General features: G+C 59.3%; 63 protein-coding genes and 1 tRNA gene (2 of these 64 running past the window's edge). 40 read left to right on the forward strand and 24 right to left on the reverse strand.

What is annotated here, in order from left to right; genetic code table 11:
• From M5D89_RS03705 to M5D89_RS03785, 17 genes are all read left to right on the forward strand, one after another.
• On the forward strand, positions 1–713 hold the 3' portion of the coding sequence (locus tag M5D89_RS03705) for an alpha-ketoacid dehydrogenase subunit beta (protein WP_248884502.1). It extends 265 nt beyond the left edge of the window; only the last 713 of its 978 coding nucleotides appear in the window; its start codon lies off the left edge, out of view; its stop codon occupies positions 711–713.
• A gap of 48 nt (positions 714–761) precedes the next feature.
• Positions 762–3,734, forward strand: coding sequence for an FAD-dependent oxidoreductase (locus M5D89_RS03710; RefSeq protein ID WP_248884503.1), 2,973 nt, complete (start codon positions 762–764; stop codon positions 3,732–3,734).
• A 4-nt stretch (positions 3,735–3,738) separates the two neighbouring features.
• Positions 3,739–4,212, forward strand: coding sequence for a phosphate-starvation-inducible PsiE family protein (locus M5D89_RS03715; RefSeq protein WP_248884505.1), 474 nt, complete (start codon positions 3,739–3,741; stop codon positions 4,210–4,212).
• Positions 4,213–4,298: 86 nt separating this feature from the next.
• Positions 4,299–4,670, forward strand: a complete 372-nt coding sequence (gene erpA / locus M5D89_RS03720; protein ID WP_248884507.1) for an iron-sulfur cluster insertion protein ErpA — start codon at positions 4,299–4,301, stop codon at positions 4,668–4,670.
• A 96-nt stretch (positions 4,671–4,766) separates the two neighbouring features.
• Positions 4,767–5,930, forward strand: coding sequence for a citrate synthase (locus M5D89_RS03725; RefSeq protein ID WP_248884508.1), 1,164 nt, complete (start codon positions 4,767–4,769; stop codon positions 5,928–5,930).
• Entirely contained in the window at positions 5,927–7,222 is a 1,296-nt protein-coding gene (gene gshA, locus M5D89_RS03730; RefSeq protein WP_248884510.1) for a glutamate--cysteine ligase, read from the forward strand. The genes M5D89_RS03725 and gshA overlap by 4 nt, the downstream gene beginning before the upstream one ends.
• Positions 7,223–7,224: 2 nt before the next feature.
• On the forward strand, positions 7,225–8,154 hold the full coding sequence (gshB, locus tag M5D89_RS03735; protein WP_248884511.1) for a glutathione synthase: 930 nt from the start codon (positions 7,225–7,227) through the stop codon (positions 8,152–8,154).
• A gap of 39 nt (positions 8,155–8,193) precedes the next feature.
• Entirely contained in the window at positions 8,194–8,751 is a 558-nt protein-coding gene (locus M5D89_RS03740; RefSeq protein ID WP_248884513.1) for a YqgE/AlgH family protein, read from the forward strand.
• Positions 8,744–9,187 carry a Holliday junction resolvase RuvX gene (ruvX, locus tag M5D89_RS03745; RefSeq protein WP_248884514.1) on the forward strand — a complete coding sequence of 148 codons (444 nt, stop codon included), beginning with the start codon at positions 8,744–8,746 and terminating at the stop codon, positions 9,185–9,187. Before M5D89_RS03740 ends, ruvX begins: the two co-directional genes overlap by 8 nt.
• Positions 9,166–9,678 (forward strand): bifunctional pyr operon transcriptional regulator/uracil phosphoribosyltransferase PyrR, encoded by a 513-nt coding sequence (gene pyrR, locus M5D89_RS03750; RefSeq protein WP_248884515.1) that lies wholly within the window; start codon positions 9,166–9,168, stop codon positions 9,676–9,678. The genes ruvX and pyrR overlap by 22 nt, the downstream gene beginning before the upstream one ends.
• Positions 9,675–10,649: an aspartate carbamoyltransferase catalytic subunit gene (locus M5D89_RS03755; protein WP_248884517.1), complete on the forward strand. Its 975-nt coding sequence runs from the start codon at positions 9,675–9,677 to the stop codon at positions 10,647–10,649. Before pyrR ends, M5D89_RS03755 begins: the two co-directional genes overlap by 4 nt.
• Positions 10,649–11,932 (forward strand): dihydroorotase, encoded by a 1,284-nt coding sequence (locus M5D89_RS03760; RefSeq protein WP_248886425.1) that lies wholly within the window; start codon positions 10,649–10,651, stop codon positions 11,930–11,932. The genes M5D89_RS03755 and M5D89_RS03760 overlap by 1 nt, the downstream gene beginning before the upstream one ends.
• Positions 11,929–13,386 (forward strand): sensor histidine kinase, encoded by a 1,458-nt coding sequence (locus tag M5D89_RS03765; RefSeq protein ID WP_248884519.1) that lies wholly within the window; start codon positions 11,929–11,931, stop codon positions 13,384–13,386. The genes M5D89_RS03760 and M5D89_RS03765 overlap by 4 nt, the downstream gene beginning before the upstream one ends.
• Positions 13,349–13,729, forward strand: a complete 381-nt coding sequence (locus tag M5D89_RS03770) for a hypothetical protein (protein ID WP_248884520.1) — start codon at positions 13,349–13,351, stop codon at positions 13,727–13,729. Before M5D89_RS03765 ends, M5D89_RS03770 begins: the two co-directional genes overlap by 38 nt.
• Before the next feature lies 1 nt (position 13,730).
• On the forward strand, positions 13,731–15,101 hold the full coding sequence (locus tag M5D89_RS03775; RefSeq protein ID WP_248884522.1) for a sigma 54-interacting transcriptional regulator: 1,371 nt from the start codon (positions 13,731–13,733) through the stop codon (positions 15,099–15,101).
• Positions 15,102–15,123: 22 nt separating this feature from the next.
• Positions 15,124–15,471, forward strand: a complete 348-nt coding sequence (locus M5D89_RS03780; RefSeq protein WP_248884524.1) for a hypothetical protein — start codon at positions 15,124–15,126, stop codon at positions 15,469–15,471.
• Between the two features lie 30 nt (positions 15,472–15,501).
• Complete coding sequence (locus tag M5D89_RS03785) at positions 15,502–17,541, forward strand: diguanylate cyclase domain-containing protein (protein ID WP_248884525.1); 2,040 nt, start codon at positions 15,502–15,504, stop codon at positions 17,539–17,541.
• On the opposite strand, the gene msrB is transcribed toward M5D89_RS03785, so the two are convergent.
• Together msrB and msrA are read right to left on the reverse strand one after the other, a co-directional pair.
• Positions 17,462–17,929 carry a peptide-methionine (R)-S-oxide reductase MsrB gene (msrB, locus tag M5D89_RS03790; RefSeq protein WP_248884526.1) on the reverse strand — a complete coding sequence of 156 codons (468 nt, stop codon included), beginning with the start codon at positions 17,927–17,929 and terminating at the stop codon, positions 17,462–17,464. The two genes, M5D89_RS03785 and msrB, sit on opposite strands and share 80 nt — an antisense overlap.
• Entirely contained in the window at positions 17,926–18,516 is a 591-nt protein-coding gene (gene msrA, locus M5D89_RS03795; RefSeq protein ID WP_248884528.1) for a peptide-methionine (S)-S-oxide reductase MsrA, read from the reverse strand. Before msrA ends, msrB begins: the two co-directional genes overlap by 4 nt.
• Positions 18,517–18,639: 123 nt before the next feature.
• On the opposite strand from msrA, the gene M5D89_RS03800 reads away from it, so the two are divergent.
• The 11 genes from M5D89_RS03800 to M5D89_RS03850 all read left to right on the forward strand — a co-directional run bounded on the left by M5D89_RS03800 (position 18,640) and on the right by M5D89_RS03850 (position 26,764).
• Positions 18,640–18,715: transfer RNA gene (locus M5D89_RS03800), tRNA-Lys, on the forward strand.
• Positions 18,716–19,109: 394 nt separating this feature from the next.
• Positions 19,110–20,174 (forward strand): tyrosine-type recombinase/integrase, encoded by a 1,065-nt coding sequence (locus M5D89_RS03805; RefSeq protein ID WP_248884530.1) that lies wholly within the window; start codon positions 19,110–19,112, stop codon positions 20,172–20,174.
• Entirely contained in the window at positions 20,171–20,992 is an 822-nt protein-coding gene (locus M5D89_RS03810) for a hypothetical protein (RefSeq protein WP_248884531.1), read from the forward strand. Before M5D89_RS03805 ends, M5D89_RS03810 begins: the two co-directional genes overlap by 4 nt.
• Before the next feature lie 120 nt (positions 20,993–21,112).
• Entirely contained in the window at positions 21,113–21,340 is a 228-nt protein-coding gene (locus M5D89_RS03815; protein ID WP_248884533.1) for a hypothetical protein, read from the forward strand.
• Positions 21,337–21,765 carry a hypothetical protein gene (locus M5D89_RS03820; RefSeq protein WP_248884535.1) on the forward strand — a complete coding sequence of 143 codons (429 nt, stop codon included), beginning with the start codon at positions 21,337–21,339 and terminating at the stop codon, positions 21,763–21,765. Before M5D89_RS03815 ends, M5D89_RS03820 begins: the two co-directional genes overlap by 4 nt.
• 83 nt (positions 21,766–21,848) lie before the next feature.
• Entirely contained in the window at positions 21,849–22,733 is an 885-nt protein-coding gene (locus M5D89_RS03825; protein ID WP_248884536.1) for a toprim domain-containing protein, read from the forward strand.
• Positions 22,726–24,564 (forward strand): IS630 family transposase, encoded by a 1,839-nt coding sequence (locus M5D89_RS03830; RefSeq protein WP_248884538.1) that lies wholly within the window; start codon positions 22,726–22,728, stop codon positions 24,562–24,564. The genes M5D89_RS03825 and M5D89_RS03830 overlap by 8 nt, the downstream gene beginning before the upstream one ends.
• A 519-nt stretch (positions 24,565–25,083) precedes the next feature.
• On the forward strand, positions 25,084–25,290 hold the full coding sequence (locus M5D89_RS03835; protein WP_248884539.1) for a hypothetical protein: 207 nt from the start codon (positions 25,084–25,086) through the stop codon (positions 25,288–25,290).
• Positions 25,287–25,685: a putative PDDEXK endonuclease gene (locus M5D89_RS03840; RefSeq protein WP_248884541.1), complete on the forward strand. Its 399-nt coding sequence runs from the start codon at positions 25,287–25,289 to the stop codon at positions 25,683–25,685. The genes M5D89_RS03835 and M5D89_RS03840 overlap by 4 nt, the downstream gene beginning before the upstream one ends.
• A gap of 462 nt (positions 25,686–26,147) precedes the next feature.
• Complete coding sequence (locus M5D89_RS03845; RefSeq protein WP_004872660.1) at positions 26,148–26,459, forward strand: hypothetical protein; 312 nt, start codon at positions 26,148–26,150, stop codon at positions 26,457–26,459.
• Positions 26,456–26,764 carry a hypothetical protein gene (locus tag M5D89_RS03850; protein ID WP_248884542.1) on the forward strand — a complete coding sequence of 103 codons (309 nt, stop codon included), beginning with the start codon at positions 26,456–26,458 and terminating at the stop codon, positions 26,762–26,764. Before M5D89_RS03845 ends, M5D89_RS03850 begins: the two co-directional genes overlap by 4 nt.
• A 110-nt stretch (positions 26,765–26,874) precedes the next feature.
• On the opposite strand, the gene M5D89_RS14215 is transcribed toward M5D89_RS03850, so the two are convergent.
• Positions 26,875–27,006, reverse strand: coding sequence for a hypothetical protein (locus M5D89_RS14215; protein ID WP_283102948.1), 132 nt, complete (start codon positions 27,004–27,006; stop codon positions 26,875–26,877).
• Between the two features lie 390 nt (positions 27,007–27,396).
• On the opposite strand from M5D89_RS14215, the gene M5D89_RS03855 reads away from it, so the two are divergent.
• The gene (locus M5D89_RS03855; RefSeq protein ID WP_248884543.1) at positions 27,397–27,936 is read left to right on the forward strand and encodes a protoglobin domain-containing protein; all 540 of its coding nucleotides are present in this window, start codon (positions 27,397–27,399) and stop codon (positions 27,934–27,936) included.
• Positions 27,933–29,183, forward strand: a complete 1,251-nt coding sequence (locus tag M5D89_RS03860) for an EAL and HDOD domain-containing protein (protein ID WP_248884545.1) — start codon at positions 27,933–27,935, stop codon at positions 29,181–29,183. The genes M5D89_RS03855 and M5D89_RS03860 overlap by 4 nt, the downstream gene beginning before the upstream one ends.
• Here the strand turns inward: M5D89_RS03860 and M5D89_RS03865 are convergent.
• The 4 genes from M5D89_RS03865 to hemC are packed head-to-tail and all read right to left on the reverse strand — an operon-like array spanning position 29,180 to position 32,542.
• Positions 29,180–29,860 (reverse strand): energy transducer TonB, encoded by a 681-nt coding sequence (locus tag M5D89_RS03865; protein WP_248884546.1) that lies wholly within the window; start codon positions 29,858–29,860, stop codon positions 29,180–29,182. The two genes, M5D89_RS03860 and M5D89_RS03865, sit on opposite strands and share 4 nt — an antisense overlap.
• A complete protein-coding gene (hemB, locus tag M5D89_RS03870; protein ID WP_248884547.1) occupies positions 29,857–30,843 on the reverse strand; it encodes a porphobilinogen synthase in 987 nt (328 codons plus the stop codon). The genes M5D89_RS03865 and hemB overlap by 4 nt, the downstream gene beginning before the upstream one ends.
• Entirely contained in the window at positions 30,840–31,628 is a 789-nt protein-coding gene (locus M5D89_RS03875; protein WP_248884549.1) for a uroporphyrinogen-III synthase, read from the reverse strand. The genes hemB and M5D89_RS03875 overlap by 4 nt, the downstream gene beginning before the upstream one ends.
• On the reverse strand, positions 31,625–32,542 hold the full coding sequence (gene hemC / locus M5D89_RS03880) for a hydroxymethylbilane synthase (RefSeq protein WP_248884550.1): 918 nt from the start codon (positions 32,540–32,542) through the stop codon (positions 31,625–31,627). The genes M5D89_RS03875 and hemC overlap by 4 nt, the downstream gene beginning before the upstream one ends.
• Positions 32,543–32,681: 139 nt before the next feature.
• Between hemC and pal the strand changes: the two genes are divergently transcribed.
• From pal to queC, 4 genes are read left to right on the forward strand one after another with little or no spacing between them, the layout of a single operon-like run.
• Positions 32,682–33,257 (forward strand): peptidoglycan-associated lipoprotein Pal, encoded by a 576-nt coding sequence (gene pal / locus M5D89_RS03885; RefSeq protein WP_248884551.1) that lies wholly within the window; start codon positions 32,682–32,684, stop codon positions 33,255–33,257.
• Between the two features lie 17 nt (positions 33,258–33,274).
• Complete coding sequence (gene ybgF / locus M5D89_RS03890) at positions 33,275–34,087, forward strand: tol-pal system protein YbgF (RefSeq protein WP_248884552.1); 813 nt, start codon at positions 33,275–33,277, stop codon at positions 34,085–34,087.
• A gap of 2 nt (positions 34,088–34,089) precedes the next feature.
• The gene (gene queE, locus M5D89_RS03895) at positions 34,090–34,728 is read left to right on the forward strand and encodes a 7-carboxy-7-deazaguanine synthase QueE (protein ID WP_248884554.1); all 639 of its coding nucleotides are present in this window, start codon (positions 34,090–34,092) and stop codon (positions 34,726–34,728) included.
• Positions 34,729–34,739: 11 nt separating this feature from the next.
• Positions 34,740–35,417: a 7-cyano-7-deazaguanine synthase QueC gene (gene queC, locus M5D89_RS03900; protein WP_248884556.1), complete on the forward strand. Its 678-nt coding sequence runs from the start codon at positions 34,740–34,742 to the stop codon at positions 35,415–35,417.
• Here queC and M5D89_RS03905 read toward each other — a convergent pair whose 3' ends face one another.
• From M5D89_RS03905 to M5D89_RS03975, 15 genes are all read right to left on the reverse strand, one after another.
• A complete protein-coding gene (locus M5D89_RS03905; RefSeq protein WP_248884557.1) occupies positions 35,418–36,077 on the reverse strand; it encodes a LysE family translocator in 660 nt (219 codons plus the stop codon).
• A gap of 43 nt (positions 36,078–36,120) precedes the next feature.
• Positions 36,121–37,386 carry a Tol-Pal system beta propeller repeat protein TolB gene (gene tolB, locus M5D89_RS03910; protein ID WP_248884559.1) on the reverse strand — a complete coding sequence of 422 codons (1,266 nt, stop codon included), beginning with the start codon at positions 37,384–37,386 and terminating at the stop codon, positions 36,121–36,123.
• Positions 37,379–38,368: a cell envelope integrity protein TolA gene (gene tolA / locus M5D89_RS03915; RefSeq protein WP_248884561.1), complete on the reverse strand. Its 990-nt coding sequence runs from the start codon at positions 38,366–38,368 to the stop codon at positions 37,379–37,381. Before tolA ends, tolB begins: the two co-directional genes overlap by 8 nt.
• Positions 38,365–38,775: a protein TolR gene (gene tolR, locus M5D89_RS03920; RefSeq protein ID WP_248884562.1), complete on the reverse strand. Its 411-nt coding sequence runs from the start codon at positions 38,773–38,775 to the stop codon at positions 38,365–38,367. The genes tolA and tolR overlap by 4 nt, the downstream gene beginning before the upstream one ends.
• On the reverse strand, positions 38,772–39,467 hold the full coding sequence (tolQ, locus tag M5D89_RS03925) for a protein TolQ (protein ID WP_248884564.1): 696 nt from the start codon (positions 39,465–39,467) through the stop codon (positions 38,772–38,774). Before tolQ ends, tolR begins: the two co-directional genes overlap by 4 nt.
• 12 nt (positions 39,468–39,479) lie before the next feature.
• The gene (gene ybgC / locus M5D89_RS03930; protein WP_248884565.1) at positions 39,480–39,899 is read right to left on the reverse strand and encodes a tol-pal system-associated acyl-CoA thioesterase; all 420 of its coding nucleotides are present in this window, start codon (positions 39,897–39,899) and stop codon (positions 39,480–39,482) included.
• Complete coding sequence (gene ruvB, locus M5D89_RS03935; protein ID WP_248884566.1) at positions 39,889–40,935, reverse strand: Holliday junction branch migration DNA helicase RuvB; 1,047 nt, start codon at positions 40,933–40,935, stop codon at positions 39,889–39,891. Before ruvB ends, ybgC begins: the two co-directional genes overlap by 11 nt.
• A 17-nt stretch (positions 40,936–40,952) precedes the next feature.
• Positions 40,953–41,534 (reverse strand): Holliday junction branch migration protein RuvA, encoded by a 582-nt coding sequence (ruvA, locus tag M5D89_RS03940; protein WP_248884567.1) that lies wholly within the window; start codon positions 41,532–41,534, stop codon positions 40,953–40,955.
• Positions 41,531–42,040, reverse strand: coding sequence for a crossover junction endodeoxyribonuclease RuvC (gene ruvC / locus M5D89_RS03945; protein WP_248884568.1), 510 nt, complete (start codon positions 42,038–42,040; stop codon positions 41,531–41,533). The genes ruvA and ruvC overlap by 4 nt, the downstream gene beginning before the upstream one ends.
• A 31-nt stretch (positions 42,041–42,071) precedes the next feature.
• Positions 42,072–42,830, reverse strand: coding sequence for a YebC/PmpR family DNA-binding transcriptional regulator (locus M5D89_RS03950; RefSeq protein ID WP_248884569.1), 759 nt, complete (start codon positions 42,828–42,830; stop codon positions 42,072–42,074).
• 75 nt (positions 42,831–42,905) lie between these two features.
• A complete protein-coding gene (locus M5D89_RS03955) occupies positions 42,906–43,394 on the reverse strand; it encodes a lysophospholipid acyltransferase family protein (protein WP_248884570.1) in 489 nt (162 codons plus the stop codon).
• Positions 43,395–43,519: 125 nt separating this feature from the next.
• Positions 43,520–44,617 carry a quinolinate synthase NadA gene (gene nadA, locus M5D89_RS03960; RefSeq protein ID WP_248884571.1) on the reverse strand — a complete coding sequence of 366 codons (1,098 nt, stop codon included), beginning with the start codon at positions 44,615–44,617 and terminating at the stop codon, positions 43,520–43,522.
• 38 nt (positions 44,618–44,655) lie between these two features.
• On the reverse strand, positions 44,656–45,105 hold the full coding sequence (nudB, locus tag M5D89_RS03965) for a dihydroneopterin triphosphate diphosphatase (protein ID WP_248884572.1): 450 nt from the start codon (positions 45,103–45,105) through the stop codon (positions 44,656–44,658).
• A complete protein-coding gene (gene aspS / locus M5D89_RS03970) occupies positions 45,086–46,876 on the reverse strand; it encodes an aspartate--tRNA ligase (RefSeq protein ID WP_248884573.1) in 1,791 nt (596 codons plus the stop codon). The genes nudB and aspS overlap by 20 nt, the downstream gene beginning before the upstream one ends.
• 70 nt (positions 46,877–46,946) lie before the next feature.
• Positions 46,947–47,213: an FmdB family zinc ribbon protein gene (locus tag M5D89_RS03975; protein ID WP_346347701.1), complete on the reverse strand. Its 267-nt coding sequence runs from the start codon at positions 47,211–47,213 to the stop codon at positions 46,947–46,949.
• 113 nt (positions 47,214–47,326) lie between these two features.
• Between M5D89_RS03975 and M5D89_RS03980 the strand changes: the two genes are divergently transcribed.
• The 3 genes from M5D89_RS03980 to M5D89_RS03990 all read left to right on the forward strand — a co-directional run bounded on the left by M5D89_RS03980 (position 47,327) and on the right by M5D89_RS03990 (position 50,915).
• On the forward strand, positions 47,327–47,983 hold the full coding sequence (locus M5D89_RS03980; RefSeq protein ID WP_248884575.1) for a MarC family protein: 657 nt from the start codon (positions 47,327–47,329) through the stop codon (positions 47,981–47,983).
• A gap of 327 nt (positions 47,984–48,310) precedes the next feature.
• Positions 48,311–49,738, forward strand: coding sequence for a GspE/PulE/PilB domain-containing protein (locus M5D89_RS03985; RefSeq protein WP_488796113.1), 1,428 nt, complete (start codon positions 48,311–48,313; stop codon positions 49,736–49,738).
• On the forward strand, positions 49,728–50,915 hold the full coding sequence (locus M5D89_RS03990) for a GspE/PulE/PilB domain-containing protein (protein WP_248884576.1): 1,188 nt from the start codon (positions 49,728–49,730) through the stop codon (positions 50,913–50,915). Before M5D89_RS03985 ends, M5D89_RS03990 begins: the two co-directional genes overlap by 11 nt.
• A 50-nt stretch (positions 50,916–50,965) precedes the next feature.
• Here the strand turns inward: M5D89_RS03990 and M5D89_RS03995 are convergent, their stop codons facing one another.
• Together M5D89_RS03995 and M5D89_RS04000 are read right to left on the reverse strand one after the other, a co-directional pair.
• Positions 50,966–51,469, reverse strand: coding sequence for a DsrE family protein (locus M5D89_RS03995; RefSeq protein ID WP_248884577.1), 504 nt, complete (start codon positions 51,467–51,469; stop codon positions 50,966–50,968).
• 18 nt (positions 51,470–51,487) lie between these two features.
• On the reverse strand, positions 51,488–52,807 hold the full coding sequence (locus M5D89_RS04000; RefSeq protein WP_431307146.1) for a porin: 1,320 nt from the start codon (positions 52,805–52,807) through the stop codon (positions 51,488–51,490).
• Between the two features lie 24 nt (positions 52,808–52,831).
• Here M5D89_RS04000 and M5D89_RS04005 point away from each other — a divergent pair, with 24 nt between their 5' ends.
• The 3 genes in view from M5D89_RS04005 to M5D89_RS04015 are tightly spaced (at most 49 nt apart) and all read left to right on the forward strand, a layout consistent with a single transcriptional unit that may run on beyond the window.
• Positions 52,832–53,059: a hypothetical protein gene (locus M5D89_RS04005; protein WP_248884579.1), complete on the forward strand. Its 228-nt coding sequence runs from the start codon at positions 52,832–52,834 to the stop codon at positions 53,057–53,059.
• A gap of 49 nt (positions 53,060–53,108) precedes the next feature.
• The gene (tyrS, locus tag M5D89_RS04010) at positions 53,109–54,344 is read left to right on the forward strand and encodes a tyrosine--tRNA ligase (protein ID WP_248884580.1); all 1,236 of its coding nucleotides are present in this window, start codon (positions 53,109–53,111) and stop codon (positions 54,342–54,344) included.
• On the forward strand, positions 54,334–54,717 hold the 5' portion of the coding sequence (locus tag M5D89_RS04015; RefSeq protein ID WP_248884581.1) for a glutathione peroxidase. 111 nt of this gene lie beyond the right edge of the window; only the first 384 of its 495 coding nucleotides appear in the window; it begins with the start codon at positions 54,334–54,336; its stop codon lies off the right edge, out of view. Before tyrS ends, M5D89_RS04015 begins: the two co-directional genes overlap by 11 nt.

Below are 54,717 nucleotides of genomic sequence, written 5' to 3' on the forward strand. Positions count from 1 at the left end.
TAGCGATGGATCAGCTGATGAATAACGCGGCGAAGATCCACTATATGTCCGGCGGCAAAATCCGTTGTCCCTTCGTCATGCGCGTACCCGGTGGCACCGCCCACCAGCTCGGCGCGCAGCACTCGGCGCGCATGGAAAAGGTCTTCATGGGCATTTCCGGCCTGCGGGTTGTGACACCCGCGACGCCGCGAGATGCCTACGGCCTGCTCAAGAGTGCGGTGCGCTCCGATGATCCGGTCGTCGTCATCGAACACGAGAGCATGTACAACCTCAAGGGCGAAGTGCCAGATGAGGAGTTCTTTACGCCGCTGGAGGGCGTGGAAATCCTGCGTCCAGGGCGGGATCTCAGTATCTTCGCCTACAACATCAGCGTGCATTGGGCCTTGCAGGCCGCTGAGCGCCTTGCGCAGGAGGGAATCGACGCCGAGGTGATCGATCTGCGCGCCTTGAAGCCCCTTGATCGTGCTGGAATTGCGGCCAGTGTGCGCAAAACCCATCGCGCGATTGTTGTGGAGGAAGATGAAGCTCCCGTTGGGGTAGGGTCGGAAGTCATCGCCATCCTCAACGAAGAGGTCTTTTTCGAACTCGATGCGGCACCTGTGCGGGTGCATGCCCGGGACGTGCCGATCCCCTACAACCGTCGTCTGGAAAAGGCGGCTATCCCCAATGCCGACGAAGTCGTGGCTGCGGCCCGGAAACTGCTTGGCAAGTAAGCTCCGGGCGCCATGGCGCGCCCGCCCCCTTTCCTGAGATGGTGAAACATGGCTGAAGCATACGTCATCAAAATGCCCCAATTGTCGGATACCATGACCGAGGGCGTGTTGGTCTCCTGGGAGAAAAGGCCCGGCGAGCGTGTCGAGCGAGGAGACGTCGTAGCCACGGTGGAAACCGACAAGGCAATCATGGATGTCGAGGTCTTCCGCGCCGGATATCTCGCCGGACCCTTGACGGCGGTGGATGCCGTGGTGCCGGTGGGGGAGGCTATCGGTTATCTGGTCGACAGCCCTGACGCCGTAGTCGATGCTACCAGCCCGGATGTGGCGCCTGCGGCGACGGCTCCCACGGCGTCGGAAGTTGCGGAAGTGGCGCTGGGACAGGCCATCAAGATGCCGCAACTGTCGGATACGATGACCGAGGGGGTGCTGGTTTCCTGGGAGAAGCAAGCAGGGGACCGAATTGAGCGGGGTGACGTGGTGGCTACGGTGGAAACCGACAAGGCGATCATGGATGTCGAGGTCTTCCGCGCCGGTTTTCTTTCTGGTCCTCTCCTGGCGGTGGACACGGTGGTGCCAGTAGGCGAGCCCATTGGATATCTCGTCGATAGTGTCGATCAGGTCTGTCGGGATACGCGAGCCGCCGCCAGCGAACAAAGGCCCCCGAGTGCGGTATCTGCCGCGCAAGGCCAAACGCCGGTGGCGCCGGCAAGCCGCGCCCCCGTCCCGCAGCCCACTGGTCGGGTTGTGGCCGGTAACCCAGTGGCGCGCCCCAGTTCGGGTGCCGCGAGTCCCTATGCCCGCTTGCTGGCGGGCGAACAGGGGGTTTCCCTGGAAGGCTTGCGCGGCAGCGGTCCGGCAGGAGTGATCGTTGCGGCCGATGTGCTGGCGCAGAGTGCTGTCTCCTCGCCTGCGGTCGCCAGTGTGCCGGCAGCGGTTGCCGTCCCCGGTAATGGCCGCCCCATGACCGCCATCGAAAAGGCCATCAGTCAGGCGATGACGGCCTCGCTCAGTATTCCGGTCTTTCACGTGACGATGCATGTGCAGCCGGACGCGCTGTTGCGCGTTGCCAAAGCCAATGCGGTATCGGTCACGGTCGCCCTGGCCAAGGCTGCCTCTGCCGCGTTGAGCAAACACCCGCTGATCAATGCTGCCTACCAGCCGGGTGACCGTATCGTCGAGGATCGGCCGCAGGATATCGGCATTGCCGCCACGACGGAGGACGGCGGTCTGGTGGTGCCAGTGTTGCGCGATGTCGCGGCGCATTCCCTGAGCGAATTGCAAAGCGCGTGGAAGCCGCTGCTGGAAAAGGCGCGGAAACGACGCATGAGCCCGGCAGAATATCAACACCCGACGTTTACGATCTCCAACATGGGCATGTATGGCATCAGTCAGTTTGACGCCATCGTCACGCCGGGCACGGCAGCCATCCTCGCGGTGGCGGCGACGGGACCGCAAGGCATGCCCATCACCATTACCGCCGATCATCGGGTGGTGAACGGTGCCGAAGCAGCGGCCTTCCTGCAGGACCTCAAGACCGCGATCGAGCAGCCAGAGGCGTGGGCGGGAAGCGTGGGGCCGGTCATCCCGGAGGGAGATTACGACACCCAGGTTCTCGTCATTGGCGGTGGTCCGGGGGGTGAGGACTGTGCGCGGGACTTGGCCGAGCACGGCATTCGCGTGACCCTGGTCAACAATGCCCCGTACCCTGGCGGAGAGTGCCTCTGGCGGGGGTGTATTCCCTCCAAGGCCTGGCGCGCTGCGGCGGATCGCATACGCGATCGCGAACATGACGCCGCTATGGGCATCCAGTTGGGCGCAGCCAAACTCGATTGGGAGCAGCTGGAAACACATCGCCGTGGCATTCTGCAAACGCGCGGTGAAATGGCGCTGAAAACCGACCAGGGAATGAAAATCCATGTCCTGGAGGGGATGGCTCGGTTCACCGGCCCACACACGGTGGAAATCAGCGGTAAGGATGCCCGTAGCCTGAGTTTCGGCGCCTGCGTCATCGCGACGGGCGCGCCGGCCTTCGTGCCACCGATCCCCGGCGCTCAGGAGGCCCTGGCAGCGGGGGCTGCCGTCACTTCGGACACGGTCTGGGAGCTGAGCGCTCCGCCGCAGCGTCTTTGCGTCATCGGCGGCGGCGCCATTGGCATGGAAATGGCGCAGATGTTCCATGACTTCGGTGCCGAGGTGCTGGTCCTGGAGGCGTTGCCCCGCCCCGTGGCTGAGATGGAAAAAGAGGTCGCGGAACAGTTGCTGACGGTATTGGGCAAGAACAGTCCGCGTCTGCGTGTGCAAACCAATGTGCAGGTGCAGAAGGTCAGCGGCGGGAAAGGGGATGTCACGGTGCAGTACCGCGACGCGGAAGGGCAGGAACAGCAGGTTCATGCCGAGCTGCTCCTGATCGCCACGGGCAAGCGCCCCCATACCGATGCCCTGCAGCTGGACAAGGCGGGAGTGCAATTGGGCGAGCGTGGTGCCATTGCCGTGGACGCCGCTTGTCGGACCAATGTGCCACATATCTTTGCGGTTGGTGACGTGATTGGCGGCTATATGCTCGCCCATACTGCTGGCCAGCAGGGGCGCGTGGCGGCGGCGAATCTCTTGGGCGAACGGGCCCGCTATGACGCCAGCAAGGACAGTGGTGTCACCTTCACCCGCCCGCAGGTGGCGTTCGTCGGTCTCTCGGGCGAGCAGGCCAAGGCGGCCGGGATGGATGTGGCGGAGGTCAAGGTGCCGTTGGCGATCGATGCCAAGGCCATGATGACCGGCGAAACCGACGGCCTGATCAAGCTGCTTGCGGACAAGAAGACGCATCGTATCGTCGGCGTACATTTTCTGGCCGATCACGCCGATACCCTGGTGGGCGAAGCGGTAATGATGGTCCATGGTGAGCTGACGCTGGAACAGGTAGGGACTGCCATCCATCCGCATCCGACACAGACGGAGCTGTTTGGCGAAATGGCGCGACGGTTGCTCTCTCGCCTGCGCCGCTCAGCGCGCAACAGTCGCTGAAATCGTGCACGAAGCCGAGCACCATCACGCCGCTGAATATACCAGTATTGCGGGATTGCGCGGCTTCGTCATTCGTTTTTATGGAAAGATGCTGGATATCATCATTGCCATCCTCATCTTTCTCATGCTGGTCACCCTGCTCTACGCGGTCGGGAGCCTGATTCTGGATGTCTATGGGGCCTTTTCCAATCTCCATCAGGAGCAGGTCATCTCCAGTCTGGTGTCTGACGTCCTGTCGGTGTTTGTCCTGATCGAGCTTTTTCGTACCTTTACCGATTATCTGGAGTTTCATCGCATTCGGCTCCGGGTTCTGGCCGAGGTGGCGATTGTCTTCATCCTGCGTGAGCTCTTTATCGGCCTGTATGCCCATCGCCTCGGCCCCTTGGACCTTCTCGCCACTGCGGCGCTACTGGCGGTGCTGGTAGCCGCGCGGGTGGCTGCCATCCAGTTTGTGCCGAAAGGTGGTCAGGATCGCTAGCTATCCTTGACGTGTGCCAAAAAAGACGAGCAAAATAATCGGGTATTGAAGATTGCGACGCGCGGTAGCGCGAGGAGAGTATAGGGATGAGTACAGCTACGGAAACCATGACCGATCTGAATGCCTTGCCCCCGGTGATGACCCTCACCGACAGTGCGGCGGAAAAGATCAAGTCCTTGATTGAGGAAGAGGGTAGCCCCGACCTCAAGTTGCGCGTGTTCGTTACCGGTGGCGGTTGTTCCGGGTTCCAGTATGGTTTCACCTTTGATGAGAACGTCAACGACGGTGACACGGAAGTCGAGCAGTTTGGGGTCAGCTTGCTGGTCGACCCGATGAGCTATCAGTATCTGGCGGGTGCGGAGATCGATTACAGTGAGGGTCTGGAAGGCGCCCAGTTTGTGATCAAGAATCCGAACGCCACCACCACCTGTGGGTGTGGGTCTTCTTTTTCCGCCTGAAGAACCCCGCCGCTCCGGCTGCGCGTAGGGAGACACCCGTCTCCCTTTCTTTTTTTGTGCGCGCTATGATGCAGATCAGCTTCTAGGAGAAATGTCATGACCGATGCCACCGTCGTCCCCGGACTGGAAGGGGTTCCCGCTACCCACTCGGCCATCTCGAACATCGATGGTGCTGCTGGCCAGCTCTCCTACCGCGGCTATCCGATCGCCGAACTCGTAGCGCATAGCAACTATGAGGAAGTGGCACTGCTACTCCTCGATGGGGAACTGCCGCGGGCCAAGGATCTGCAGCGCTTCGACGCGGGCCTGCGCGGGCATCGCCAAGTCAAGTACAACGTGCGCGAGATCATGAAGTTCTTGCCAGTGACGGGCCACCCCATGGATATGCTCCACTGCACCATCGCGAGCCTGGGGATGTTCTATCCGCAGCAGGAGCTGTCGGATGCGGAACGCGATAACGCCTCACACCTCGATGCCATGGCGATGCGCCTCATCGCTCGGGTGCCGACGATTGTCGCCATGTGGGATCAGATGCGCTTTGGCAATGACCCCATCCCGCCGCGCAGTGATCTTTCCCATGCGGCAAACTTTCTTTACATGCTGCACGGACGCGAGCCGGATCCATTGCACGCGCGTATTCTCGATGCCTGTTTTATCCTGCATGCAGAACATACCATCAATGCCAGCACCTTTTCGGTCTTGGTCAGTACCTCCACTCTGACCAACCCCTACCACGTCATTGGCGGGGCAATCGGCACCCTGGCCGGACCACTGCATGGCGGTGCCAATCAGCGGGTAGTGGAGATGCTGGAGGAGATTGGTAGCGTCGACAATGTCGAGTCTTTCTTGGAGGCGCGCCTGGCGGCGAAGGAAAAGATTTGGGGTTTTGGCCACCGGGTCTATAAAACCACGGATCCGCGTGCCGCGATCCTCAAAGAAATGATGCAGGATCTGGCGCAGGCCGGGCATCTGCGGCAGAGCAAGCAGTTCGCCATTGCCCAGGCGCTCGAGGCAGCAGCGGCGGAACGCCTGGGGCCAAAAGGTATCCACGCCAATGTCGACTTCTATTCCGGGGTCCTGTATCACGAAATGGGCATTCGCAGTGACCTCTTCACCCCCATCTTTGCCATGGCGCGCAGCGTCGGGTGGCTGGCGCACTGGCGCGAGCAGTTGAGCAATAATCGCATTTTTCGCCCCACCCAGAACTATACCGGTGCAGCGCTGCGTAGCTACCAAGCGCTGGCGGAGCGTTCAGCATGATTGCCATTCTCTCTTCCCCCCCGCGCCTGGTTACGAATCAGGTCGAGCCTCTGCACGAACTCGAAGAACACATCATTCGCAATCAGTGCGCCATCGAGCGTTGGTTCCGTTGCCAGTGGCAACAAACCCCGCCGCCTTTTTACGGTTCGGTAGATTTGCGCAATGCCGGCTTCAAGCTGGCACCTATCGACACCAACCTGTTTCCGGCGGGCTTCAACAATCTCAATCCCGAGCATTCGGCGCTGTATATCACTGCCATCCAGCACTACCTGGATCAGTATCATCCGAGCTTGGAACGCTTGCTGCTCATCCCGGAAAACCATACCCGCAACCTGTTCTATCTGGAAAATGTGGCACGCCTGGCGGAGCTCCTGCGTGCGGCGGGTCTGGAAGTTCGTGTCGCTTCCTGGGCCAGCGATAGTGCCCAGGACATCGATCTGCCTTCGGGCGAGCGCCTGCACCTCGATGTCCTGGAACGGGTTGGTGCGCGCCTGCGCGTTGGCGACTTCGATCCGGAGCTGATCCTGCTCAATAACGATCTCTCGGGCGGTGCACCGGAACTGTTGCACGGGCTGGAACAGGAGGTCCTGCCGCCGCTCGCAGCAGGCTGGCAACATCGGCGTAAGAGTCAGCACTTTAGTCATTATCGGCGCCTTGCGGTGGAATTTTCCGAGGTCATCGATATCGACCCCTGGCTCATTGATCCGTTCTTTCGTCGTTGTAGCAACATTAATTTTCTCCAGGCAGAGGGCCTCGACTGTTTGGTCACCAATGTTGATGCGGTACTGGCCGAGATTGACGAGCGCTATCGTCATTACGGTATCGATGCGCGCCCCTTCGTCATCGTCAAGGCCGATGCTGGCACCTACGGCATGGGGGTGATGACCGCCTACTCCGGTGCCGAGTTGCGGGAGCTCAATCGCAAGGCACGCACGCGCATGGCGAAGAGCAAGGAAGGGCTGCCAGTGAGTGATGTCTTCATTCAGGAAGGGGTCTACACCTTCGAGCAGACGCCGGAGGACTTCGTTGCCGAACCGGTAGTCTATTTGCTGGGGCAGCAGGTCCTCGGGGGCTTTTATCGCGTCCATCGGGAAAAAGGGGTCGATGAAAATCTCAACGCCCCGGGCGCTTATTTCGAGCCCATGGCCTTTGCCGAGCCGGGGATCAATCCCTGTCGCAAGTCTCCTCCAGATGCGCCCGTCAATCGTCACTATGCCTACGGCGTCGTCGCTCGTCTCGCCCTGCTGGCCGCGGCGCGGGAGGCCGAGGACTGGCGCAAGGTGGAGCGTTGAGCATGCGCATCGCGGTGCTGATGGATCCCATTGCCGGCATCAAGCCGGCAAAGGATACGACCTTTGCCATGCTCCTCTCGGCACAGGCGCGTGGCCATGAATCCTGGGTTTTTACCCTGGATAGCTTGACCCTGCGCGATGGACAGGCCTGGGGGCAACTACAGGCGGTGCAGGTAGAGGATGACTGCACCGAATTTTTTCAGCTTGGCGAACGGGTGGAGCGACCGCTGCGCGATTTCGACTGCGTACTGATGCGCAAGGATCCGCCAGTGGACATGGATTTTCTCCATGCCTGTCAGATCCTGGAGCATGCCGGTACCTGGGTAGTCAACGACCCGGCTGCGATCCGCCTTGCCAATGAGAAGCTCTTTCCCCTGCAGTTTTCCCGCTGGTTGCCCCCCTATCTGGTCAGCCGCGATATCGCGGCCTTACGCGCCTTTTTGCGCGAGCACGGAGAAATTGTCGTCAAACCCCTTGCCGCCCGCGGTGGAGAAGGGATCTTTTACCTGCATGACGCAGATCGCAATGTCGGCTCCATCCTGGAGACGATCACTGCGCGTGGCCAGCATTTTGTCATGGCGCAACGCTATCTACCGGCCATTCGCCAGGGCGATAAGCGGATTTTGTTGGTGGATGGTGAGGCTATCCCCGGTGCCATGCTGCGCGTACCCGCAGCCGATGATTTCCGTGGCAATCTGGTGGCGGGCGCGCAAGCGGTAGCGGCTGAGTTGAGCGCGGCAGAGCAGGAGCTTTGCGCGGAGATCGGGCCGGTCCTGCGGCAGATGGGATTGCTCTTCGTGGGCATCGATGTGATCGGAGAAAGGCTGACCGAGATCAACGTCACCAGTCCGACGGGCGCGCGCGAGATCCGCCGCTTCTTTGGTATCGACGCCACCGAGCGACTCTGGGTGCGTATCGAGCAGGGTCGATGAGATTGCCCTTCGGGGGGCAAAGCGGGGTATCATAGGGGCATGGAATTTTCATCCCTCAAGAATCACCTGCTGATTGCCATGCCGGGGCTTCACGACGGCATTTTCGACCGCAGTGTCATCGTCGTCTGCGAGCACAATGCCAGTGGGGCGATGGGGGTGGTGGTCAATCGCATCCTCGACATCAATATGGCAGAAGCCCTCAAGGCGGTGGATATCCGGCCCTCGGAAGAGATGATCCATCGCCCGGTCTATTGGGGCGGGCCGGTGAGCCCACAGCACGGATTTATCCTGCACCAACCCCTGGACGATTGGGAATCAACCCTGGCCGTGAGTGATACCCTCGCCCTGACCAGTTCCCCAGACATCCTGTCGGCCATTGCCGAGCACCGTGGCCCGGAGCAATATCTGTTGACCCTGGGATATGCGGGTTGGGGCGAGGGCCAGTTGGAACAGGAAATCAGTGAGAACTCCTGGCTGCATGGGCCTTTTGATCCGCGTGTCGTGTTCCAACTACCCGCTGGCGAGCGCTGGCAGGAGGCGGCGCGAGTTCTGGGTATTGATATCCGTCTGCTGAGCGGGGCGGCGGGGCATGCCTGAGTCTAACGGCCCATGGTTGGGCATCGACTATGGCAGCAAACGCATCGGTGTTGCCTTCCTCGGTGAAGCAGGTCTTGGGGCACAACCCCTAGCGACGCTGGTCAACGGTGATCAGGGTCCGGATTGGCACGCCTTGGAACGTCTGATTACCGATTGGCAACCAGCGGCTGTCGTCCTGGGGATCCCTTTGCAGGCGGATGGCAGGGAGGGTAGCACGGCGCGCGCGGTGCGGCGTTTTGCCACGGAGCTGGAACAGCGTTATGCCCTACCCCTGCACTGGATCGATGAGCGCCTCAGCAGCCATGCGGCGGAAACGCAGATGCGGGAACGGGAACTCTCCCGCAAGGAACGGGATCGACTGCGGGATCAGCTGGCGGCCTGCGCCATTTTGGAGAGTTTCTACGAGGAAGAAGCATGGCGTCGTCCTGGGATCTGAGTACCCTGATCGATTCTCTGGAATCCGATTTGCGGGCGCGCATTGATCCACAAGACTGCGTCATGGTGGGAATTTTTACGGGTGGTGTGTGGATTGCCCGCGAGCTGCACCGGCGTCTCGGCATCCGCACCCCTCTCGGCGAACTGGACATTTCTTTTTATCGCGACGATTTCAGTCGAGTTGGCCTACATCCTCAGGTCAAGGCTTCCCATATTCCTTTCCGCATCGATGGTCGTCACCTGATCCTGGTCGATGATGTCCTGTACACCGGACGAACCATTCGTGCCGCCCTGAACGAGATCTTCGACTATGGCCGTCCGGACAAGATCACCCTGGCGGTGCTTGTTGATCGTGGCCTGCGCGAGCTCCCCATTTGTGCCGATGTGGTCGCCCTCAAACTGCGCAGCAATCCCCATGACTACATCAAATTGCGCGGTCCAAATCCCCTGTCTCTAGAATTTCTCCCCGGGGAAGGGGCGCCCTCGCCATGATGCCTTGGCGTATGGGAGAGAGGGATCCGCAGCGCGATGCCCAAGGCCATCTACGGAACCTGCTGGGGATCGAGGGCTTGCGGGAAGGGGAAATTCTCGAAATCCTTGATAGTGCCGAGTCGTTTTTGGGCATTGGCGAGCGCGCGGTCAAGAAGGTCCCCATTCTGCGTGGGCGCACCCTGGTCAACCTATTTTACGAAAATAGCACGCGTACCCGTAGCACCTTTGAGTTGGCGGCCAAGCGTCTCTCGGCCGATGTCCTGAATATTGCCGTGGCGAGCAGCAGCGCCAGCAAGGGCGAGTCTCTGCTCGATACGGTCGATAATCTCCTTGCCATGCAGGTGGATGGCTTTATCCTCCGCCATCCCGAGGCCGGCGCGGCGCACCTGCTCGCGCGCCACTTGGGCGAGCGTGCCTGGGTCGTGAATGCGGGAGACGGGCAACATGCGCACCCTACCCAGGCCTTGCTCGATGTCTTCACTATCCGTCGTTTGGCAGGGCCCATCCACGAGCGGGTGGTGGTCATCCTGGGCGACATCCTGCATTCCCGGGTCGCCCGCGCGCTGATTCACGCCCTGTCCATTCTCGGCTGTCCGCAGATTCGCGCGGTTGGCCCGCGTACCTTGGTACCCCCCGAACTGTCCAGTCTGGGGGTTCACGTCTGGCACGAGCTGGAACCGGCGCTGGCAGGGGCTAATGTGGTCTATGCCCTGCGCATGCAGCGAGAACGCATGGATGCCCAGCGCGTCCCTAGTTTGGAGGAGTATCATCGTCGTTTTGGTCTGACCGCGGATCGCTTGCGCCTCGCCGCAGCGGATGCCGTGGTGTTGCATCCCGGCCCCATGAATCGCGGTGTCGAACTCAGTGCCGAGGTAGCGGACGGTCCCCAAGCGATTATCCTCGACCAAGTGACGCATGGCCTGGCCCTGCGCATGGCGGTATTGGCACGACTGGCGGGAGGATCCTCGTGATGCTTCGGCGCGTGATCCGCCATCTTCGCTTGATTGACCCCGTCAGCGGTAGGGATACCGTCGGTGATTTGGCACTGGAGGAAGGGAAAATTCGTGCTTGTGGGGAAATTCCCGGCGACTTTGCGGCGGAAGAGGTCATCGATGGCAGCGGGCTGGTGGCCTGCCCGGCCTTCATCGAGACCCAATTCCAGGCCCATACCCCGGGATCGGGGCGAAATGGCGACCTCTTCAGTGAACTGCGTGCCGCCGCCGCCGGGGGTTTTGGGAGTGTGCTCCTCGACCCGGCCACGGATCCTGTGGCGGACCAGCCAGGAATCCTCCACGAACAGCAGGCGGCTGCCACAGCAGCAGGGCTGTTGCGCGTGCATGCCGCAGCGGCCCTGACCCTGGGCTTGAAAGGAACGGCATTGAGCGAGATGGATGCCTTGGCCCGAGCTGGTGCGCAGGTCTTCAGCCAAGGCCAGGAGCCGATTGTCGATAGTCAGCGTTTGCGCCTCGCCTTGAGCTATGCCGCGGACCTCGGGCGCACGGTATTTCTCTGGCCCGAAGACGGAGCACTCGCGGCGGCCGGGGTTCTGGATGAGGGGCCCTGGAGTCTGCGTCTTGGGCTCGCGGGCCGGCCGCAGGCCGCCGAAGAAATTGGCGTGGAACGGGATCGACGGATTGCCGCCCTGGCAGGGGCCGCCGTACATTTTCCGGCGTTAAGCAGCGCTGCCGCCATCCATCAGGTCGCCGCCGCACGACGGACCGGACAGGCCATCAGTTGCGGTGTTAGTTTGCACCACCTGCTATTGAGCGACGCGGATGTGGGCTATTTCAATACCCATATCAAGACATTGCCGCCATTGCGCAGTCAGGAAAACCGTGTGGCTCTGCGACAGGCCCTGGCGGATGGCGCTATCCAGTGCCTGACCAGCCAACATTTGCCCTGGGGACGGGAAGAGGAGGGGCAGACCTTTGCGCAGGCTCCCTTTGGCTTAGCAGCGGCAGAATGGGCGCTGCCCCTGGCTTTGCGCCTGGTGGAGGAGGGGTGTCTGGACCTGCTCACCCTCATCCGCCTGTTCACCACCGGTCCTGCCGCGGTCATTGGTTTGCCAGCGCCGACCTTGCAGCCCGGTGCCCCCGCCGATCTCTGTCTCTTCGATCCGAATGCAGAAGTCGTCCCTCTGGCACAAGGCTTCAGTTGTGGGCGCAATCATCCCTACGCCGGCTGGTCCCTGCGTGGGCGGGTCCGCTATCTCTTCGTTGCAGGACAGATTCGCCATTGTAGCTCGGCGGCATGAAGCGCCCGAATTCCCTCTCCTGGTTGACGGTTTTTGGCTTTGGCCTGGCCATCGTACCGCTGGTGTTGGTGATCGTGAGTATCACGCTGACCATCGCCCGGTTTGCCGAGGAGGGCCAGAGTAGCATTTTGCGGGCGGTGGCACTCAGCGACAGCGCCAATCGTATGGCCAATGCGGTGCGCTCAATGGAGCGCTATGGCCTGCAATACACCGTCTTGCAAGACTCCGCCTTGCTGGTTTTGTTTCAGCAGAGTTTTGACGAATATCAGCAGGTGAGCAAACGCTTTGCGGCGGCGGGACCGAGCAAGGTCGATCAGCGGCGTTTGCGGCACCTCAACGAGAATCTGGCCAAGGCACGTCGGGCCTTGCCGCTGGCGGCACTGGAAGGTGGGCGAGGCACCCTCGACCAGGATTTCAGTACTGCCAGTCACGAGATGCAGCAGCTCCAGGAAGATGTCAATGATGGCATCAGCGCCCAAGTGAAACATCTCGGCGATCGGGCCCTGCAAATCAAGCGGCTCACCCTGTATGAGGTGCTCCTCGCCTTGCCATTGACCATCGTGGTGGCCATTTTCTTCATCATCCTCATTACCCGGCCCATTAAACGTCTGGATCGGGCCATCTCCGGCCTGGGCGATGGTGATCTCAGCAGCAATATCGAGGTCAGCGGTCCCAAGGACATTGCCGCCCTGGGAGACCGGCTGGAGTGGTTGCGCAAGCACCTGCAAGAACTCGAGGCGACCAAGGTCCACTTCTTGCGCCAGCTTTCCCATGAACTGAAAACCCCGCTCACCGCAATTCGCGAAGGATCCGAGCTGCTGCAAGAGGAACTGGGCCAAGGGTTGATCGCCGAACAGAGAGAAATCGTTGATATCGTTCGCGACAACAGCCTGCGTTTGCAACGCCTGATCGAGGATCTATTGCGCTTCAGCATGGCCGAGGGTCCAATCAGTGCGGGCATGCAACACCCCATTCCTCTGCATGAAGTCCTGGAAGAGCTACTGCTGAGCTATAAACCAGTCTTGCGCAGCAAGGGGATACGGCTGGAGAGTCAGGTCAGCGAATTATGGACGTCAGCGCATCGTGATCGGATTCGCACCATTTTGGATAATCTCTTGTCTAACGCCGTGAAGTTTTCGCCCCAGGGCGCTACGATACGGGTTGCCCTGCGCCAAGATGCGGAAGAGGCTGTCATAGACGTCATCGATGGCGGGCCTGGGGTGGCGCGTGAGGAACGCGATAAGATCTTTGATATTCTATACCGTGGTAGCGCCAGTGAGTCCGGTAAGATCGAGGGCAGCGGTTTGGGGCTCGCAATTACCCGTGAGTACGTTTTGAGTTATGGGGGAAGTCTTGAAATTCTCGATACAGAAGGGCCAGGGGCACATTTTCAGGTTCGCCTACCCATTAGCCGCCATGACCCTCTTGAGCCTGGGGCTGAGCGGCTGCGCTGAAGTCCCGCCCAGTAAACCCGTGCCCCATAGCGTCGTCCTGCAGGCGGACCAAATCATCATCTCGCGTGCGGCTTACCAGCAACTGCAGCAGCGCGCAGACTTGGCGCAGAGTTCGGTTACCGAGACGGCAAGCTGTATTTCTGCCCAGGGTCGCGTTGCCAGCTTGCAAAAGGAGTTGACCGCCTTGCGCGCCGGTGATCCCAGTTACCAAAATCTACAGAACAAGATGACCGACCTGCAGAACCGTCTGACCCAGTCGCAGCAACGCGAGTCGGAGCTGCGCAAAAAGCTCAACGAGCTGATCCAGATCGAGAAAAATTCCCGCACGGTGGGGGGGCGATAGCTTGGCCAAGGCACTGAAGATTTTACTGGTGGATGATGACGCCGATCTGTTGCGGCTGTTGTCGTTGCGGATGAAGAGTGCTGGCTACCAGATCAGTACCGCCGCCAATGGCCGCGAGGCACTTTCGCTTCTGGCCATTGAACATCCGGCCTTGGTCATCACCGATCTGAAGATGGACGAAATGGACGGCATGGCTTTGCTCGATGCCATTCGCCGAGACTATCCGACGCTGCCGGTCATTATTCTGACGGCGCATGGGTCCATCCCTGACGCCTTGCTGGCCGCCAATCAGGGGGTCTTTGCCTTCCTGACCAAACCATTTGATGGCAAGGAACTCATGGCAGAGGTCGAGCGCGCATTTCAGCTGACCGCAGCCACGCCCACTGGAAAAAAGGGTCGGAACGATGGAGGTTGGGAACGAATTCTCACGCGGAGTGCCAAGATGCAGGCCTTGCTGGATCAGGCGCGTTTGGTAGCCGCCGCTGATGCCAGCGTTTTCATCCATGGTGCCAGTGGCACGGGCAAGGAACTGCTCGCCCAGGCCATTCATCAAGCCAGTAACCGGCGCGAGCGGCCCTTTGTCGCGGTGAACTGTGGTGCATTCCCTGAACAACTGCTGGAATCCGAACTTTTTGGCCATAAGAAGGGCTCTTTTACGGGGGCGTCTGGCAATCATGTCGGCCTGTTTCAGGCCGCAGACGGCGGTACGCTGTTTCTTGACGAGATTGGGGATATGCCGCTTGCCTTGCAGGTCAAGCTGCTGCGCGCCCTGCAAGAGCGACAGATTCGTCCAGTTGGAGCGACGGAGACCATCCCCGTCGATGTGCGGGTACTTTCTGCGAGTCACCGCGATCTGGAAGCTGAAATGGCTGAGCGCCGTTTCCGTGACGATCTCTATTATCGGCTTTGTGTCGTTACTCTCGAGCTTCCGTCGCTGGCCGAGCGCCCTGAGGATATTCCGCTATTGGCGGAGCATTTTCTGCGGGAGGCGGCGCAACGCAATCGCAAGGATGTGCGGGGGATTGCCCCCGAGGCGATGGAATTGCTGGTTACTGCGGCCTGGCCCGGAAATGTCCGCCAGTTGGCCAATGTCATCGAACAGGCGGTGGTGCTCTCCACGACGCCACGCATCGGCGCGCCGCTGATTCGCCATGCCTTGCGCGATCGCGATGGCGAGGTGGTTCCCCTGGCCGATGCCAAGGGACGTTTCGAGATGAATTACCTCATTCAGCTCATGCGCATGACGCGCGGCAATGTCAGTCAGGCCGCACAACTGGCGCAGCGCAATCGCACAGAGTTTTATCGTCTGCTGCGTCGCTACCATCTCGATCCGGCAAACTTCAAGGAAGAAGGCGCCGGCGACGAATCCTGACCGACAGCCTGGAGGATAGTGTATGGCCATGGTAACGCTTCTGGCGGCTTTCGAAATCCTGATTGCCCTAGTGGTTCTTGCCTTCCTGGCGATGACCTTCCTGTATCTTGTTGCGCCCCAGACGCTGGATGGTTTTCTGCGGCGAGTCGGCGTCCGTCGGGGTATTGGCGCCATCAATGCCCACAATGTCTTTGTCGGCCTGCGCCAATTGGCCATGCTCCTCCTGGTCCTTGGCCTGGTGACGCTGGGGATGATTTTCTTTCACGCTTGGCCTCGTGGCTGGCTGATTCCGGCAATTCAGGAACTGGTAATGGCCGCAGTCCTCTTTTTCGTCGGGCACTTGGGTGCCAAAGGCAAGAAAACGCCGTAGACTTGGGGCTCATGAGCCAGGGCGGGCGCGATGACAACCCAGCGTAAGACGGTATTCCCAGCAGAATTGGAACAGCAGCGGCAGACCGTTCTGGCCGCCGTAGAAGACGCTGCCAGAGATGCCTTTGTCGAACTCTGTCAGGAGCCAGAAATCGCGGATTATGTGGCAGGTTTGGATGCGGCCGCGTTGCATCACCTGCAGCAGGCGCAGCACCTGCACTTCGCCCGCCTCCTGACCGAAGAGGATCCACACGTACGCGACAGTCACAGCTGTGACTTGGGCAAGGTGCATCAGCGTCTGGACCTCCCTGCGGATTGGTTGGTATTGGCCAGTGGTCTTTTCTCTGCGCATCTACGGCGCACCCTGATGCCGCTGATACAGGTGATGCCGGAATGGGAGCAGCGGATCATTCGGCGGCTCGCCAACGACTTGGTGTTGCAACTGCGTACCATGCGCCGGCTGGAGGCAGAAGAAGAGCAAATTATCGAAAGAATCGATCTTTTGCTGCTCAGTGAGCCAGATGAGCAGCAGCTCTTGCAGCGCATGCTCAAAAAAATCGTGCTGATTCCTGGGATCGATGGCGCCTGGATCGGAAAGCCGATGGACGGCAAGTTGCAGCCGATCGCGATAGCAGGGGAGCGAATGGCGAGCTATCTGGAGCAGGTGGATATTCGCATCGACGCCGGTCCGATGGCGCAGGGGCCCATGGGGCGAGCCTGGCGTAGCGGCCAACCGGTAGCAATTGCGGATCTGCAGAGCGACCCGCTATTCCGGCCTTGGCAAGAAACCTTGCAGAGCACGGGTGGTTGGCGGAGCTCAATGGCTTGCCCCATCCAGATCGCAGGAGCGCAGCAGGCCCTGTTTGGCACCTATAGTTGCATTCCGCGCTACTTTTCCTCGCCCTATCGCCGTCGTCGTCTGATGCAACTGGCGCGGATGCTTGGTATCGCCCTGGAAAAGCAGGACCAGCGCGAGCGTCTGGAACGGAGCAATCGGCTCTATCAGATTTTTTTGAGTGAGGGCGACATCCTGATGCGTTCCCGCTCCCCCCAGGCTATATTGCGCCGTACCTGTCACCGATTGGTAGAAAACGGTCTGTTCCGCACGGCCTTCGTGGTGCAGCCCGATGCCAGCGGACATTTTGTCCCCATCAGTGCTGCCGGGGTCAACAGTGATCGATTGAGTCAGGCGCGGATTCCTGTGGATCAACGAAACCCGCCCAGCTTGCTTGCGACGGCTTGGAACAAGCGACGCTCGCAATACCACAATCGGTATCGTGATGATCCAACGTACCAACATCTCGAGCCACTCTTTGCGGAGTTTGGCTGGGAAAGCATAGCCATTATGCCCATTTTTCATCGCTCCGCACTCTGGGGGCTGCTCGTGGTGGCGAGTGCCAGGCTGGATTATTTTGAACATACGTTGCTCTCAGCGTTGGCCCGTATGGCGAAAATGCTCGGCTTTGGTCTGGACGAGTTGACACTGAAAAATCAAATTGAAGCAGAACGAGAGGAGCAAAGCTGGCGGGCCGAGCATGATCTGCTTACCGAGCTCCCCAATCGCGCAGCCTATTTGACGAGACTGCCGCAAGCGATGGAGTCGGATCGAGAGTGCCTGATCGCGGTCGGTATGATGGATCTGGATGATTTCAAGCCGGTGAATGACCGTTACGGTCATGCCGCGGGCGATTGGGTTTTGCAGACGATTGCGCAGCGCCTGCGCGCCGCAACCCGCGAAGGGGACTTGGTAGCCCGTTTTGGTGGCGATGAATTTGCCCTATTGCTCAGTGAGTTGCATTCCATGGATGACTTGGAACGAGTCCTGCACCGAGTGCGTGATGCGATTCGCTCGCCCATCACTCTCGTAACGGGTCAGTCCGTGCAAATCGGCGCGAGCCTCGGTATTACCCTCTATCCTCTGGATGAGGCGCCTGCTGAAATCCTGCTGCGCCACGCCGACCAGGCGCTCTACCAGGCCAAGAATGACAAATCTAGGCGCGAGAGATTTTTTCGTCTGTATGATGGGATTGAAGAGGTGTCTCTTCCTGAAATTCCAGGGCCGCAGAATTGAGACAATAACGTAGGCCCGTCGGTGCTGGTCCATCGGGAAACACATGGCCCAGATGGCTATCGCAGCGGGCACAACGAATTTCGGTACGAGTCATGCCGTGGCTCGTGTCGCGAAGCTCGCGGATGTGGTCAGGCGCAAACGGCGTAGTGAAGCTTGGCCAACCGGTGCCGGAGTCAAATTTTTTCTCCGAGCGAAAGAGCGGCAGATGACATAGGGCACAAGCAAATAGGCCCTGACGTTTTTCTTCCAGCAATCCACCACAAAAGGGCGCCTCAGTGCCATGCTCAAACAACACGTGGCGGACCTCTGGCGGCAGGTGCTGTCCGCGTCGAGCGCGCTCCTCGGCGGTAATGGGGGTGAGATCATATCCAGCGGATGACGTGTTCATGCTTTCCTCCGATATTGTGGGAACAGCGCCGCCAGGGCGTGCATCTTCGGTTGCGCCACAGCGCAGATATAGGGTTGATCTGGGTTACGTCGAGCGTAATCCTGGTGGTAGGCTTCAGCCGGATAGAAGGTCTCGAGAGGCAGGATTTCCGTCACGATGGGTTGCGAGAAGTAGCCAGCCGCCTCGATTTGCGCAATATAGGCGCGGATCATATCCGCCTGCGCGTCGTTGAGGAAGAATATGGCTGAGCGGTACTGTCGACCTACATCGTTACCCTGGCGATCCCGTTGGGTGGGATCATGGGCAACGCCGAAAAATATCTGGAGAATCTGACCAAAATTTAGCTGGGCAGCGTTGTAGTGGAGATCGACGGCTTCGACATGATTCGTACTGCCACTACATACGGTGCGGTAGTCCGCCTCTTCTGCGCGCCCTCCCGTGTAACCTGACACGACCGACTCTACCCCATCGAGCTCGCGATACAGCCCTTCCACACACCAGAAGCAGCCGCCCGCCAGGACGATTCGCCCCGGTGTATCGGCGTCCGGATCCTGCCAGGCCGGTAGTGGAAGAGCGGTTTTCAGCATGGTGTAGACTCCAGAATTGTGGATTCTCCAGGACAAAGATAGTCCCCTGGCCCATACCGGCGCAAGCCCAACCCCCTTGCAGGTTGACCCTTTGGGCGCAGACAACGCATAATTCAGCGCCTTGGGGGTGTAGCTCAGTCGGTAGAGCAGCGGCCTTTTAAGCCGTGGGTCATGGGTTCGAATCCCATCGCTCCCACCATATGAAACAAGGCTCTAGCGTAACTGCCAGGGCCTTTTCTTTTGCCTGTGGGACACTGGCGGGACACTCAGCCGCAAGCGTGGGGCAAAATCGCGCGCCCTTTTCCTCCCTCTGGTGGCACCCTCGACGCCTGCCCAGCCTGTGGATAACTGCCCTCACTGCCCCACCAGTGCCCCATGAGCAGCGAACAGGCAGACAGATTGCCTATAATTCATTGCGTTGCGTTGCTGGCGCTTTACCTTATAAAGCCATTGTTGCCATTTTTTGCCGTGTCGCTATACTAAAAACAGACGGGCCGAGGGGTGCGCGAACACCCTCCCGGCCCTACCACAACAGACGGCAAAGGAGTCTGCAATGGATACGCAAATTATACCGCTCATGGTGGGCTGCTGACATGGCCGCCATAGAGAAGCGCATAGCATCCGATGGTTCAGTATCGTACCGCGTCAAGATTCGCCTGCGCGGGCATCCTGTACAGAGCGCCACCTTTGCCAGCCTTGCCAAGGCCCGGCAATGGGCACAAGCCACAGAATCAGGCATCCGGGACGGTAGGTACTTCAAAACGTCCGAAGCCAAGAAACACACTCTGGCGGAAGCTATCGAGCGATACGAGCGCGAGAAGCTGGGCACCATGCGGGCCAAGGAAGCCCGAAAGCAGCACCTCGACTACTGGCGGGCAGAGTTGGGCACCCTGCCCCTTGCGGACGTTACCCCGGCCATCATCAAGGAACGCCTAGCACGTCTTGCCGATGAACCCAGCCAGCGCACCGGGAAGCTGCGGAGCGCGTCAACTCTGAACCATTACCGGCAAGCCCTCGCCAGCGTCCTGACTGAGGCTGTCAAAAATTGGGAATGGCTGGACGCCTCGCCAATGGTGAAGGTGGGCAAGAAAAGCGAGCCAAGGGGCCGCGTGCGTTTTCTTTCCGACGACGAGCGCGAGCGATTGCTTACCGCGTGCAAGGAGTCGAGCAACCCCGATTTATACCTAGCCGTCCTGCTGGCGCTCACCACTGGCGCACGTCAGGGCGAATCAATGGGCGCGACGTGGAAGCAGATAGACTTGCAGCGTGCCACCCTACAGCTTGAGGAAACCAAAAACGGCAGCCGCCGCGCTCTCCACCTTACCGCGCCTGTCTTGGCGTTGCTCAAGGAACGCTCGAAGGTTAGAAGGATAGACAGCGACTTGCTCTTTCCTTCCCGCGTGAACCCGCGCCAGCCCGTGGACTTGCGGCAGCCGTGGGAGCAGGCCCTAAAGCGTGCGGGCATCGAGGACTTCCACTGGCATGACTTGCGGCACACTTTCGCCAGCTATGCCGCCATGAGTGGGGCAACCCTTCCCGAACTCGCCGCGCTGCTGGGGCATAAGACGCTTGCGATGGTGCAGCGTTACGCGCACTTGTCGCCTCAGCATACCGCTTCACTGGCGGAAAAAGTCGCCGCTCAGATGGTGCAGGCATGAGCGCGGGCGACTTGGTAAAGATGACAGAGGCCGAGCGCCGCCAGTTTTCCGAGGCTTTCGAGCGTGCCCATGCTGCGGGGGAAATCTCAGATAGGCAATTTGCCCGTGCCCGCATCGAGGGCGGCCTTGCTCAGTGGCACCTTGCCGCATGGGAAGCGGCAGGACGCCCGGAACCAGTCCCCGACAATATCACGGAGACGATGCCGCCAATCAAGGCCGTGGGTGTCCCTGCCGTGGACGCTGCGCTACCGCTCACCACCAAGCCCGCGCATGTATTCCTGAGCGCCCTTGCCTACCTAATGCGGGAGAGCGATGACGCCTTAGAGATTGCCGAAAGCAGGGCCAAGGATTGCGACAGAGCCGCCGCATTGCTCAGAGAAGCCGCCGAACTCTTGAAGCAGGCCGATAACGTGCCATTGAGCCATATGGTGGAATCTCTCGCACCATGGGCAGAGCGCGCGAAGTTTGGGCGCGTGTATGCTCACAAGTGGGAAGGCGGCCACCTTTACGCGCACCACGAGATAGACGCTCTCAGCGCCAGCCTACAGGGGAAGCGCGGGAAGGCGACACGGCAAGCGGCAGTTATCAAGGCTCTGGTGGCGCTGTTTCCCCAAGAGCCGGGATTCTGGGAAGGGGGCGGGTACTCTCTCGCCGCAAGACTGGCGACGCTTTGCATAGGGCACAAAGTAACCCCCCAGGCAGTGAATAGCGTAGTCAAACAGGCACAGCGAACAGCGCCAGCACCCAAGCCGGAGCGTGCCAAGGAGAGAGACACCGGAGACTATCTGGTGCGCCTATTTAGAAACCCTAAACAATAATAGCCATTTTTACCCCCTAAATTGTTTAGCCCCTTAATTGGGGCTTTTCCGTTTAATAGTTGCTGGTTTTTACGCTTTCCACATCGCCGCAATAACGCGGCAATCTGTGGAGACAGCACCATGCAAAACGTAACAGACATTCCCGAATATCTCACCGTCAAGCAATTTGTTGAGAAGCACCCCGCCTTTAGCATTGGCGGCATACGTTCTGCAATTTTTTGGAAGCGCGCCGAACTGGAGCAGGCCGGGGCCATCGCCCAGATGGGCCGTCGCATATTGATTGACGAGCCGCGATTCTTGGCCTTTGTTCAGTCTGGCGGACTGAAATCCGTAAGGGGGGCCGCATGAACCGCCGCAAGCAACCGCCCCAGCCGGACATGCTGGCCGATATTACCAATCTGTCGCAATTCCCGCGCCGTAAGCAGCGCCAGCCCGGAAAGTTCGACGGGCCAAGGAATCCGCGCGAGTTCCGCTTCTTACAAACCGTCCTGCATCGACACCTGACGCGGGAAGAATTGGACGCGGTATCAGGGGCAAGCAATGGGCCAGAAGTCGTCAACAAGCTAAGAGAGCGCGGGTTAGAGCTTCCCTGTTTTCGAGTCGGTTGTATCGACAGGGACGGCCAAAAAGTCGAGCGCGGAGTATATGCACTGACGCACGCTGACAGGCAGGCAGTCGCAAGGGCTTTACATGACAAGGGCCGCCCGGCAGCGGCCCAAGGTGCGATACGCAAGACTACCGCCAAGAAAGGGAGGGGCAGCCGTGGAGAATAATAGCACATACAAGGAGATACGCCGAAACCTCGCCCGCCTTTGGTGGAACTTCCGCAAGCTGCGCCGCTCGCTGGGGGTGCGCTATGACTGACATCATCGAGCAATTCATGGCCGCCCTGAGTGCTGGCGGCATCGAGCTTGCCAAGGGCGAGCGGATAACCCCAGACGGCCGCTTGCACCGGGTGCGCCTCGCCACTGACAAGGCGGGACAGCGGACGGGCTGGTATCGTTTGCACCCCGACGAGCCGCCTGCTGGTGTTGCTGGTGACTGGCGCACAGGTTGCCGCGTGAACTGGTGCAGCAAGCGCCCGGAACGCCTCACCCCAGCCGAACGGGAAACCCTGCGCCGCCGCATCGAGCGCGAACAGGCCGAACGTGAGGCCGAGGAACGGGCACGGCACCGGGAAGCAGCCAAGCGGGGAAAATGGGCATGGGAGCACGCCAAGCCTGCGAACCTCGCGCATGAGTACCTGCAACGCAAGGGCCTAGCGCCCGGCATCGCCCGTCAGCGTGGGGACGCCCTGGTCCTGCCTGTTCTCGATTTTTCGGGATACCTGCGCGGGGTGCAGTACATCCGCCCGGACGGTACAAAGCGATTCATTGGCGGCATGGCAAAAGCTGGCGCATATATCCCCGCCGCTACGAGGCCGGACGGCACCCGCCCGCTCTGGATAGCCGAGGGCTGGGGCACCGCCTGCGCTCTGCAAGCCATGAGGCCGGAAGTGTGCTGCATTGCTGGCCTCGACGCGGGAAACCTTGCCAGCGTAGGCGCAGAAGCCCGTAAACGCTGGCCCGCGCTGGACATCGTGGTATGCCCGGACTTCGACGAAGTGGGCCGCCAAAAGGGAAAAGAGGCGGCAGAGAAAGCCCGCGCCCGCGTCCTGCCGCCGCCTGCCGCTGTCCCGCCCGGCTGCACCGATTGGCTAGACATTCGCAACGCCAAGCGACAGGGGGTGAAGCATGTTTGACAATATGCCGCCCTTCCCGCCTATGGAAGCCTACGCGGGCGACTATGAACCCGGCAGCGACGACGCCGGGCCTGTAGCTGGTGCTGACAGCCTGCCAGAGCCGCAACCTGCCCGCCCGCCGCTGTTTACCCCCATTGGTGAACTGCTGGCGCGTCCCCAGCCCGTGGACTGGCTGGTTAGGGGTTGGCTCGAGCGTGACACCGTGGCTGCGCTGATAGCAGAGCCGGGGCGCGGCAAATCGTTTGCCGCTCTCGACATTGCCTGTTGCGTGGCGCTTGGTAAGCCGTGGCACGGGATACCCACCAAGCAGGCACCCGTTTTGTTTCTGGCGGGTGAAGGCCGGGCCGCGATGGTTCGCCGGGCCTGCGCGTGGGGCATCGTTTACGACGACCTGAGCAAGGCACCGTTGCATCTGAGCAGCGGGGCCGTGGCGCTGAACGAGCCGGACGCGCTGGCAATCATGCAGGCTGAGATTGACGCCATGCCGGAGCCGCCGGGCCTGCTGGTTGTGGATACCTTGCAGCGCGGGCTTGCAGGCGATGAAAACGGGGCTACGGATATGAACGCCTTTGTCTCTGCGCTGGATACCCTGCGGAGCCGTTACCGCTGCACCTGCCTTGTCATTCACCACCCCAGCAAGGCCACACCGGGAGAGCCGCGCGGGCACTCAGCATTGAAGGGCGCGATTGACACCATGATGACGCTGGACGCTCGAGAGGGCGGCATCGTGGTATTATTAACCAGGCCCATAAATATCCGACTTATCTATGGTAGAATAGCGAGTATGGAACGGATAGATGTGCGCAAGTTGACGGTAGAGGGGCGGAATCTGCTTCGGCAGATGGTGCTGCGGCTACGCCAGCAGTCTGGTATGCGGGTGGAAGACCTGGCCAAGGTCTCTGGCGCCCATCCCTCGACCATTCGCGGGTGGTTGGCGCAAGCCAAACGAGAGGGGGGCAAAAGCCTTGATGAACGGCCGCGAGGGCGTCCTGTAGGGGCCTGTCGCAGATTGACGTTGGCTGCGGAAGCCTGGGTTCGGGATCAGATCGTGCAACGGGATCCGCGGCAGTTGCAAATGCCTTTTGCCCTCTGGACCCGGCCGGCCATCCGGCAATTGATCCGGGATCGCTTTGGGATAGATCTGCAGGTGCGCCTGGTAGGCAAGTACCTCAAGCGCTGGGGTTTTACGCCCCAGCGTCCGGTCAAGCGAGCGATGGAGCAGAACCCAGAAGCAGTGCGCCAATGGCTGGAAGTGGATTATCCCCAAGTCCGAGCGCGCGCCCTGCGCGAGGGTGCAGTGCTGTACTGGGGCGACGAAACGGCCGTCAAAGAGGACGCCCATTGGGTGCGTGGATATGCGCCCCAAGGCCAGACGCCGCTCCTCGAACATCCAGCACGATGGACCAGTCTGTCCATGATATCGGCGATCTCACCGCGCGGAGAACTTGCCTTTGAGATGGTGGAGGGCAGCATCAACACCGAGCGTTTCATCGCCTTCCTGGAAAAGCTGATCCGCCATGCCGAACAGAAGATCTTCCTGATCGTCGACAACTTACGGGTGCATCACGCCAAGGTGGTAACGGCCTGGCTGGCCGATAAGAAGGACCGCATTGAGCTCGTGTTTCTGCCGCCTTATGCGCCAGAGTCCAACCCGGATGAATACCTCAACCGGGATTTCAAAACGGCCCTACGCAACGGGCCTATGAGCACAGACAAAACCACCCTCTTGGCAAAGGCCATGGCCTTCATGAATGGTCTCTGTCTCCTGCCGGAGAAGGTCTCTCGCTATTTCCATCACCCTGCCGCTCGTTACGCTATGTTGGATATTTAAGGGCCTGGTTAATAGCAAACCCCAAGCAGCGCGGAGCCGAGCCAGCGCGCCCGCTAGGCTTCCAGTTCCGCACCGTCGAGCTTCCGCCAGCATGGAACGATGCAGACGGCAAGCCTACAGAATCCGCTGTGCTGCACCCTTGCGAGATACCGAACACCAAGCCAGAGATAAAGGGCCTCGGTGACAAGCAACGCCTCGCGCTGGCGATTCTCAAGCGATTGCAGGCCGAACACGAGCGCAACCTAGCCGAAAGCGGCAGGGATACCAAGGCCGCCAGAGTGGAATTGTCCACATGGCGGGCAGCCGTGAAGGAGGAAGCCGGAGTTGATACGCGGAACTTCTCCCGACTAGCGCGCGGCCTCGAGGACAAGGGCCTTGTCACCATAGATGGGGTTTTCGCATCACTTGCATCATCCGCATCAAATGACGCAAACGACGCGGGGGCAAACTCTGCATCACTTGCATCACCACCCTTTAGGGGTGATGCAGATGATGCGATGCCGGGCGATGGGGGGATTTATGCAGACTAATTCACCTTTGGCGGTATGGAATCCGAGGGCCGCACTTCGCCAGGCTGTGCCGTTCTTCCGGGCATTGCCGCACTTGGAGCAAGCAGCCCTTACCACCTGCGGGGGCGAAACCCTGCTGATATGGTTCGATTGCGAGACTGGCGAACTGGTGGCGGAAACCGAGGACGGGGCCGAGATAGGGCGGGTGTCGGTATGAGCGCATCCCAGCGAAACAAGGGGGCCGCCGCCGAGCGCGAGTTATTCCGGCTGCTGAGTGAGCAGCTAGGCTTTGTCGTGGTTCGGAATCATGCCGCCAGATGGGAAGGCGGCTGCGATAGTCTGAGCGTCGAGGGCTGGGCTATCGAGTGCAAACGCCGCGAGACGCTGAGCCTTGGCGCTTGGTGGAATCAGGCCCAGCGGCAGGCCGAGCAGACGGGCCGCAAGCCGATTCTGTTTTACCGCCAAAGCCGCAAGCCGTGGCGTGCCGTTCTGGACTTGCACCACGTCGCACCCGATACCTTCACCGTGCCCGGTAGCCTGTGCGAGATGGACTTGTTAGACGCCTGCACCGTTATTCGGGAATCGCTACCGCATCGCAAAGATGCCCGCTAAGGCCCCATATTTGCCCTACAGCGTACGCAAGGGGGCGGGGTGGGGCCACCGTAGCACCGGGCATCTTCCCGTCTATAAAAAACCTCGCGCGCGTACCATTCGGAAAATTGCACGCGCGTACATATCGCGAAATCCTCGCGCGCGTACAACTGCCCAAATTGCCCTGTCCTGAATTTTCCGAGTCCATACGCGCGCGTACCTTTCCGAAAACTCGCCAGCCTTGACGCCACCCCGAACCCGGCCTAATCTCGCGAGTATGGTGCTGAAAACACCTACAGGCGGTAATCCGCCCCGTCAGACTTGCGGGATTTTTTATGCCCAGCGTCCTGCGCTGGCGTGTCCTCGATGGCCGGGGGTGGGCGAATACAATACCTTCGGGAAATAAACCCGGTGTCCCTGTAGCACTTTTCAGCCCCTGGCCGCCTGCCGCCGTTGGCAGGTACTAAGCTAGAGGGCTATATCATGGCGTACACCACACTTAGCAGCGACATCTACAAGTTTCGGCAGATGGCCGAGAACCGAGAGCAGCACACGCGCGACGACATCCTCAGCGCAATGGACCAACTCGATAGCACCCAACTGGGCTTGTGGTCCTTCGTCAGCGCCCTGGGCGAAATCATGGCCTACGCCAGCGACAATCGGCACGCCTGGACGGATGGCAACATCCACCACATCGGAGAGGGCCTTGCCGCCGTCGCCGACATCGCTATCGGCATCGAGGAAACCAAGAGCCAACTCTTGCACTCCCGCGCCGTTCAAGGAGGTGCAGCATGAAGTTTTCGCATCTGTACGAGGACATCTACAAGGCCAAGGACATGGCCGAGCACCCGGAACGCTACACCAAAGCCGAGATGGAGAATATGGACACGAACCTGCGCGCGCTGGTGGATGCCCTCTGGGATTTTGTTGGAGTCTTCGGGCAAATCATGTTCTACACCAACGAAAGCCGCGACGCCTGGCAGGAGTCAAACCTGTTCACCGCTGGTGAGCATCTGGCTATGGTGTCGGACCTTGCGCGCGGCATCGAGGACATACGCGCCAAGCTCCAGAACCCAGAGGCGGTAAAGCCTGCCGCCTAGCGTCTGCCCACCGACCCGCACGAGCCCCCGTCATGGGGGCTTTCTTTTGGCCCAGGGGCGACGCAAGGGGCGCGGGATAGGCTACCCTACCACCTGCCCCACAGAATCGCTCAGAGGGCTTCAAAGGGGCTTTGCAGGGGCTTCATCGTGGACAGCCAAAGCCAGCACTGGCGCATGTTCCACGGCCATTGTGGACGCTTCGGCATCCCGACATGCTCGCCGCTGTCCCGTGGGGCACTCATGGGACACTCAGGGGCGAAAAATGGCAAGAATCGGGAAATATCGGGGAGCAGGCCAAGAGCGCAAGGCATTGTTTTATAAACTGCTATCTGTGCCCGTTATTTGCCTGTTATGCCGCCGCCCTGCCCTTTTAAGCCGTGGGTCGAGGGTTCGAATCCCTCCGCTCCCACCATTATCGGTGCTGGCCTAAGCTCGCGCCGCATCTTCTCCATTCCGCCTGCTGTCCCCCTTGCAAAGGGCCAGATCTGCGCTAATTTGCTCCGGTACTTGGTCGCTGCGTTTTTCCTGGATTTGTAAACGTAGAAATCAGATTCCCGGCGGTCTGAAGGTTGGGAGCCGCAATCCGCTCTGTGTATACTGAACCGGGCGCTGGTGATGGGTAAGGAGGTTAAATGGATTTGTTAGATTGTGCACAACAGGATCCCCAATTACAGGCATTTATCGCGATTGCCGGAATTACCGCAAATGATCTGGCTTTGCTGCGCCAGGCTGCACCGGGAATCGTGCCCATTCTTCCTGCGGTGGTCGACACGTTACAAAAAAATCTCCTGCAACGGCCAGAAGTCTCTGCCAAGCTCACCCAAGCCTATGGTAATCACTCGACGCATCTCCTCCAATGGCTGGAAACACTGTTTTCCGGTCCGCATGATGAAACATTCTTGCAGCGGCAGGAAATGCTGGGAGAAAAAAATGTTCAGCATAAAATTCCTCCTCTCTACAACGCCTTTGTGATGAGCTTTCTACGTGCAGCACTGCCGCACTCCTTTGGTGGCAGTGGCGCCGCACGGCAATTTCCCGATGGCGCGTTGACTGCTGCCACGTTGCGCCTCCTGGATTTATGTCAATACCTGACCGACCGCGCGTACACCTCGCGATTGTTCGAGGTTACCGGAATTTCGAAGTCTCTTCTTGAACGATTGATGACCGTATGAACGATGAATCTGGCCAAGCGGCCGCAAATCTCGATTTTGTCGCCCGGCAGGCGATTCTGGATGGCCGCGGGAACATCCAGGCCTATGAGCTCCTGGCACGCGAGGAGTACAGCGCGACAGAAGATCCATTTCTGGCCTCGGCACAGGTTTTGGTCAAGGTGTTTTCTGTCTTCCAATTGGAGCAACTCCTCGATGGGAAGAAAGCCTTTATCAACTTCACCAATAGTTTATTCGATGAAAAAACTTTGGAAATGTTTCCTAGTGAGCGCGTGGTTCCTGAATTCACTATTACTGAAAATCCAAGCCGAGATTTTCTTGATAAATTACAACATCTGAAAAAATCTGGATTTCACATTGCTATTGATCGATTTTCCGGGCAGGTTTGGGAAGTAGCGCTATTGCGTTGGGTGACCTATGTAAAAATAGATGTCGAGTCTCACGATAGAGAGACAATCGATGGTTTGTTGAAGCTGGTTCGTTCGCAAAAATATTCTACGCGATCACCGTTATTGATTGCCACGAAGGTGGAGACGCGGGAGCAGGCGGATTTTTGTTTTTCCTCCGGCTTTGATTGGAGTCAGGGTTATTATTTCATGCGTCCGCAGGTCATTACCAATCGTCATGTCGGTAATGATCAAAGAAATATCTTTCAGTTGCTGAATTTGTTATCAGGTGATGGTCCGGTAGATGAAATAGAGGAAGGGTTTCGTCGTGATCCGACCTTGTCCGTGCAGTTGTTGCGGTTTCTCAATTCTGCTGGGATGCGCCGCGGTCAGGAGATTGACAGCATTCGACGTGCATTGCTGGTCTTGGGGCGGGTCCCTCTGCAGCGCTGGTTGACCCTGTTGATGTTTACCAGCCAGGGGCCGCGCAAGCATTCCTTATTGGCGGTGGCGAGCAGTCGTGCGCGTCTTGCGGAGTTGTTGCGCCTGCAGAGTCAGCATTTGGAACAGACACCGGAAGCGCTGCATCGATCCTTCCTAGTGGGAATGCTGTCGCTGATTGATGCATTGTTTGATCGACCGCTACCGGAACTGCTGGGGGAATTACAGCTACACCCTGCAGTCACCAGCGCATTGTTGGAACGGGAGGGAGAAGACGGCCTGTTGCTGCAGCTCCTGGAGAGCATAGAGCAAGGCGACTTGGCTGCGGTGCAGCAGTGGGCAGCTCACGTCGGCCTGCCGGCTGCCAGTGTGAATCGTCTGTCTCTGGAAGCTATGGCCTGGGCCGCGGCTTTGCCGCACTAATGGAAGTTCCAAGTACGGATGATACGCAGATTCTGGGGCGGGCTTTGCCACGCCGACGGTAATGCTGGAAAGGGCGCGGCGGTGTAGACAATTTCGCGGACCGCCATTGCCAGGGCATGGTTCTGTTCGCCCTGTAAAATCTGCAGCCGCACCAGCTGGCCTGATGCGGCAATGGTGACGGCAACCACGATCTTACCCGTAGGTAGCTTGGCCTGCGTCAGCTGCGCTTTGCCCAAGGCAAGGATGTGTTGTTGCCAGAGCAGGAGATAGGCTGCCAGTTCTCGCTCCTTGTCCGATTTTGGAACGCTCTGCGGTCTCTCCGCGCTGTTCGCTGTCCCAGGACCGCGCGCCAGACTGGGAATATCCGCACTGGGATGGAACTGGGCATGCCGGGGCAGCGGCGCCAGAGTGATCTCAATGCGCGAATCGTGCGCCCGCAGACGATGGTGTGTGGAGAATACCGCAGGCGAGAACAGCAGGAAGACGAGGAGACTGGATCCAACGATGCCGGTGGCAGCTAGTAACCAGGGAAACAGTTGATCGAGATCCTCGGCACGGGGCAGCAGGACTCGCTGCACTTGCAGAATACTGCGAATCAGCCCAATGCGTAACCACAATAAAAGCAGCGCCAGGATCTCGGGCGCTTGGGGCCGGCGCTGATTCTCAGCTGGATTCATCCTAGCCAGTCACAGGCCTCCAGGGCAGAATAGGTGATGATTCCATCGGCACCGGCGCGTTTGATGGCGACTAACGACTCTAGTACGGAGCGCTGCAGATCGAGATAGCCGGTCTGGGCTGCCGCGCGCAACATGCTGTATTCCCCCGAGACTTGGTAGGCAAAAACCGGAAAGTTGCAGCGCTCGCGCACGTCGCGGATGATGTCCAGGTAGGCCATGGCTGGTTTGACCATCACCATGTCGGCGCCTTCTTCCAGATCCAGGGCGAGTTCGCGAAAGGCTTCCCGGCGATTGGCGGGGTCCATCTGGTACGCACGCCGGTCGCCAAAACTGGGTGCGCTGTCTGCGGCATCGCGGAATGGTCCATAAAAGGCGCTGGCATATTTGATGGCATAAGAGAGGACAGCAACCTCCTCATGGCGCGCTGCATCTAAGGCCTCTCGAAGGGCCATCACCATGCCATCCACCATCCCCGAAGGGGCGATGACGTCAACGCCAGCCTCGGCATACGAGAGTGCCTGTTGCTGCAGGTTTTCCAACGTCCGGTTATTGTCACGATCACCGCTGCTGCTGAGCACACCGCAATGACCGTGGTCGGTATACTCGCAAAAGCAGGCATCGGCGATGATCAGCAGGTCTGGGAACTGCTCCTTGATGGCCCGGCTGGCACGTTGTACCAGGCCCTCGGTCTGCCAGGATGCACTACCGACGGCGTCCTTGACCTCAGCACTCACGACGCCAAAGAGCAGGACGCCGGGGATACCCCGCTCGGCGGCGTCCGCACAGAGCCGCAGGGCGGAGTCGATGCTGTGGCGATACACGCCGGGCATGCTGGAAATCTCGGCACGGATCTGCTCGCCTTCCACCAGGAATATCGGTAGAAGAAAATCACTCGGCTGTACCTGTGTCTCCCGCAACAGGGCGCGCATCGCCGGCTGACGCCGCAAGCGTCGCGGTTGATGGCGTGACGGAACAAAATTCATGCACTCTCCTCCTGGCTCTGCACCCAGTCCTGCAATGCCGCAATCAAGCCAGCATTGCTTGCCTCTGGAGCGATCCAGGGGACGGGTAATCCCTTGCTGGTGACCGCCTCGGCGGTGAGGGGGCTGATGGCGATGATGGGCGTCTTCTTCAGCCAGCGCTGCCCCAGGCCACCGACCATCTGATAAAAGTTGTGGAAGATCTCCGGGCTGGTGACGGTAACCGCGTCCAGCTCTCCCCGCGCCCAGGCATGCAGTAAGGGCGTCGGATTGGCCCCCGGCACAATGCGCCGATAGCAAAACACCTTCTCGACTTTGGCGCCGCGCTGGCTCAGGGTTTGTTCGATCAACTCCCGACCCTGGTCGCCGGCAAAGAGGGCAAAATGTTGACCTTCTACCGCTTGCCATTCAGCACTTTCTAATAGTCCTTCAGATCCCGCTCGCTTCGGCGCCAGGCAGACATCAATCCCAAATTCTGCCAGGGCCTTGGCGCTCTCTCGCCCCACGGCGGCAACCCGCAGGGTCTTTGGCCAGTCTTGCTTGGCTCGACTCTGCCAGCGACTCAGCGCAAAGTGGACGGCATTGCGGCTGGTGAATACCGCCCAATCGAAGGTGTTGACTTGATCCAGTGCATGGTCCAGCGAGTGCCAGGTTTCGGGCGCATCGATCTGCAAGGCCGGGAAGGCGATGGCGCGCGCCCCCAAGGATTGCAGTGCGGCAATCAGTTCCGCCGATTGTTCCCTGGGCCGGGTAACAACGATGCCCTTGTTTTCTAGTGACGCGCTCATTTGTTTTGCAATCCTTCTATGATCTTGCCCGCGCCCTGTTGGAGCAAATCCTCGGCAACCCGTGTTCCCAAGGCAGCAGGGTCCTTGTCGCGCGCCTCTGCCCGCAGCAGGGTCTTGCCATCTGGGCTGGCGACTCGGCCTTCCAGAATGAGGCAATCTGATTGCCAACGCGCGAGGGCCGCCACCGGCAGGCGACAGTCCCCGCCCAGTTTGCGGTTCATCGCCCGTTCGGCCTGCACGCAGAGGGTGGTTTCTGGATCTGCCAGGGGTGCGATCAGGGCGCGGGTTTGCTCGTCTGTAGCCCGGATTTCAATGCCAATGGCACCTTGTCCTACCGCGGGTAAGGAGTCCTCGGGGGCGAAATAGGCGCGAATACGGTCCTCCAGATCGAGGCGTTTGAGCCCTGCCGCAGCCAGGATGATGGCGTCATATAAACCCGCATCCAGCTTGGCGAGGCGAGTGGCCACATTGCCGCGTAGGTCCTCAACCTGCAGAGCGGGAAAACGGTGTAGCAGCTGGGCGCGTCGTCGCAGACTGGAACTACCCACTCGCGCCCCTGATGGCAGTTCCGCTGGATCCGCATAGTTCTTGGCAACAAAGGCATCCCGGACATCTTCGCGGGCCAGGATGACGGCCAATTCCAGACCATCGGGCTGCACTGCCGGGACATCCTTCATGGAGTGCACGGCCAAATCGACCTCTCCAGTTAGCAGCGCAGTCTCGATTTCCTTTACAAAAAGTCCCTTGCCACCGATTTGATGCAATGGTGCGTCAAGCTCGCGATCACCAGAAGTTGTCATGGGCACCAGTTCTATCGCTTGCAAGGGATTGTGCAGGAGCAATGCCGCCCGCACATGTTCTGCCTGCCACAGGGCGAGAGGGCTGGCGCGGGTGCCTATGCGCACTGGATTCATCGTCGAATATCCCGGCTGACTGCAAGTGCCGTCCACCTTAGCAGTGCCAATGTCCCTGTCAAGCAGAGTATGGGACTAATCATTGCTGCGCTTGCAATGCTCGCGATACAATCGTGTTTATTCACTTGGAGAAGAAACCATGCAGTTACGCAACGTTGTCGTCATTTTTGGTATCTCCCTTCTGGCACTCTCGGGTTGCGCGCGCAACGTCGGTAGTGGCGCCGTCAAGGCCCCGGGAGCTGTTGCGCCGGTAAGCTCCGTGGCGACCAATGGCTATGAGGGGCAGGGAGTTGGTTCGCAGGATCTCAATGCCAATGGGCCCATTGGTGGTAGCAATCATGGCTTGACGGCAGCGGAGCTGGCAGCGTTGCCGAGCCATCTGCGTGTCCATTTTCCCTTCGACAGTGACAACATGGATGCCAATGGTCAGGCCATTGCCGCAGAAAACGCCCAGTTCATGATGAACCATGCCCATGTGCAGGTGCGTTTGGAAGGGAATACCGATGATCGCGGTACGCAGGAGTACAATCTTGCCTTGGGTGAGCGCCGTGCGGAAACTGTCAAGCAGTATCTGGAGTCTCAGGGAGTAAGCGCGGCACGGATCAGTACCGTCAGTTTTGGCAAGGATAATCCCCTCTGCAGTCAAAACGATAATGCCTGTTGGGCAAAAAATCGTCGTGTCGACTTTGTGTATAGCGGGGGATACACCGGCTGATTTGGAGGTCGTGGTTTATGAAGGGTAAGCTGAGCATGGCGCTGGTGACTACTGGACTGCTGGTCAGTGCACCGGCTTGGGCCGAATCGCAGGGCCAGCAGATTCTCCAGCTGCAGCAGCAGGTGGCGGTGATGCAAGGCGAGATCCAGAGCCTGATTGCTGTGCAGAAGGCGAGTCGGGGCAGCCAGGCTGCCCTTGGTGATTTGCTCAATCGCTCGCAACAGACGCAGCAGGAAATTCGCGAACTGCGGGGTGAACTGGAAAGCAAAACTCACGCGTTGGATGTAGAACAGCAGAAAATCAACGCGAAGTTGACGTCCCTGTCGGCGACCATGGCGACCAGTAGTGCATCCACGGCCGTTACCGCTAGCACTGCGAGTGCTGCGCTGCTGCAGCAGACACCAGCCGGGGCCATCGCTGCCGAGGCCAGCAGTGCCACCGCCTCTACCGTGCCAGGGTTGGGGCAGACCGATTACCAGCGCGCCTTTGACCTACTGCAACAGGGAAAGTACGGCACGGCAGCCAGCTCACTGCAGGCCTTCATCAAAAAATATCCGCAGAGTAGTCTCGTGGTGGATGCCTACTACTGGCTCGGCCAAGCGCAGTACGTGTTGGGTCAGAATGACGCCGCGATCAAAAGTCTGGAGGCGGCGTCCCACTATACCCAGAGCAGTAAGGCGCCGGATGCCCTGCTGCGGATGGGGCAGATCTACGAGGCTATTGGTCAGCCGGCCAAGGCGCGCGCCACTTTTCGCCGCCTACTGAAACAGTACCCCAGTACCCCAGCCGCACAGAAGGCGCAAACGCAATTACAAGCCAGCGGTCAGTAGGTATGGCGCGTCTGCGCATCACCGAGATCTTTCACAGCTTGCAGGGTGAAACCAGCGCCATGGGCCGCCCTGCCACTTTTGTGCGGCTTACCGGTTGTCCGCTGCGTTGCCAGTACTGTGACAGTGCCTATGCCTTCCACGGCGGTGCGTGGATGGAGGTGGAGGAAATCTTGGCGCGTGTCGAAGAGCGGCCGAATCAGCTGGTGGTGGTCACGGGCGGTGAGCCCCTGGCGCAACCAGCGGTACACGAGCTGCTCCGCATCCTCTGCGACCGCGGGCGTGAGGTCTTTCTGGAAACCAGTGGGGCCTTGTCGGTGCAGGCAGTGGATCCGCGCGTGGTGAAGATTCTCGACATCAAAACACCAGGTTCTGTGGAAGAAGCAAAAAACCTCTGGGAAAATTTGCACTATCTCAGCCATGAGGATCAGGTAAAATTTGTCTTGTGTCATCGCGCCGACTACGAGTGGGCACGGGATTTTTTGCGTCAGCATCCCCTGCCGGTCGCGGAGGTTCTGTTTTCGCCCAGTTTCGGGCAATTGGATCTCCGTGACCTAGCGGAGTGGATTCTTGCCGACGCCTTACCCGTGCGCCTGCAGGGTCAATTGCATAAGTGGATTTGGGGCGACGTGCCGGGGCACTGAAGGAGACAACTATGGCCAATCAGCAAGCGATTCTCCTGCTGTCCGGTGGTCTGGATTCCACCACCGTCGCTGGCCTGTTGCGGCGTGAAGGTCGGGTTATCCATGCCTTGTCCTTTGCCTATGGACAACGTCATCAGAACGAGCTCGATTACGCTCGTGCGGTGGCACAGGAATTTCAGGTGGCGAGCCATCGCATCCTGACCATCGATCTCGGTGGTTTAGGTGGGTCGGCGCTCACGGATTCCTCCCTGCAGGTGCCGGAAAGCGGTGTAGAGGAGGGGATCCCGATTACCTATGTGCCAGCCCGCAATACGGTGTTTCTTTCCTATGCCTTGGCGCTGGCCGAGGTGCTGACCGTCCCCGATATTTATGTGGGCGTCAACAGTCAGGATTACAGCGGTTATCCCGACTGTCGACCCGCCTTCATTGAGGCCTTTGCGCGCCTGGCGGCAGTGGCTACCCGCTTGGGTGTGGAGGGCGAGTCGCCCCGGATTCACGCCCCGTTACAGTATCTGCGCAAGGCAGAGATCATCCGCGCTGGTCTGGACGCAGGGGTGGACTATGGCATCACGCGTTCCTGCTACCAGTTGGATGCCGCAGGGCGCTCTTGCGGTCGCTGCGATGCCTGCCGGCTCCGTCTCGCGGCCTTCGCCGAACTGGGTCTGCAGGACCCTGCGCCCTATCGGTAGCTAGAAGGGCGCGTTGCCGAGGGCAAGCCCCAACAAACTCAGCCCCAGCAGAATGAAGATCCCCCCGGTCCATCGCTGGAGTAGATAGCGCGCCCGGGGACCGCGAAGGAAACGCGAGAGTCTGGCGCCGGACGCCGAGTAAATGACATACCAGCTAAATTCGATCACCGCAAAGGTCAGGATCAGTTCCCCGAATTGCAGCCGCAAATTCCCTTGGTAACGCATAAATTGTGGGACCAAGGCGAGGGTGAAGAGAATGGCTTTCGGATTGCTCATTGCCACCAGGAAGCCGGTGCGATAGAGCGTGGTAGCAGCATTTCCCTGGCTGCCTTGCGCACGTTCTGACGGAACTGACGCTGTTTGCGCCTCCTGCAGATCTGCTTGTCGCCAAGCAGTGATTCCCAAATACAACAGATACAGGGCACCGATCACCCGCACCACGGCAAATAGGCGCGGCCAACTTTGCAAGAAGAGCCCTAATCCGGCTACAGAAACGACCATCATCAGGAGCAGCGCGGAAAAACAACCGAACATGGTTGCTACCGAGCGCCCAAGGCCATGAATGGCTCCATGACTCATCAGGAGGAGCATGTTTGGCCCAGGGATTCCGGAGATCACCAGCACCGTCAGGACGTAGAGCAACCAAAGGTGCAATGTCATACTGCGCCTGCCGTTCCTGCATCAGAGCGGGAGATGCCTACGCTCAGTGTGACCAAGCGGGCTGACTGTCCTCTCCGGCGCCATGCAAAATGGCCAGGGTACGCCCATCGACACTCGCCTCGGCGAGAACCTTGCGGCCGCCACGATGGGTGCCGTAAATCACCATTTCTCCATTATCGGCAAAGCTGGGATGATCACAGTTGCCCTGCGCATCCAGTACGCGCAGACCACCGCCATCGGCATTCATGACCGCCACGGCATACACCCCACCGCTGCGATGAATGAAGGCGATATGTTGACCATTGGGGGAATATGCGGGGCTGGCATTGTAGTTCCCACTATAGCTGATACGATGCTGCCCGCCGCCCTGCGGATTCATGACAAAGATCTGCGGCCCACCATCGCGGTCGGAGACAAAGGCGATCTGTCCGCCGTTGGGGGACCAGCTTGGCGAAGTATTGATGCTGCCGCCGCGGGTCAACTGATGGCGTTGACCGGTCGCCAGGTCCACCGTGAAGATGTTGGTTTGCCCGTCCTGCGAGCGCGCATAGGCAAGTTCCTGGCCGTTCGGCGAAAAACTGGGCGCGCTGACAATCTGGCCTCCCGGAGCAATGGCCTGGCGTGTGCCAGTGGCGAGGTTCTGCACAAAGATGGTGGCGCGGGAATCGACATAGGTGACATAGGCCACCCGTCGGTTATCCGGCGACCAGACGGGGGAGAGCAGGGGCATACGACCTTGCACGACCACGTGCGGATTCCAGCCATCCGACTCCGCAACGATCAACGAATACTCCGGACCCACCTGCCGCACATAGGCGATGCGGCTGGCAAAGGGACCGGGTTTCCCGGTGAAGGCCTGGTAGATCACATCGGCAACATGATGTGCGGTCATGTGCAATTCCGCTGGCGAACAGCTAAAGCGCTTTGCCACCAACTCTTGCCCGGTACTGACGTTGTAGACATAGACCGTAACCGCATAGCCCTGTGCAGTTCGTTGCACTGCGCCTAGCGCAAGACCGGTCGCGCCAATGCCGGTCCAGGCATTGGCCTGTACCGCACTTGGGGCTTGCGGATCACTGGGATAGCTGGCGGGATTCAAGACCTTGAACAGACCACTGTGACTCAGATCCGCGCGTACCACCTCGGCCACCGTGGGTTGGCCCGCGATCCCTGGGCCAAAAGAGGGGATGGCGATGGGCAAGGCGCTGGATACGCTCTTGGTAACCTGGACTGTCAGGGCTGCTTCACTAGGCAGAACGAAGGCCAGAGAGAACAAGCCTAGCAGAACGATGGCAATACGCTTATGCATGGTTGAGATCCTCGGCATTGAATTTGATCACGACGCTTTTGAAGGCACTGTAGGGTAGACCAATGGGCGGAACGAAAGGTGCCGCGGCTTCGACGGCGCGAATGACCGCTTGGTCGAAGGCCGGGTTACCACTGCCACTGACAACGCGCGGTTGGCCGATGATGCTCCCAGTGGGGGTAAGTTCGATCGCCACCTCGCAATTCAGGGATGCCGCAAAGGTGGTATCCCAGGCACGGTAGACCCGCCGTTGGATCTTTTGCCCGAAGAGGGCCTCCAGGCGTTGGTTCTCCGCTGCCTGTTGCGCCTTGGCAGCGGCCAGATTGGCCTCCGCCTGGGCCTTTGCCTGGGCCTCCAGTTGCTGCTGCAGCGCCTTGGCACGCGCCGCCTGGGCGGCTTTCGCAGCCTCCGCGGCGAGCTGCCTTTTTACCGCCGCCGCGCGCTGCTCTGCGGCCTTCTGCGCTGCTGCCTTGGCTGCTGCTTCAGCGGCTGCACGCTCTTGCGCCGCCTTTTGCTCCGCCGCCTTTTCTGCCGCTGCCTTTTGTCGGGCAGCCGCCCGCTCTTCTGCGGCTTTTTGCGCTGCCGCTGCCTTTTGCGTAGCAGCGCGACGTGCGGCAAGCTCCTGCGCATGTTTTTCGGCCGCCGCTCGTTCTGCCGTCAACTTCGCTGCCGCCATCTGCTGCTGCTTTTCTACTTGTGCCGGCGTGGGCTTTGCCGGTACCGGCTTCGGTGCAGGAACGGGCGGTTTTGGTGCTGGCTTCGGTACCGGCTGCGGCTTTACCGCCGGAACGGGCTTTGGCGCTGGCGCAGGTTGGGGCGCAGGTGTGGGGGTTGGAGTGGGCATCGCCGCTTCCAGGGTTGCCTGCATTGCTGGGTGCCCGGCCCCCGGAATATTCACGTGAAAGGTCCAAAACAACGCGACCAACACGGCCACATTGAGGACGATGGCAAGAATCAGGGGGAGTATGCGTGGGTGGTCTTTCAATGGTGTTCCGGACGAGTTAGGAGCCCCACGTGCGAGATCCCGGCTTGCTGCAGGGCGGCCATGACGGCCATGACCTTGCCATAGTCGGCGTGGGCGTCACCGCCCACCAGCACCTGCATTTGCGCCGGGTCGCCGTGGCCGACCTTTTTCACGGTGCTGCCAAGATCCTGCAGCGTCGGACGCATATGCTCGTCTTTATATTGCAGCGCGAGCCGGCCATCCTTGGCCACGGAAATGACGATCGGCGGGGTTTTGTCTGGCACGGGTTTGCTTACGCCCTTGGGCAGGTTGACATTGACGCCTTGGGTGAGCAGTGGCGCGGAGAGCATGAAAATCACCAACAGCACCAGGGAAACGTCGATGTAGGGTACGACGTTCATCTCGGCCAATAGGCGGCGGCGTTTCATACTTTGCTCTCGGGTAACTGACGGTGCAGGATGTTGGTGAACTCATCCATGAAGACCTCATAATGCGCATCGAGTTCATCCAGGCGATGGATGAAGCGGTTATAGAAGAAGGTTGCGGGGATAGCGGCGAAGAGCCCGGCGAGGGTGGCAATCAGGGCCTCGGCGACGGGCGGTGCCACCGCGGCCAGGGTGGCCTGTTGCGCCATGCCAATGTTCATGAAGGTGGTCATGATGCCCCAGACGGTTCCGAGCAGGCCAACGAAGGGTGCCACGGAAGAAATCGAGGCAAGCAGGGGAAGATTGCTCTCCAACTGACCAACTTCGCGAATCTGGGCGCCGCGCATGGCGCGCCGTGCCGCATCCAAGGCATCACTGGGGCGTCCCTTCCGCTGCCGTTGAAACTCCTCATAGCCAGCACAAAAAATGTTGCCTGCGCCAATCTCCAGCTGTGGATTGTTACTCACATGCTGGTAGATCTGCGCCATCTCCCCACCGCTCCAGAAGCGTTTTTCAAAGCGCTTCAGTGCTCGGTGCGCACTCGAAAATACCAACCCTTTCTGAAAGATCACGAACCAGGAGACCACCGAGGCGATCAGTAACAGCAGCAAGATACCCTGCACCACCGGGCTGGCGTGCAAGATCAGGTGGCTCAGGGAGAGATGTTGAGAAGAAGCTACGGCAGTGCTGTCCATGGGATCTCGCGTTTAAGGGTTGGGGAAAAAAGCCTGTACGACATGTTTAGGGATGGGTGCTGGACGAAAATTCTCTGCTTTCAGGCAGACCACTTCGACTTCTCCATAGCAGAGCAGTCGGTCGGCACAAAAGATGTTCTGGGAGAAGTGCATGCGCAGGGGGCGAACGGCACTGATCAGGGTCTCGATGCGCAGATGCTGATTGAAACGCGCTGGCGCACGAAAGTCGAGGCTGGCGCGGCGAACGGCAAAAATCACGCCGTCCTCTTCCTCCAGTCGATCCAATTCCAATCCCCTATCGCGCAGCATCTCGGTACGAGCGCGCTCCATGAAGCGCAAATAATTGGCATGATATACCACGCCGCCATGATCCGTATCTTCATAATATACGCGCACGGCAAATTGGCTGCGCGAGCCCACATCAACCGCCATCGAAAAGACTCCCGGATTGCCCGGATTCGGGCCGTGGCAGACCGAGCGCCAAATAACTCTGGGCGGTGGCGCAGCGGCCGCGCGGGGTGCGAATCAGATATCCAGATTGAATGAGAAAGGGTTCCAACACATCCTCGATGGTGCCGCGATCTTCCCCCAGGGCGGCAGCCAGACTCTCCACGCCTACCGGACCACCAGCGAAGCGTTCAATGATGATGCCGAGGAGGCGACGATCCTGCGGATCGAAGCCATGTTCGTCTACCTCCATCAACTCCAAAGCTGCACGTGCTGTAGCATGATCGATCGTTCCATCGCCACGCACCTGGGCGTAGTCCCGGACTCGGCGCAGCAGCCGATTGGCAATACGCGGCGTGCCGCGGGCGCGGGCGGCGATCTCCGCCACGCCCTCGCGCACGGCGGGTACCTGTAGGATGCTGGCAGAACGGGCCACGATCCGACTCAGCTCGTCGACACTGTAGAATTCCAGGTGAAAGCTGATGCCGAAGCGGTCCCGCAAGGGCGAAGAGAGAAGCCCGGCGCGGGTGGTGGCACCAATCAGGGTAAAGGGAGGCAGGCCAATCTTGATGGAGCGCGCGGAGGGTCCTTCCCCAATGAGGATGTCGAGCTCGAAGTCCTCGAGGGCGGGATAGAGGATTTCCTCCACCACCGGACTCAAGCGATGGATTTCATCGACAAAAAGGACATCGTGGGGCTGCAGATTGGTGAGAATGGCGGCGAGGTCTCCCGCCTTGTCGAGAATCGGCCCAGAGGTTACTTTGAGTCCCGCACCCATCTCTTGGGCGATGACGTGCGCCAGCGTTGTCTTGCCCAATCCCGGGGGGCCAAAAAGCAGCACATGATCCAAGGCTTCCTGCCGCTGCCGCGCCGCGTCGATGAACAGAGACAGGGACTCGCGCAGACGTTCCTGGCCCAGATAATCCTGCAACAGGCGCGGGCGCAGGGCGTGATCGATCTTGTCGCCGGTTTGTTCCTGAGAACTGAGGTTGTCGCGGCTCATGGCGCTGGGAGTGACCATCCGATATCAAGTTCCATCTAGCGGCGGGCGAGAATCTGCAGGGTCTGGCGAATCAATTCCTCCAGCGGGAGATCCCCGGGCAGTTTCTCTACTGCGCGTTGCGCTTCCACCGGCTTATAGCCGAGACTCTGCAGGGCGGCAATGGCTTCCGTGCGCGGATCGTCGCTGCTCGGGCCCGGTGGAAAGGCAGATCTCGCATCACCAATCTTGTCCTGTAATTCCACGATCATCCGTTCTGCGGTTTTGACCCCAATGCCCGGAATGGCCGTGAGTCGCTTTTTGTCCCCCAGCAGCAGGGCCTGACGCAGTTGTCCCGCCTCCAGGCCCGCCAAACAGGCCAGGGCCACCTTGCCGCCAATACCATTGACCTTGATCAGAAGACGAAAAAGATCCCGCTCGTCGAGAGTCAAAAAACCATACAACAGCTGGGCATCTTCGCGCACCACAAAATGGGTGAAGATTTGCAAAGCGCTTCCTTCGGCCGGAAGCTGGTAGAAGCTGGAGAGGGGCATTTCGACTTCATAGCCAACCCCAGAGACTTCCAGCCACAGCCAAGGCGGGCGGCGTTGAAGGATCTTGCCCTGTAAACTGGTGATCATGGTCTCGCAACCTCCGCGGCGTGCCAGAAGTTCTGCGTTCTCTGACTATGCGCATGACAGATGGCGCATGCCAGGGCATCAGCGGCATCGGCTTGCAGGCTGTCGTCGACCCGCAGAAGTCGGCGCACCATCTGCTCTACCTGAGTCTTGTCGGCATGACCGGCGCCCACAGTGGCCTTCTTGATTTGCAATGCGCTGTACTCGGCTATGGGGAGTTCGCGCTCCAGCAGGGCCACCAGTGCTGCGCCCCGCGCTTGCCCCAATTTCAGCGCAGAATCGGCATTGCGAGCCAGGAAAACTTGCTCGATTGCGGCAGCATGGGGTGCAAATTCCCGCAGAACTTCCCCCAGTTTGCGGTGGATGGCCCCAATCCGCTCCAGAAAGGGTTGTCTGGACACGTTGATACAGCCATGCGCGACGTGGCGTAGACGCCCCGAGGCATCGGTTTCGATGATGCCAAAGCCCGTGCGTAGGGAACCGGGATCGATTCCGATGATGCGCTGCATGGATGCTGGAGGATGTCGATGGGGCTGGGAATTAAGAAGCTGCGGCTTCCTCCAGACGTGCCATTTCTGCCTCGCTCAACTCATAATTGGCATAAACGTTCTGCACGTCATCGTTTTCTTCCAGAAATTCGATCAGGCGCAAGAGCTTTTCCGCTTCTTCTCCACTGACTTCAATCGTATTTTCCGGAATCATGGTGATTTCACTCTCCTCCGGCATCAAGCCGGCCGCTTCCAGCGCGGCAGCGACTGCGTGGAGGTCGGTGGCAGCAGTGTAGACAACAATTCGCTCTCCTTCATTGAGCACATCTTCCGCCCCTGCCTCTAATGCCGCCTCAAGAATACGGTCCTCGTCGGCATCACCGGGAAAGGTGATCAGCCCCTGTTTCTTGAATTGATAGGCTACCGAACCGGCGGTGCCCATATTGCCGCCACGTTTGGAAAAGATATGACGAATCTCGGCCACGGTGCGCACCTTGTTATCCGTCATGGTTTCTACCAGTATGGCCACCCCACCGGGGCCGTAGCCCTCGTAGGTCACTTCCTCATAGTCGACGCCTTCCAGCTCTCCCGTACCGCGCTTGACGGCACGCTCGACGGTATCCTTGGTCATGTTGGCCGCGTAGGCCTTGTCCAGTGCCAAGCGCAAACGGGAGTTGCTGCCAGGATCCCCGCCGCCGGCTCGGGCTGCCACGGTAATTTCGCGAATCAGGCGGGTGAAAACCTTGCCGCGCTTGGCATCCTTCAATGCCTTCTTGAATTTGATGGTGGACCATTTGCTATGTCCAGACATAGACCACTCCTTGCAACGCTAAAGCAACTGATTCTGGTGATATTTCGGCATGATACCGCAAACGCCGCAGTAGCGTCATGCCAAGGTGGCGATGGCGCTGCGGGTAGCACCGAGGATTTCGGCGGCGTCGGCGTCCGGATGAAAGTGCAAGGGTACACCGTAGCGGAGCAGAGGGTGCTGGCGTCGCAGCCAAGTATGCAGATCCGATGGATACTGACGAGCGGCGACGATGCGCGCGGGAACGACGGGTGCGGCACTTTCTCGTACCAGCCAGGCCAGACCTTTTTGCATGCCCTTGCGACTGATGCCTCCCTCCGGAAAAATCCCCAGTACCCGACCCGCCCGCAGCAGCCGCCGTGCTTGTAATAGCCCGCGCAGGTCGCGCCCATCGCGACGCACGGGAATACAAGCCGATAAATCCAGCCAGGGGCGCAGCCAGCGTTGCTCGTAGTACTCCTGCGCGACCAGGAAAGAGATCAGGCGTTGATTGCTGGCAACCAGCAGCAGCGGATCGAGAACCGACAAATGATTGCAGGCGATGATTACCGGGCCTGATGCCGGCACGGTGCTGGCGTCCCAGCGCGCTCCTTGATATTGCCGTGCATAACACAGAATCGCTCGATGCAGGACACGCTGCGATACCGTCCAGTCACCGCGTTGATCCGCCGCCGCGCCGCCAAGGGTGGTGCTCAGGATTGCTCCAGCATCCGTCGCAAGGCCACGCGCGCCTCTACCGCCGTCTGTTCCGGAACGCGGATGACATTACGCGGACGACCAGCGAGCAGTTCTTCCAGAGTGATGGCCAGTTGCTCCGGATCAATGCGGAACATCGTGGAACACATGCAGACCAAGGGTGACATGAACTCGACCGTCTTGCCCTCGCTGCGCACCTCCTCCGCCAGTCGGGTGACGAGATTGATCTCTGTTCCGACCAGCCACTGGCTACCTGGCTCTGCCGCCTTCACGGTTTTCAGGATAAAGTCAGTGGAGCCCACATAATCGGCCATGGCGCACACTTCGTAGGCGGCCTCGGGATGGGCGATCACCTTGCCGGTGGGGTGTGCGGCGCGCCAGCGCTCGATGTGAATGGGCTGGAACATTTGATGGACCGAGCAGTGTCCTTTCCAGAGCAAGATTTTGGCTTGGCGGATCTGTTCAGGCGTCAGGCCGCCGAGGGGGAGATCAGGGTCCCAGACCGGCATCTCCTGCAGGGGAATGCCGAGTTGATGACCCGTCCAGCGCCCCAGATGCTGGTCGGGGAAAAAGAACGCCTTGGGGCGTTGACGAAAGCCCCATTCCAGAATCTTGCGCGCATTCGAGGAAGTGCAGACGGTGCCCCCGGTGCGGCCACAAAAGGCCTTAATTTCGGCACTGGAATTGACGTACGTAACGGGTGTGACCTCGCTATCGGGGTCGAGAACGCTACGCAGTTCCCCCCAGGCGCGTTCCACCTGCGCGATATTGGCCATGTCGGCCATGGCGCAGCCCGCCTGCAGGTCGGGCAGAATGCTTTTCTGTTCAGGGCGACTGAGGATATCCGCGACCTCGGCCATGAAATGTACACCACAGAAGACGATGTATTCTGCATCCAGAGCCGCCGCCGCGCGCGACAACTGCAGGGAATCGCCGTGAAAATCAGCGTGGCGATAGACCTCTTCCCGTTGATAATGATGTCCCAGAATCACTACCCGCTGCCCCAGGGCCGCCTTGGCGACGCGAATCCGCGTGTCCAGTTCTGCTGCTCCAATGTCGCTGCGTCCATGGAAGTGTAGGGTTTCCACGCTCATTGTCGGCTGCCTCCTCTACTCTGTCCCATTCCTGCAAGCTAAGAGGCAAGACGCCCGGCGTCAAGGGTTCCAAACAAGCGAATAATGGCATTGCGGTTGGTCCAGGAGCCACAACGCGCTGCCGCCTCTGGGGGCGACAGCCAAGCGAAGGCACAGTGCTCGCTGGGGCGCAGCTGCGGCGCCTCTGGCTGCGTCAGAAGCAGGGTAAAGATGCGCTCTTCGTTTTCCAAGACACCGGGGGCATAGCGTTCCGCCCAAGGTGGAACGATGGGAAAGCGATTGCGCACCCCCGTATCGACCAATGCCGTGGCGGAAAATCCCGTTTCTTCGGCCAATTCACGGACAGCAGCAGCGTGCCAATCCTCCCCGGCTTCCAGACTGCCGGTAACGGATTGCCAAAAGCCCTCCGGACGCACCCGTTCGAGCAGCAGCACCTGCTCTGCCGTATGCACCAGGACGAGAACGGATTTAGGAATTTTGTACGCCATCTCCCAGTCCTGGGCGCAGCCGGATACCGAGTTCCTGCAACTGGCGCTCGGCCACTGGGCTCGGCGCTGCAGTCAGCAGGCAGCCAGCCTTTTGGGTTTTCGGGAAGGCAATGACATCACGGATGGTATCGCTGCCACTCATCAACATGACCAGACGATCCAGCCCAAAGGCTATGCCGCCGTGGGGGGGCGCGCCAAAGCGCAGGGCATCAAGGAGAAAAGCAAATTTGTCACGGGCCTCCTCGCGCCCGATACCCAAGGCAGCAAAGACCTCTTCCTGCACCTCATGGCGGTGAATACGAATGCTGCCGCCACCAATCTCGTTGCCGTTCAGCACCAGGTCATAGGCGCGCGCCAGGGCGTGTTCCGGGTCCGAGCGCAGGGCATCCAGGTCGGTGGATTGTGGCGCGGTGAAGGGGTGATGGGTCGAGGTCCAACGCCCTTCCTTGTCGTCGTAATCGAACATCGGAAAATCGGTGATCCAGACCGGTTTCCAATGGCCTTGCAAGAGGTTCAGGTCGGCGGCGATCCGGTTGCGCAGATTGCCGAGGGCCTCATTGACGACTTTCGCGCTGTCGGCACCAAAGAACAGAATATCGCCATCGACAGCAGCACTGCGCTGCAAAATTTGCTGCAACACCTCTTCAGGCAAGAACTTGACGATGGGGGACTGCAAACCAGCACTACCTTCGGCAATCTGGTTGACCTTGATCCAGGCCAAGCCCTTGGCGCCGTAGATCGCTACGAATTCGGTGTAGGTGTCGATTTGCGCGCGGCTGAGACTGGCGCCGCCCGGTATCCGCAGGCAGGCAACCCGGCCACGCGGCGCGTCGGCGGCGGCACGAAAGACCTTGAAATCAACGTCGCGCATCAGGTCCGTCAGTTCCGTGAGCTCCAGGGGATTGCGCAGATCGGGCCGGTCTACCCCGAAGCGCCGGATGGCCTCGGCGTAGCTCAGGTGCGGGAATGGATCGGGCAACTCTACCTGTAGGACGTCGCGGAAAAGGTTGCGAATCATCGGCTCGGCGAGGGCCATCACGTCCTTTTCTTCGACAAAGGAAAGCTCGATGTCGATCTGGGTGAATTCCGGCTGCCGATCGGCGCGCAAGTCCTCGTCGCGGAAGCACTTGGTAATCTGATAGTAGCGATCGAGGCCGGCCACCATGAGCAGCTGCTTGAACAACTGGGGGCTTTGCGGGAGCGCAAAAAACTGCCCAGGCTGAGTGCGTGAGGGCACCAGATAGTCGCGCGCGCCCTCGGGAGTCGAGCGCGTCAGTACCGGGGTTTCCACATCCACACAGCCAGCGTCATTTAAGAACTTGCGTACGAAGCTGGTGACCTGATGGCGCAGGCGTAGGTTCTGTACCATGCGCGGTCGCCGTAGATCGAGATAGCGATATTGCAGGCGCAGGTTTTCCGCAATGCCATCCTCGTCGAGGGGAAAGGGCAAGGCATCCGCACGGCTGAGAATCTCGATTTCCTGCGCCAGGATTTCCACGGCCCCACTGGGGAGATGGGAGTTTTCCGTGCCTGCAGGACGGCGACGTACCCGACCGATGACGCGCAGCACAAATTCCGAGCGGCATTCCTCCGCCAAGGAAAAGGCCGTCGGGCGATCTGGATCAACCACGACCTGCACAACACCCTCGCGATCGCGCAAATCGAGAAAAATGACGCCGCCGTGGTCCCGTCGCCGCTGTACCCAGGCACAGAGGGTAACGACTTTGTCGATTTCTCGCTCGTTGATCTGATTGCAATAGTGACTGCGCATATCAAGCATATCCTGGCCATGAAAAGGGCCCCGCAGGGCCCGCTAATGGTGTATCGACGCGCTCTCTACGTCAATGACAGGCGCAGCTGCCACCCGCGCACGGCGGCGTTGCCTGTGGTGCCTTCTCCTCGGTCTTGGCGGCCTTGCTGGATCCTTTGAAATCGGTCTCATACCAGCCGCTACCCTTCAGGGCAAAGCCGCCAGCACTCAATTGCCGCTCCAATCCGGCTTTGCCGCAGGCTGGGCAATCCACCAAGCGCGCATCAGACATTTTTTGCTCGACACTGAGGCTGTGCCCGCAATCTTTGCATACGTACTCATACGTTGGCATGGTCATCACTCCTAATGCTGTACCAATCGGCGTACTATTATAAGTATGTGCTCACGCTTGCCAATCCAAGAGTCTGGCAGCCGGATCACCATTGTTTTCATCACCAGGGGTAAGACATCTTGTTTGGCGCCGATATTCATGCAGCGTTACGCACCTTGATTGCGCTGCTGGCGATTTTGAATCCCATCGGGGCAATCCCGATCTTCATCGCCTTGACCAATGACGAAAGCCCGGAACAGCGCTTGCAGACAGCCAAGATTGCGGCCCGTGCCGTCACCGTCGTATTGCTGATCGTCGCCTTTCTGGGCGAGTACATCCTGAACTTTTTCGGGATCAGTATCGCCGCCTTTCAGGTGGCTGGTGGGATGGTGTTGATGCTGCTCGCCTTCAACATGCTGCAAGGCAAGTCCGGTGGACGCTACAAACATACCCCAGAAGAGGCCGCAGAAGGCATGCAGAAAGAGGCGGTCGCCGTAGTGCCTCTCGCTATCCCGCTGCTGGCGGGCCCAGGAACCATGGTGACCGTCATCATTGCCCATGATCGCAGCGACTCCTGGTTGGCGAGTGGACTGCTCGTGGTCGATATCCTCATCATCAGCGTGGTCGCCTATGCGGCGCTGCGTCTTGCGGAGCCACTCACCAAGCGCCTCGGCGTAACGGGAATCAATATCTCCACGCGAATTTTTGGTCTGATCCTTGCGGCTATCGCCGTCACCTTTCTCGCCAATGGCCTATCGACCCTCTTTCCTGGTTTGCACAGCAGCATCAGCCCATAAGCAGATCTGAGGTATCGATTAGTTGCCGCTGTTGGTCAACGGGCAGTCTGCCTGTTTACAATGTGCGGTCATGTGAAAGAAGTCGGAATCCGTTGGACGCCTGGGTGGCACGCTTTTCAAGCACGAGCTGATCAGCGCAGGGCTTGTCCAATGGACAGATGACCGAGGTACGCCTGCGAGCTCTGGAGAGATCGCGGCTGTTTTTGACGGAGTACGACGATAAGCGCGCAAATACGACAAAAAGAGGAGCAGCTACAGGAGCTGTCAGCACAATATGATTGGCCTGCGGTCGAATATGACGAATCGCTGACCGCGTCAGGGGCGATCTTGCGGCGCCTGGACGTGGACAAGCTCCGGGCCGAGTTGTGGTTACCCATCGCTTGGGATGCGGATAGCGCCGAGGTCATCGCCTGTACGCCTGACGACCCGGCATTGCTGGCAAGGATTCGCTCGACCCTGGGGGTCGACGATTTGCGCTTCCGCGTCGCCATCCCCGCAGACCTGGTCCGTTTGATCGAAAACAGCGCCGATTTGAATGGGCATTTTCCGGTCAATGGAGGTCGCACCCCCTTGGCCAAAGTGCGGACCTACCTGGCAGGGCAGCGGACGCAATACTCTACCCAACGCACTCGATTTGCACGTAGCCGCACGGGGCTTGCCTTGGCACGCACCGGCCTGACCTTTGTCAGTATTGCCGTCGCCTTTCTGCGTCTATTTGGTGGCGGTACCCTACTGCTTTTTGAAATTCCGCTCCTCGTGCTCGGTATGCTCGCTATCATCGATGGCATAGTCTGGTATTGGCCGGCGCGACACGAGTCTCGGCGAATCAAGGAATATCTGCCCTATGCGGTACCAGAAGAATATTCCGCCCTCGATGTCACGGATCCCGGAGGTTCCTTGAATTTTCAACGCAGCCCGATTGTCCCCGGTGCTGCCGCGTTACGGCAAAATTGGGATGCCCTGTCACCGGTTGAGAGACGGCGTTTTCTTGCCAATGATCGTACAGATCTTGCCGAGGAGCGCACTATTCTTGCCTATCTACGCGTAATGATGGCGAAGGCGCGCACCGGTCTTGCCTTTGCCCGTACGGGTGTTGCCTTTGCCGGTATCGGCATCGGCTTCGTGCGCAAATTTCCTCCTGGACCGTGGTCCGTCTTCGATTGGAGCCTGATCCTCATCGGTACCTTGATGCTCATCGAGGGATTTCTTTGGTACCGTCCTGGTCGCTCTGCTGGCAATCAGGCCTTAGATGCCGTGCGCAGCAAACTCGACAAAATGGGCCCGTGGGACCGCATCTTTCCTTCCCTGTGCCTCTATGCGCGCGGTATTGATCCGCGACTCGAGGCGCATGCTACGGTCGCCAGGCCAGGGGTCTACGCGACCACTGGTCTCGCCTGGGAACGCACCACCCTGGCAGACAAACGCAACACCATGTCTAGGCTGCGTACAATCATGGCCCGTGCGCGCACCGGGATGGCGTTCATTCGTACCGGTTTCAGCGTCATGACCGTGGGTGCGGGCCTCTTCGTATATTTCCACTTCGCAGGTCATGTGGATGTGCTGTGGACCATTTTCGATCTGGTCTTGGTCGTCACCGGCCTGTATCTGATTGCGGATGGTCTGCATTGGTATCTACCTGCGGAAAAAATCAAACGCCGTTCGCACTATGTCGATGAGAGTTTTGAAATCGCCGACGCTGACTACAGCCTGCCCCAGAGCGTCTGGAAGCGCACCCACTATCGCTATGACAACTGAAGCATCCTCTCCCTACGTTGCCCTGGTCGAGGCGGGCAAGCTCAGTCAGGCCACCCTGGAATGGGCTGATGCCAGCGCCAAGCGGCGCCGTGTGCTCCTCGAGCGGATACTCTTAAAAGACCTTGAGCTGGCGCGCTGTGATGTACTCGAGGCATTGTCGCGTCATTATGGCTGCGCTTTTCTTCAGTATGACGAGCGTTTGCCTGTGTCCAGCGAACTGTTTGCCGGGCTGGATCCCAAGCTCCTGCGGGAGTCTGGCTGGTTTCCCGTGCGACAACTCGACGATACCGTCGTCGTAGCCGCTGCGGATCCCAGCGATGAGCAGATGCGCGCAGACGTGCGACGGTTGCTGCCGGCAGCGAAATACGAATTCCGCGTCGCTCTGTGGGAAGATATTCGCTGGTACACCCAGGATTATCTCCATGCCGAAGCCTCTGTATTGATTGGCATTGAGCGCACCGGGCTGGCCTATTGGCGCAATACCATGGCGCATTGGCGTACCAAGCTTGCCGCGCACCGCACAGCGCATGCGCGCGCGCGCACTTCCATGAAACTATTGCGTTGGGGCTTGACCATGGTGGCTATATCCAGCGTGTTGACGCATGTTTCCCACGATTCGCTGGCTGCGTATCGTCTGTGGATATTGTTTGTGGGTATCACGTTAGCCCTCGTGGGCTTGCTGGATTATCTCAAGGTGCGGCAAGCGCGCATGGATCTGCCTTGTCAAAGTGCGCTGATCGATATTACTACCGAAAATATTCGCTTTACCGAGCGCTATCATCTCTCCGACGCACCGGTGGAACCTGAGGACAAATCTCCCCTGGCTAAACTTGCAGCAGCGATTCCACAGCATTGCTCGGTCCTCCGGCCCGTGCCAGCCAGCAAGGAACGTACGCATTTGGCACGGGAGCGCAATATGTTGGCGGCACAGCGTACCATTGCGTCCAGTCACCGCACCTCTTACGCGCGTGCCAGAACAGGGTTGTCTCTGATTCGTACCGGCGTCGCTTTTGTCGGTCTAGGGATTGCCATGCATAAACTGCTGAACGCTAGTTCCTACAGCTTTACGGACTATGTGCTGATTGGTGCAGGATGTTTGATGTTTCTTGATGGTCTCTTATGGTATTTGCCCGTACGGCGGCTAAAATACGGTATCGGCCGCGACATCAAACCATAAAAAAGGTGGCCAAACCGCGACCACCTCAAGCGGGCTGAGAAAGCCTGGAATCAGGGTTTTACGTAATTAAAGCCGTGGGACTCGAGCTGCATGATCCGCACGATCCCTGCGGGTACGATAACCACTGACGGATCGAGGGGCGGCAGGTGCCCAGTTTTCTTCTTGAACTGCTCCATACTGTTATGGCAGACATCAAACTCCACACCCTCGGCGTTGATGGCGGCAATCCGCGATGCGACGGGGCTCTTTGGTAGGTACATTTTGATACCCGAACCGAAAGCCACGATGACGACCTGCACTTGTTCTTGACCAAAATAATTCAGAAGATTTTGCGCGTTGTTCAAGGTCAGGTTCCAGCGGGCCGGATTGTCCTGGCTCACCTGAATCACCACATGGTACTTGGCGAAGGGATGCTTATGAATAAACATGGGCTTGGCGAAATCGAAATCGTGGAGCATGGATACATTCGCCCATGCAGGACTGCTTCCCAGGGCGAGGAGCAGAGACGCACCGACGGTCACGATCAGACGACGAAGCAGGGAAGCGTGTGGCATTTTGAGACTCCTTGGCATCTAGAAGGCGATCATAGCCTGGAGGGCGAAAACATTATCGACCGATCGGGAAACACTCTCGCTGGTCGGGTTGGGGTGGGGAACGCCCAGGGTGCGGAAATAATAGCCCGCCATGACTTTGGTCAGCGGCGTAAAGTGATACTGCACGCCTAAAGCATAGGTCTTGAAGATACGATTTTGGGCAGGATTGTTCGGCAATCGGTTGTAGTAGTCATACCGGAGATTGACCTCGATGTTTTTGGTCAGAAACAGGCCAGCTTCCGCCATGTAGCCCCAGGCCCTATTACTGATCCCAGGGTATAACTGCGTTTGGTAGAGGGGCGCCGCTAGGTCTGCAGCCTTGCTGAATGCTGCGGGGGCATCGATCCAACCATTACCGTGAATATATTCAAATCGCAGTTGCCGACCCCACGGGTGCATATAGCCCTGCAGATACTGCAGGTCAGCGCCATAGCGATTCATGTCGTAGTTCACGCCATCCCAGCGTGGCGCGGCGTGCTGATACCAGATGCCGCCCTGGATATCGCTGCGAAAAGGTCCTTTCCCGCCAAGAATGTAGGCTTCCTGCAAGCGCACCGCTTCCATCGGCTCGTTGGATTGATTTCCCGCCGCTACCGTGCCGTACATACCTAGCATGGCGCCATAGGCAAATTCCCAGGGACCATTGCGAAACCAATCAAAGACCATGGCACCCGGATACCGGTATCCGTTGGCCCCCAGATTTTGTGTTCCGGGGATCAGGTATCCCGCTGGCGTGTCCTTGTTCAGGTAAGCAGAATTGAACATTGGCTGGTTCATCAATTGGTTGATGACAGTGGAACTGAGCACAAAGTTGTAGGTCATGAATCCTTGCATCGCACCTTCGGCGCTCGGTGCACGAATCAAACCGACCTCTACTCGTGCTCCAGGTAGATAGCTGAAGGTCACATGTCCATCAATCAGTGCCGGCTGGTAGCCGCCGCGGACACGGGTGACCCCGTTATCGCCAAACTCTCCAGCGACAAAATACGAAATCTCAGGGTTTAGGTTGCCGCGAAACATGATGCGCGCGCGCAGGATTCCCGCCGTGGTATTTTGGCTAAAATCGGGACCGATCAGATTGATGTGCGGAACCTCATGCAGCAAATTATCCTCAACGCCCGGTTGCGCCCAAACGGTAGGCTCAATGAAGCCCGATATACCAAATAGCGGGGCCGTTGGCGGTGAGATTCCCTGTAACGCAAACCAGTTGGCTGCGTTGGCATCTTGCGCATTAAATAGAGTCGCGCTCAATATCGCGACTGCCAATCCGGATCTCGCTAAACGTCTTGCTGTTTTCATTGATCACCCCAAAGGTTGTTCTGTGTGGCGGAAGTTTTAAAAGCAACACCCGTGCCAGAACATCTTGGTTCAGAAAATCAGATTGTTAATGGTGATATCAATGCGCGTCGGATAAATGCTTGGCCGTATTTGCGCGATCTCGTGCAATGGATTGTTCTCGCTGGAACATGGAGGAAATCGTACAAAGTTATCGGTATTTTTCGAGGTGCCAGCGCGTTTGCAGAGTGCGGGGAGCAGTCCATCTTCGCCTGACTCGGTTCCAATGATACCATCGTCCCCCAATGTCCGGACGGAAAGCCACATGGATTACGCGTCAGCAATCGACCAATTGCAGCTGGGAGCTGCCGACATTCTCCCAGAAAATGCCCTCGCTACGGTCCTCCGGCGAGCGGAAGAAGAGAAGCGCCCTCTGCGCATCAAGCTGGGCATGGATCCCACCGCGCCAGATCTGCACCTTGGGCACACCGTGCTGCTACACAAGGCGCGGCAGTTCCAGGATCTCGGTCATGAGCTGCTATTCATCGTTGGCGATTTCACCGCACGGATTGGCGACCCCACCGGCAAGAACGCGACACGTCCCCCACTGAGCCCTGAGGAAGTTGCCGCCAACGCGCAGACCTACCGCGAGCAGATTTTTCGCATTCTCAACCCCGAGCGCACGCAAGTTCTCTTCAACTCCCAATGGCTGGACTGCATGCGCCCGGCAGAGCTGATCCAGCTCGCGGCGCAAAGCACGGTCGCGCGCATGCTGGAGCGCGATGATTTCAGCAAGCGCTACGCCAGCGGCGAACCCATCGCCATCCACGAGTTTCTCTACCCCCTACTGCAGGGCTACGATTCGGTCGCGATCCGGGCCGATATCGAGCTCGGTGGTACTGATCAACGCTTCAACCTGCTCATGGGGCGAGAACTGCAGCGTGTGCGCGGGCAAGCCCAACAGCTCGTCTTCCTGATGCCTATCCTCGAGGGACTCGATGGCGTACAGAAGATGTCCAAGTCCCTTGGCAATTATATCGCCGTGCAAGATCCGCCAGCGGAGATCTTTGGCAAACTCATGTCCATCTCCGACACCTTGATGTGGCGCTATTTTTCCCTCCTCTCGCGACGTGCTCCAGCGGAGCAGAAACAATGGCAACGTGAGGCAGAGGATGGCCAACGTAACCCGCGCGATTGCAAGCTCGACTTGGCGGAAGAATTGGTGGATCGCTTCAGTGGTTCGGGATCTGGCCAACAGGCGCGCGCAGATTTCCTCGCCCGCTTCCAGCGCCATGAGCGGCCGGAAAATCTGCCGGTTCAATGCCTCTCGCTGGACGTGCCCTTCACTATTCCCCGAGTTTTACAGGCCCTGGGCTGGGTGCGCAGTAGTAGCGAGGGCATGCGCAAGCTGCGCGAGGGGGCGGTACGTCTGGGCGATGCGCGAATGGAGGACACCGATTTCCTCTTGGAGGCGGGGGAAGAGTATCTGCTCCAGTACGGTAAGCGCCACTTTGCCCGAATCCTTTTATCAGCGACGCAGGATGCTTCCCATGAAGGATGAAGCAGAGTTCTACTCCTATTGTCTGCCACTACTGGATGGCCGTGAACAATGCCTGAAAGACTTTGCGGGACAGGTGCTACTCATCGTCAATACCGCCAGTCTCTGTGGATTTACGCCGCAATATCAGGGATTGCAAACGTTATATGAGCGTTACCGGACGCAGGGCTTTTCCGTCCTCGCCTTCCCGTGTAACCAGTTTGCGCATCAAGAACCGGGGAACGCCGACGCCATCGGCGATGTCTGCTATGGACGCTTCGCAGTCAGTTTCCCGGTCTTCGCCAAGCTCGACGTCAATGGCCCACAGGCGCATCCCCTTTTCCAGTACCTCAAAACAAGCAAGCCGGGCTGGCTTGGACCGCGCATCAGTTGGAAC

The sequence above is a fragment of the Acidithiobacillus acidisediminis genome (genome assembly GCF_023277115.1).
GTDB classification, from domain to species: domain Bacteria; phylum Pseudomonadota; class Gammaproteobacteria; order Acidithiobacillales; family Acidithiobacillaceae; genus Igneacidithiobacillus; species Igneacidithiobacillus acidisediminis.

Excerpts from the sequence above, each read along its gene's own strand:
- M5D89_RS03840 (WP_248884541.1), top strand. The coding sequence starts at position 25,287 with ATGAGCGCATCCCAGCGAAACAAGGGGGCCGCCGCCGAGCGCGAGTTA.
- M5D89_RS03850 (WP_248884542.1), top strand. The coding sequence starts at position 26,456 with ATGAAGTTTTCGCATCTGTACGAGGACATCTACAAGGCCAAGGACATG.
- M5D89_RS03845 (WP_004872660.1), top strand. The coding sequence starts at position 26,148 with ATGGCGTACACCACACTTAGCAGCGACATCTACAAGTTTCGGCAGATG.
- hemB (WP_248884547.1), bottom strand. The coding sequence starts at position 30,843 with ATGAATTTTGTTCCGTCACGCCATCAACCGCGACGCTTGCGGCGTCAG.
- M5D89_RS03770 (WP_248884520.1), top strand. The coding sequence starts at position 13,349 with ATGACCCTCTTGAGCCTGGGGCTGAGCGGCTGCGCTGAAGTCCCGCCC.
- M5D89_RS03905 (WP_248884557.1), bottom strand. The coding sequence starts at position 36,077 with ATGACATTGCACCTTTGGTTGCTCTACGTCCTGACGGTGCTGGTGATC.
- gshA (WP_248884510.1), top strand. The coding sequence starts at position 5,927 with ATGATTGCCATTCTCTCTTCCCCCCCGCGCCTGGTTACGAATCAGGTC.
- erpA (WP_248884507.1), top strand. The coding sequence starts at position 4,299 with ATGAGTACAGCTACGGAAACCATGACCGATCTGAATGCCTTGCCCCCG.
- aspS (WP_248884573.1), bottom strand. The coding sequence starts at position 46,876 with ATGCGCAGTCACTATTGCAATCAGATCAACGAGCGAGAAATCGACAAA.
- M5D89_RS03830 (WP_248884538.1), top strand. The coding sequence starts at position 22,726 with ATGTTTGACAATATGCCGCCCTTCCCGCCTATGGAAGCCTACGCGGGC.
- M5D89_RS03740 (WP_248884513.1), top strand. The coding sequence starts at position 8,194 with ATGGAATTTTCATCCCTCAAGAATCACCTGCTGATTGCCATGCCGGGG.
- ruvB (WP_248884566.1), bottom strand. The coding sequence starts at position 40,935 with ATGGTCACTCCCAGCGCCATGAGCCGCGACAACCTCAGTTCTCAGGAA.
- M5D89_RS03875 (WP_248884549.1), bottom strand. The coding sequence starts at position 31,628 with ATGAGCGCGTCACTAGAAAACAAGGGCATCGTTGTTACCCGGCCCAGG.
- queE (WP_248884554.1), top strand. The coding sequence starts at position 34,090 with ATGGCGCGTCTGCGCATCACCGAGATCTTTCACAGCTTGCAGGGTGAA.
- M5D89_RS03995 (WP_248884577.1), bottom strand. The coding sequence starts at position 51,469 with ATGCCACACGCTTCCCTGCTTCGTCGTCTGATCGTGACCGTCGGTGCG.
- M5D89_RS14215 (WP_283102948.1), bottom strand. The coding sequence starts at position 27,006 with ATGAGTGCCCCACGGGACAGCGGCGAGCATGTCGGGATGCCGAAGCGT.
- M5D89_RS03760 (WP_248886425.1), top strand. The coding sequence starts at position 10,649 with ATGCTTCGGCGCGTGATCCGCCATCTTCGCTTGATTGACCCCGTCAGC.
- M5D89_RS03785 (WP_248884525.1), top strand. The coding sequence starts at position 15,502 with ATGACAACCCAGCGTAAGACGGTATTCCCAGCAGAATTGGAACAGCAG.
- M5D89_RS03710 (WP_248884503.1), top strand. The coding sequence starts at position 762 with ATGGCTGAAGCATACGTCATCAAAATGCCCCAATTGTCGGATACCATG.
- M5D89_RS03825 (WP_248884536.1), top strand. The coding sequence starts at position 21,849 with ATGACTGACATCATCGAGCAATTCATGGCCGCCCTGAGTGCTGGCGGC.
- M5D89_RS03780 (WP_248884524.1), top strand. The coding sequence starts at position 15,124 with ATGGCCATGGTAACGCTTCTGGCGGCTTTCGAAATCCTGATTGCCCTA.
- nadA (WP_248884571.1), bottom strand. The coding sequence starts at position 44,617 with ATGAGCGTGGAAACCCTACACTTCCATGGACGCAGCGACATTGGAGCA.
- M5D89_RS03765 (WP_248884519.1), top strand. The coding sequence starts at position 11,929 with ATGAAGCGCCCGAATTCCCTCTCCTGGTTGACGGTTTTTGGCTTTGGC.
- tolB (WP_248884559.1), bottom strand. The coding sequence starts at position 37,386 with ATGCATAAGCGTATTGCCATCGTTCTGCTAGGCTTGTTCTCTCTGGCC.
- M5D89_RS03975 (WP_346347701.1), bottom strand. The coding sequence starts at position 47,213 with ATGACCATGCCAACGTATGAGTACGTATGCAAAGATTGCGGGCACAGC.
- M5D89_RS03860 (WP_248884545.1), top strand. The coding sequence starts at position 27,933 with ATGAACGATGAATCTGGCCAAGCGGCCGCAAATCTCGATTTTGTCGCC.
- M5D89_RS03820 (WP_248884535.1), top strand. The coding sequence starts at position 21,337 with ATGAACCGCCGCAAGCAACCGCCCCAGCCGGACATGCTGGCCGATATT.
- M5D89_RS03725 (WP_248884508.1), top strand. The coding sequence starts at position 4,767 with ATGACCGATGCCACCGTCGTCCCCGGACTGGAAGGGGTTCCCGCTACC.
- tolQ (WP_248884564.1), bottom strand. The coding sequence starts at position 39,467 with ATGGACAGCACTGCCGTAGCTTCTTCTCAACATCTCTCCCTGAGCCAC.
- M5D89_RS03815 (WP_248884533.1), top strand. The coding sequence starts at position 21,113 with ATGCAAAACGTAACAGACATTCCCGAATATCTCACCGTCAAGCAATTT.
- hemC (WP_248884550.1), bottom strand. The coding sequence starts at position 32,542 with ATGAATCCAGTGCGCATAGGCACCCGCGCCAGCCCTCTCGCCCTGTGG.
- M5D89_RS03865 (WP_248884546.1), bottom strand. The coding sequence starts at position 29,860 with ATGAATCCAGCTGAGAATCAGCGCCGGCCCCAAGCGCCCGAGATCCTG.
- M5D89_RS03805 (WP_248884530.1), top strand. The coding sequence starts at position 19,110 with ATGGCCGCCATAGAGAAGCGCATAGCATCCGATGGTTCAGTATCGTAC.
- gshB (WP_248884511.1), top strand. The coding sequence starts at position 7,225 with ATGCGCATCGCGGTGCTGATGGATCCCATTGCCGGCATCAAGCCGGCA.
- ruvA (WP_248884567.1), bottom strand. The coding sequence starts at position 41,534 with ATGATCACCAGTTTACAGGGCAAGATCCTTCAACGCCGCCCGCCTTGG.
- M5D89_RS03855 (WP_248884543.1), top strand. The coding sequence starts at position 27,397 with ATGGATTTGTTAGATTGTGCACAACAGGATCCCCAATTACAGGCATTT.
- M5D89_RS03755 (WP_248884517.1), top strand. The coding sequence starts at position 9,675 with ATGATGCCTTGGCGTATGGGAGAGAGGGATCCGCAGCGCGATGCCCAA.
- pal (WP_248884551.1), top strand. The coding sequence starts at position 32,682 with ATGCAGTTACGCAACGTTGTCGTCATTTTTGGTATCTCCCTTCTGGCA.
- pyrR (WP_248884515.1), top strand. The coding sequence starts at position 9,166 with ATGGCGTCGTCCTGGGATCTGAGTACCCTGATCGATTCTCTGGAATCC.
- msrA (WP_248884528.1), bottom strand. The coding sequence starts at position 18,516 with ATGCTGAAAACCGCTCTTCCACTACCGGCCTGGCAGGATCCGGACGCC.
- tyrS (WP_248884580.1), top strand. The coding sequence starts at position 53,109 with ATGGATTACGCGTCAGCAATCGACCAATTGCAGCTGGGAGCTGCCGAC.
- M5D89_RS03990 (WP_248884576.1), top strand. The coding sequence starts at position 49,728 with ATGACAACTGAAGCATCCTCTCCCTACGTTGCCCTGGTCGAGGCGGGC.
- tolR (WP_248884562.1), bottom strand. The coding sequence starts at position 38,775 with ATGAAACGCCGCCGCCTATTGGCCGAGATGAACGTCGTACCCTACATC.
- ruvC (WP_248884568.1), bottom strand. The coding sequence starts at position 42,040 with ATGCAGCGCATCATCGGAATCGATCCCGGTTCCCTACGCACGGGCTTT.
- M5D89_RS03835 (WP_248884539.1), top strand. The coding sequence starts at position 25,084 with ATGCAGACTAATTCACCTTTGGCGGTATGGAATCCGAGGGCCGCACTT.
- queC (WP_248884556.1), top strand. The coding sequence starts at position 34,740 with ATGGCCAATCAGCAAGCGATTCTCCTGCTGTCCGGTGGTCTGGATTCC.
- M5D89_RS03950 (WP_248884569.1), bottom strand. The coding sequence starts at position 42,830 with ATGTCTGGACATAGCAAATGGTCCACCATCAAATTCAAGAAGGCATTG.
- M5D89_RS04000 (WP_431307146.1), bottom strand. The coding sequence starts at position 52,807 with ATGAAAACAGCAAGACGTTTAGCGAGATCCGGATTGGCAGTCGCGATA.
- ybgF (WP_248884552.1), top strand. The coding sequence starts at position 33,275 with ATGAAGGGTAAGCTGAGCATGGCGCTGGTGACTACTGGACTGCTGGTC.
- msrB (WP_248884526.1), bottom strand. The coding sequence starts at position 17,929 with ATGAACACGTCATCCGCTGGATATGATCTCACCCCCATTACCGCCGAG.
- nudB (WP_248884572.1), bottom strand. The coding sequence starts at position 45,105 with ATGGCGTACAAAATTCCTAAATCCGTTCTCGTCCTGGTGCATACGGCA.
- ybgC (WP_248884565.1), bottom strand. The coding sequence starts at position 39,899 with ATGGCGGTTGATGTGGGCTCGCGCAGCCAATTTGCCGTGCGCGTATAT.
- M5D89_RS03810 (WP_248884531.1), top strand. The coding sequence starts at position 20,171 with ATGAGCGCGGGCGACTTGGTAAAGATGACAGAGGCCGAGCGCCGCCAG.
- ruvX (WP_248884514.1), top strand. The coding sequence starts at position 8,744 with ATGCCTGAGTCTAACGGCCCATGGTTGGGCATCGACTATGGCAGCAAA.